At 32.1% G+C, this 57,671-nt stretch carries 50 protein-coding genes (2 of these 50 running past the window's edge); 38 read left to right on the top strand and 12 right to left on the bottom strand.

From position 1 onward, the window contains the following. The 12 genes from J9309_RS03540 to J9309_RS03485 form a co-directional block, all read left to right on the top strand. Positions 1 to 358: the end of a heavy metal translocating P-type ATPase gene (locus J9309_RS03540; RefSeq protein WP_230477130.1), read on the top strand. 2,036 nt of this gene lie to the left of the window's left edge; 358 of the gene's 2,394 nt are visible here — the last part of the coding sequence; the start codon falls outside the window, past its left edge; it ends in the stop codon at positions 356 to 358. A gap of 80 nt (positions 359 to 438) precedes the next feature. Continuing rightward, entirely contained in the window at positions 439 to 603 is a 165-nt protein-coding gene (gene ccoS, locus J9309_RS03535; protein WP_121934792.1) for a cbb3-type cytochrome oxidase assembly protein CcoS, read from the top strand. Then, positions 603 to 2,879: a cytochrome-c oxidase, cbb3-type subunit II gene (gene ccoO / locus J9309_RS03530; RefSeq protein WP_230477129.1), complete on the top strand. Its 2,277-nt coding sequence runs from the start codon at positions 603 to 605 to the stop codon at positions 2,877 to 2,879. Before ccoS ends, ccoO begins: the two co-directional genes overlap by 1 nt. Continuing rightward, on the top strand, positions 2,879 to 3,085 hold the full coding sequence (locus J9309_RS03525; protein ID WP_230477125.1) for a cbb3-type cytochrome c oxidase subunit 3: 207 nt from the start codon (positions 2,879 to 2,881) through the stop codon (positions 3,083 to 3,085). The genes ccoO and J9309_RS03525 overlap by 1 nt, the downstream gene beginning before the upstream one ends. After that, positions 3,082 to 4,029: a cbb3-type cytochrome c oxidase N-terminal domain-containing protein gene (locus tag J9309_RS03520; RefSeq protein ID WP_230477123.1), complete on the top strand. Its 948-nt coding sequence runs from the start codon at positions 3,082 to 3,084 to the stop codon at positions 4,027 to 4,029. The genes J9309_RS03525 and J9309_RS03520 overlap by 4 nt, the downstream gene beginning before the upstream one ends. Positions 4,030 to 4,130: 101 nt before the next feature. Then, complete coding sequence (gene ccoG, locus J9309_RS03515) at positions 4,131 to 5,609, top strand: cytochrome c oxidase accessory protein CcoG (RefSeq protein ID WP_230477121.1); 1,479 nt, start codon at positions 4,131 to 4,133, stop codon at positions 5,607 to 5,609. Positions 5,610 to 5,616: 7 nt separating this feature from the next. Further along, entirely contained in the window at positions 5,617 to 6,060 is a 444-nt protein-coding gene (locus J9309_RS03510) for a FixH family protein (RefSeq protein WP_230477114.1), read from the top strand. Beyond that, positions 6,045 to 6,761, top strand: a complete 717-nt coding sequence (locus J9309_RS03505; protein ID WP_230477107.1) for a sulfite exporter TauE/SafE family protein — start codon at positions 6,045 to 6,047, stop codon at positions 6,759 to 6,761. Before J9309_RS03510 ends, J9309_RS03505 begins: the two co-directional genes overlap by 16 nt. A 96-nt stretch (positions 6,762 to 6,857) precedes the next feature. Beyond that, positions 6,858 to 7,439 (top strand): Holliday junction branch migration protein RuvA, encoded by a 582-nt coding sequence (ruvA, locus tag J9309_RS03500; RefSeq protein ID WP_230477105.1) that lies wholly within the window; start codon positions 6,858 to 6,860, stop codon positions 7,437 to 7,439. Beyond that, a complete protein-coding gene (sov, locus tag J9309_RS03495) occupies positions 7,439 to 14,635 on the top strand; it encodes a T9SS outer membrane translocon Sov/SprA (RefSeq protein ID WP_230477104.1) in 7,197 nt (2,398 codons plus the stop codon). Before ruvA ends, sov begins: the two co-directional genes overlap by 1 nt. A 21-nt stretch (positions 14,636 to 14,656) precedes the next feature. Further along, positions 14,657 to 15,037 (top strand): glycine cleavage system protein GcvH, encoded by a 381-nt coding sequence (gcvH, locus tag J9309_RS03490; RefSeq protein WP_230477101.1) that lies wholly within the window; start codon positions 14,657 to 14,659, stop codon positions 15,035 to 15,037. Then, positions 15,030 to 15,401 carry a VanZ family protein gene (locus tag J9309_RS03485; RefSeq protein ID WP_262897279.1) on the top strand — a complete coding sequence of 124 codons (372 nt, stop codon included), beginning with the start codon at positions 15,030 to 15,032 and terminating at the stop codon, positions 15,399 to 15,401. Before gcvH ends, J9309_RS03485 begins: the two co-directional genes overlap by 8 nt. A gap of 17 nt (positions 15,402 to 15,418) precedes the next feature. On the opposite strand, the gene nadE is transcribed toward J9309_RS03485, so the two are convergent. Next, a complete protein-coding gene (nadE, locus tag J9309_RS03480) occupies positions 15,419 to 16,210 on the bottom strand; it encodes an NAD(+) synthase (protein ID WP_230477096.1) in 792 nt (263 codons plus the stop codon). 109 nt (positions 16,211 to 16,319) lie between these two features. On the opposite strand from nadE, the gene gldB reads away from it, so the two are divergent. The 5 genes from gldB (at position 16,320) to J9309_RS03455 (ending at position 20,250) form a co-directional block, all read left to right on the top strand. Further along, on the top strand, positions 16,320 to 17,372 hold the full coding sequence (gene gldB, locus J9309_RS03475) for a gliding motility lipoprotein GldB (RefSeq protein WP_230477094.1): 1,053 nt from the start codon (positions 16,320 to 16,322) through the stop codon (positions 17,370 to 17,372). 18 nt (positions 17,373 to 17,390) lie between these two features. Next, a complete protein-coding gene (gene gldC, locus J9309_RS03470; RefSeq protein ID WP_230477092.1) occupies positions 17,391 to 17,717 on the top strand; it encodes a gliding motility protein GldC in 327 nt (108 codons plus the stop codon). Positions 17,718 to 17,812: 95 nt separating this feature from the next. Further along, entirely contained in the window at positions 17,813 to 19,129 is a 1,317-nt protein-coding gene (locus J9309_RS03465) for a TolC family protein (RefSeq protein ID WP_230477090.1), read from the top strand. Between the two features lie 55 nt (positions 19,130 to 19,184). After that, positions 19,185 to 19,859: a tRNA (adenosine(37)-N6)-threonylcarbamoyltransferase complex dimerization subunit type 1 TsaB gene (gene tsaB, locus J9309_RS03460; protein WP_230477088.1), complete on the top strand. Its 675-nt coding sequence runs from the start codon at positions 19,185 to 19,187 to the stop codon at positions 19,857 to 19,859. A gap of 1 nt (position 19,860) precedes the next feature. Continuing rightward, positions 19,861 to 20,250 (top strand): DUF423 domain-containing protein, encoded by a 390-nt coding sequence (locus tag J9309_RS03455; protein ID WP_230477081.1) that lies wholly within the window; start codon positions 19,861 to 19,863, stop codon positions 20,248 to 20,250. Positions 20,251 to 20,312: 62 nt separating this feature from the next. Here J9309_RS03455 and J9309_RS03450 read toward each other — a convergent pair whose 3' ends face one another. Next, the gene (locus J9309_RS03450; protein WP_230477079.1) at positions 20,313 to 20,813 is read right to left on the bottom strand and encodes a hypothetical protein; all 501 of its coding nucleotides are present in this window, start codon (positions 20,811 to 20,813) and stop codon (positions 20,313 to 20,315) included. A 180-nt stretch (positions 20,814 to 20,993) separates the two neighbouring features. Further along, positions 20,994 to 21,653, bottom strand: coding sequence for a YceI family protein (locus J9309_RS03445; RefSeq protein ID WP_230477077.1), 660 nt, complete (start codon positions 21,651 to 21,653; stop codon positions 20,994 to 20,996). A gap of 142 nt (positions 21,654 to 21,795) precedes the next feature. Between J9309_RS03445 and J9309_RS03440 the strand changes: the two genes are divergently transcribed. Further along, entirely contained in the window at positions 21,796 to 22,782 is a 987-nt protein-coding gene (locus J9309_RS03440) for an ABC transporter ATP-binding protein (protein WP_230477075.1), read from the top strand. A gap of 25 nt (positions 22,783 to 22,807) precedes the next feature. Here J9309_RS03440 and J9309_RS03435 read toward each other — a convergent pair whose 3' ends face one another. The 3 genes from J9309_RS03435 to J9309_RS03425 are packed head-to-tail and all read right to left on the bottom strand — an operon-like array spanning position 22,808 to position 25,595. Next, positions 22,808 to 23,587 (bottom strand): alpha/beta fold hydrolase, encoded by a 780-nt coding sequence (locus J9309_RS03435; RefSeq protein ID WP_230477072.1) that lies wholly within the window; start codon positions 23,585 to 23,587, stop codon positions 22,808 to 22,810. Then, positions 23,588 to 24,316 (bottom strand): pyridoxine 5'-phosphate synthase, encoded by a 729-nt coding sequence (locus tag J9309_RS03430; RefSeq protein ID WP_230477070.1) that lies wholly within the window; start codon positions 24,314 to 24,316, stop codon positions 23,588 to 23,590. Positions 24,317 to 24,320: 4 nt separating this feature from the next. Beyond that, a complete protein-coding gene (locus J9309_RS03425) occupies positions 24,321 to 25,595 on the bottom strand; it encodes a mechanosensitive ion channel family protein (RefSeq protein WP_230477068.1) in 1,275 nt (424 codons plus the stop codon). 78 nt (positions 25,596 to 25,673) lie between these two features. Here J9309_RS03425 and J9309_RS03420 point away from each other — a divergent pair, with 78 nt between their 5' ends. The 7 genes from J9309_RS03420 to J9309_RS03390 all read left to right on the top strand — a co-directional run bounded on the left by J9309_RS03420 (position 25,674) and on the right by J9309_RS03390 (position 34,943). Next, entirely contained in the window at positions 25,674 to 26,162 is a 489-nt protein-coding gene (locus tag J9309_RS03420; RefSeq protein WP_230477066.1) for a DUF456 domain-containing protein, read from the top strand. Between the two features lie 139 nt (positions 26,163 to 26,301). Continuing rightward, positions 26,302 to 26,766 carry a ribosome assembly cofactor RimP gene (gene rimP / locus J9309_RS03415; protein WP_230477064.1) on the top strand — a complete coding sequence of 155 codons (465 nt, stop codon included), beginning with the start codon at positions 26,302 to 26,304 and terminating at the stop codon, positions 26,764 to 26,766. A gap of 18 nt (positions 26,767 to 26,784) precedes the next feature. Further along, complete coding sequence (gene nusA, locus J9309_RS03410) at positions 26,785 to 28,020, top strand: transcription termination factor NusA (protein ID WP_230477062.1); 1,236 nt, start codon at positions 26,785 to 26,787, stop codon at positions 28,018 to 28,020. A gap of 60 nt (positions 28,021 to 28,080) precedes the next feature. Continuing rightward, positions 28,081 to 31,152, top strand: a complete 3,072-nt coding sequence (infB, locus tag J9309_RS03405; RefSeq protein WP_230477060.1) for a translation initiation factor IF-2 — start codon at positions 28,081 to 28,083, stop codon at positions 31,150 to 31,152. Between the two features lie 194 nt (positions 31,153 to 31,346). Then, positions 31,347 to 31,577, top strand: coding sequence for a hypothetical protein (locus tag J9309_RS03400; protein WP_230477058.1), 231 nt, complete (start codon positions 31,347 to 31,349; stop codon positions 31,575 to 31,577). Positions 31,578 to 31,647: 70 nt separating this feature from the next. Next, positions 31,648 to 32,403 carry a GLPGLI family protein gene (locus J9309_RS03395; protein ID WP_230477056.1) on the top strand — a complete coding sequence of 252 codons (756 nt, stop codon included), beginning with the start codon at positions 31,648 to 31,650 and terminating at the stop codon, positions 32,401 to 32,403. Continuing rightward, the gene (locus tag J9309_RS03390) at positions 32,391 to 34,943 is read left to right on the top strand and encodes a porin family protein (protein ID WP_230477054.1); all 2,553 of its coding nucleotides are present in this window, start codon (positions 32,391 to 32,393) and stop codon (positions 34,941 to 34,943) included. Before J9309_RS03395 ends, J9309_RS03390 begins: the two co-directional genes overlap by 13 nt. Positions 34,944 to 35,041: 98 nt before the next feature. Here J9309_RS03390 and ygiD read toward each other — a convergent pair whose 3' ends face one another. Further along, positions 35,042 to 35,821 (bottom strand): 4,5-DOPA-extradiol-dioxygenase, encoded by a 780-nt coding sequence (gene ygiD, locus J9309_RS03385; protein ID WP_230477841.1) that lies wholly within the window; start codon positions 35,819 to 35,821, stop codon positions 35,042 to 35,044. A 362-nt stretch (positions 35,822 to 36,183) separates the two neighbouring features. Here ygiD and J9309_RS03380 point away from each other — a divergent pair, with 362 nt between their 5' ends. Next, positions 36,184 to 36,480, top strand: coding sequence for a hypothetical protein (locus tag J9309_RS03380; protein WP_230477052.1), 297 nt, complete (start codon positions 36,184 to 36,186; stop codon positions 36,478 to 36,480). 96 nt (positions 36,481 to 36,576) lie between these two features. Then, positions 36,577 to 38,145: a GEVED domain-containing protein gene (locus tag J9309_RS03375; RefSeq protein WP_230477050.1), complete on the top strand. Its 1,569-nt coding sequence runs from the start codon at positions 36,577 to 36,579 to the stop codon at positions 38,143 to 38,145. Positions 38,146 to 38,158: 13 nt separating this feature from the next. Here the strand turns inward: J9309_RS03375 and J9309_RS03370 are convergent, their stop codons facing one another. Next, positions 38,159 to 38,440, bottom strand: coding sequence for a GNAT family N-acetyltransferase (locus J9309_RS03370; RefSeq protein WP_230477043.1), 282 nt, complete (start codon positions 38,438 to 38,440; stop codon positions 38,159 to 38,161). On the opposite strand from J9309_RS03370, the gene J9309_RS03365 reads away from it, so the two are divergent. Continuing rightward, on the top strand, positions 38,364 to 39,224 hold the full coding sequence (locus J9309_RS03365; protein ID WP_317192144.1) for an acyltransferase family protein: 861 nt from the start codon (positions 38,364 to 38,366) through the stop codon (positions 39,222 to 39,224). The genes J9309_RS03370 and J9309_RS03365 overlap by 77 nt on opposite strands. 41 nt (positions 39,225 to 39,265) lie before the next feature. Here the strand turns inward: J9309_RS03365 and J9309_RS03360 are convergent, their stop codons facing one another. The 3 genes from J9309_RS03360 to hutH form a co-directional block, all read right to left on the bottom strand. Further along, positions 39,266 to 41,245, bottom strand: a complete 1,980-nt coding sequence (locus tag J9309_RS03360) for a urocanate hydratase (protein ID WP_230477041.1) — start codon at positions 41,243 to 41,245, stop codon at positions 39,266 to 39,268. A 101-nt stretch (positions 41,246 to 41,346) separates the two neighbouring features. After that, on the bottom strand, positions 41,347 to 41,679 hold the full coding sequence (locus tag J9309_RS03355) for a hypothetical protein (protein ID WP_230477039.1): 333 nt from the start codon (positions 41,677 to 41,679) through the stop codon (positions 41,347 to 41,349). A gap of 15 nt (positions 41,680 to 41,694) precedes the next feature. Beyond that, positions 41,695 to 43,203, bottom strand: a complete 1,509-nt coding sequence (gene hutH, locus J9309_RS03350; protein ID WP_230477032.1) for a histidine ammonia-lyase — start codon at positions 43,201 to 43,203, stop codon at positions 41,695 to 41,697. A 280-nt stretch (positions 43,204 to 43,483) separates the two neighbouring features. On the opposite strand from hutH, the gene J9309_RS13585 reads away from it, so the two are divergent. From J9309_RS13585 to J9309_RS03305, 10 genes are all read left to right on the top strand, one after another. Continuing rightward, on the top strand, positions 43,484 to 44,251 hold the full coding sequence (locus J9309_RS13585; RefSeq protein ID WP_262897277.1) for an IgGFc-binding protein: 768 nt from the start codon (positions 43,484 to 43,486) through the stop codon (positions 44,249 to 44,251). A 50-nt stretch (positions 44,252 to 44,301) separates the two neighbouring features. Continuing rightward, entirely contained in the window at positions 44,302 to 45,546 is a 1,245-nt protein-coding gene (locus tag J9309_RS03345) for an IgGFc-binding protein (protein ID WP_262897276.1), read from the top strand. Beyond that, the gene (locus J9309_RS03340) at positions 45,536 to 46,051 is read left to right on the top strand and encodes a hypothetical protein (RefSeq protein WP_230477030.1); all 516 of its coding nucleotides are present in this window, start codon (positions 45,536 to 45,538) and stop codon (positions 46,049 to 46,051) included. Before J9309_RS03345 ends, J9309_RS03340 begins: the two co-directional genes overlap by 11 nt. A gap of 160 nt (positions 46,052 to 46,211) precedes the next feature. Further along, a complete protein-coding gene (gene folE, locus J9309_RS03335; protein ID WP_121934753.1) occupies positions 46,212 to 46,889 on the top strand; it encodes a GTP cyclohydrolase I FolE in 678 nt (225 codons plus the stop codon). 18 nt (positions 46,890 to 46,907) lie between these two features. Continuing rightward, complete coding sequence (gene cysS / locus J9309_RS03330) at positions 46,908 to 48,383, top strand: cysteine--tRNA ligase (protein WP_230477028.1); 1,476 nt, start codon at positions 46,908 to 46,910, stop codon at positions 48,381 to 48,383. A gap of 164 nt (positions 48,384 to 48,547) precedes the next feature. Further along, positions 48,548 to 51,604, top strand: a complete 3,057-nt coding sequence (locus tag J9309_RS03325; RefSeq protein WP_230477026.1) for a SusC/RagA family TonB-linked outer membrane protein — start codon at positions 48,548 to 48,550, stop codon at positions 51,602 to 51,604. A 21-nt stretch (positions 51,605 to 51,625) separates the two neighbouring features. Next, positions 51,626 to 53,071, top strand: a complete 1,446-nt coding sequence (locus J9309_RS03320; RefSeq protein WP_230477019.1) for a RagB/SusD family nutrient uptake outer membrane protein — start codon at positions 51,626 to 51,628, stop codon at positions 53,069 to 53,071. Positions 53,072 to 53,171: 100 nt separating this feature from the next. Then, positions 53,172 to 55,127 carry a putative porin gene (locus tag J9309_RS03315; RefSeq protein WP_230477018.1) on the top strand — a complete coding sequence of 652 codons (1,956 nt, stop codon included), beginning with the start codon at positions 53,172 to 53,174 and terminating at the stop codon, positions 55,125 to 55,127. Between the two features lie 183 nt (positions 55,128 to 55,310). Next, positions 55,311 to 56,369: a DUF2891 domain-containing protein gene (locus tag J9309_RS03310; RefSeq protein ID WP_230477016.1), complete on the top strand. Its 1,059-nt coding sequence runs from the start codon at positions 55,311 to 55,313 to the stop codon at positions 56,367 to 56,369. A gap of 5 nt (positions 56,370 to 56,374) precedes the next feature. Beyond that, positions 56,375 to 56,758 carry a hypothetical protein gene (locus J9309_RS03305; RefSeq protein WP_230477014.1) on the top strand — a complete coding sequence of 128 codons (384 nt, stop codon included), beginning with the start codon at positions 56,375 to 56,377 and terminating at the stop codon, positions 56,756 to 56,758. A gap of 36 nt (positions 56,759 to 56,794) precedes the next feature. On the opposite strand, the gene dusB is transcribed toward J9309_RS03305, so the two are convergent. Continuing rightward, positions 56,795 to 57,671: the 3' portion of a tRNA dihydrouridine synthase DusB gene (dusB, locus tag J9309_RS03300; protein WP_230477013.1), read on the bottom strand. It continues 122 nt past the right edge of the window; 877 of the gene's 999 nt are visible here — the last part of the coding sequence; the start codon falls outside the window, past its right edge; its stop codon occupies positions 56,795 to 56,797.

The following is a 57,671-nucleotide window of genomic DNA, read 5'->3' as shown; positions in this document are numbered from 1 at the left end:
TCTAATGTTAGGAGATGGTTTAAATGACGCTGGAGCTTTAAAACAAAGTACAGTGGGTGTAACCATTTCTGATGATATGAATAGTTTTACACCATCTTGTGATGGGATATTAGATGCAAGAAATTTCAGGTTAGTGCCTGATTTTATGAATCTTTCAAAACAATCGATGCGATTAATTTTGATTGCATTTATAATTAGTTTTGCATACAATATCATCGGATTAGCTTTTGCAATTACAGGTAATTTAGAACCTGTTTATGCGGCCATTTTGATGCCTGTAAGTTCGGTTTCAGTTCTTTTATTTGCTACGGCGAGTACAAGATTAACCGATTATTTACACAAATGGAATTTAGAATGATTTTAAATTAGATTTCAAAAATAGCCTCTGACTAAAATCATTGTGATAAGAAGCTGAGGCTTTGTAATTTTGTAGATGATATGGGGATATTATTATTAATGATAATGGTCAGCGTCTCGTTAGGCGCAATCTTTCTTTTATTCTTTTTTGTAGGATTTAAGAAGGGACAGTTTGATGATGATGAATCACCAGCAGTCAGAATGTTAAAAGAGGATAAAAAAACTAAAGATAAAATCGACTCATAATGCAAATGCAGACTTTTAGTTACGACAATAAGATCGTAAAGTATTTCGTTTATGCCACATTGTTTTGGGCAGTTATGGCATTTTTCTATGGAGTTTTAGTAGCAACTTTGCTTTTCTTCCCAACTTTACCAGAAGTTCTTTTTGGTACAGATGATCCAACGGTTAGTGGATCTGGGGCAGGAATTCAAGGTCTTGTAGACTCTCAAGGGAAATTAGGATTTGGTAGGCTTCGTATGATTCATACTACGTTAGCAATTTTCGCTTTCGTTGGTAACAGTTTCTTCAGTGGAGCGTACTATTCAATCCAAAGATTGTTAAAAACTAGAATGTACAGTGATGTAATGAGCTGGACAATTTTCTGGGGATGGCAATTATTTATTGTAGCGTCTTTTGTTACATTCACGTTAGGGTACAATACTTCAAAAGAGTATGCTGAACACGAATGGCCAATTGACATTTTAATCGCATTAGTTTGGGTACTATTTGGTGTTCAAATGTTCTTAACTATTGCAAACCGTCGTGTACGTCACTTATACGTAGCGATTTGGTTCTTTATCGGTACTTGGGCTGGTATTACAATGTTACACGTATTCAACAACTTAGAATTACCTGTGTCATTCAACCCATTAGCACCAAAATCTTATTCAATTTATTCAGGTGTACAAGATGCCTTAGTACAATGGTGGTACGGACATAATGCTGTTGCATTTTTCTTAACAACACCAATCTTAGGTTTAATGTACTACTTTGTACCCAAAGCGGCTAACAGACCTGTATTCTCGTACAAGTTATCTATTATCCACTTCTGGTCATTAATTTTCATTTACATCTGGGCAGGTCCACACCACTTATTATACACTGCGTTACCAGGTTGGGCACAAGCTTTAGGAACAGGATTCTCAATCATGTTAATCGCTCCATCTTGGGGAGGTATGTTAAATGGATTATTAACATTACGTGGTTCATGGGATAAAGTTAGAGAAAATCCTATCTTAAAATTCTTCGTAGTAGCATTAACATGTTATGGTATGGCTACGTTCGAAGGGCCTTTATTAGCTACAAAAACATTAAATAAAATCGGTCACTTTACTGACTGGGTTCCTGCCCACGTACACGTTGGTACATTAGGATGGAACGGATTTATGGCATTTGGTGTAGTTTACTACTTAATACCTAAATTATTTAATACAAGATTAGCTTCTATCAAATTAGCTAATGCACACTTCTGGATTGGTACTTTTGGTATTTTATTTTGGGTTATCCCAATGTATGTTGCAGGTTGGACACAAGGTTTGATGTGGAAACAATTTGCAGAAGATGGTACATTAGAGTACGGTAACTTCTTACAAACTGTTACGATCTTAAAACAATGGTTATATCCATTACGTGCTTTTGGTGGTACATTATATTTAACAGGAGCAATCTTGATGATTATCAATGTTATTAAAACTGTTAAACAAGGATCATTCGTTAGTAACGAAGAAGTTTCAGCTCCTGCGTTAGCTCCTAAATCTGCAGCTCGTGCTGAAGGTGAAACTGTTCACACTTGGATTGAGCGTATGCCTATTGTTTTAACTGTAGGTTCAGTTTTAACTTTAGCTGTCGGAGGTTTAGTAGAAATCGTTCCAACGTTAACTGTAAAATCAAACATTCCAACTATTGCAAATGTTAAACCTTATACAGCATTAGAGTTAGAAGGACGTGATTTATATATTCGTGAAGGATGTAATGCTTGTCATACACAAATGATTCGTCCATTCCGTGACGAGGTAAAACGATACGGTGAATACTCTAAAGCTGGAGAATTTGTTTACGATCACCCGTTCTTATGGGGATCTAAACGTACAGGTCCAGATTTACATCGTGAAGGAGGTAAAAATCCTGATGCATGGCACTATAAGCACATGTGGAATCCACGTGAAACATCTGATGGATCAATCATGCCACGTTACCCTTGGTTAGTTGAAAATACTTTAGACGAGTCTTTAACTAAGGATAAAATGAAAGCAATGGTTACTTTAGGAGTTCCTTACGAGCAAGAAGATTTTGATAGTATGAGAGTTTCTATGGATCGTCAAGCGTTAGCAATTGAAGCAAGTATCTTTAAAGATGCACCAGATTTAAAAGAATTATGGGCTAATAAAGAGAAAGAAGCAAAAGCTGCTGGTAACGAATTTGTTCCATTACACAAACGTGAGATTACAGCTTTAATCGCTTACTTACAACGTTTAGGAACTGACATCAGTGCAGATCAAATTGAAACAGCTAGTAATTAATGTTAAAATATTATAAGGAGTTTTTCTCTGATTATGATAATGCAAGTTTGTATCAAACTTTAATCCTTTTGGCTTTCATTCTTTTCTTTGTAGGTTTATTCTACATCGTTTGGACGAAACCAAAAGGTTACTACAAGAACTATGAACAAGCACCATTAGATTTGGAATCAGAAGAAGAGACAAACGAAAAAAATACTATAAAATGAGACAACGTACCCCAGCTTATATATTTATTCCTTTAACAATGTTTGCTATCATTTTAGCATTCACAATGGTTACACCAGTAGAAACTGTTGCAGAACCAGGATTTAAAGGAATGGTTAACAACTTAATTACTCACTTAGGAGCTGTTGTTAAAGAAGGAATCGTTTGGGCTGTAGTAGCTATCGCTTTAGTGATGTTATTAATTATTAATGCATTAAACAAAGTTGTAGAAACTCAAAAGTTCAAAAAATTATCAGCAGAAGAACAAGCTGAATATTTAGCAGAATCTAAAATTGGATACTTTACAAGATTATTCAGTTCAGCTTCTAAAAAGCAATCTGCTGAAGAAGAAGAAGCGATCATCATCGATCACGGTTTTGATGGTATTAAAGAGTTAGATAATGCTTTACCACAATGGTGGTTATCTTTATTCTACTTTGGAATTGTTTTCTGTATTACATACATGTTAGCATATACATTTACTGATTTTGCTGATTCGGATGTAGAATATGTAGAGGAAATGGCCATTTTAGACGAAAGAGATGCTAAATGGGCTGAAGCTAACGATATTACAATTGAAGGAGCTGTAAACAAATCTAACGATCCTGCAATCGTTGAGGAAGGAAAGAAAATCTTTACACAAAACTGTACTCAATGTCACTTAGACGCTGGTAAAGGAGGTATTGGTCCTAACTTAACAGATGATTCTTGGATTAATCACGAGAACGAAGATTTATTCTTAAACATCTACGCTATCGTTTATGATGGAGCACCTCACAACCCTCAGATGAGAGCTTTCGGACAAAGAAAAGAATTATCAGGGTTAGCAATTGAAAAAGTTGCATCTTACGTTTACCACATCAACCAAGTTGAAAAAACTTTAACTGAAGCTGATGGAGCTGCTGCACCTCAAGGGGATGTTGTAGAAGCGTGGAAACAAAAATAATAATGTGTTTTACAGACATATATCATTAAGAAAGAGAGCTTATAAATAAGCTCTCTTTCTTTTTTTAATTGTAAATTTGTATAGATATAAATAGTATCAAGATGAGTATTTCAAATTCAGATAATAAGCAAGAATTTAAATTAGACGAGCATTTTGACGAAGTAAGTCAAATGAACGATGAAGTTCGTAATTCAATAGGTACGATGGAGAAGTCGGGTAAACGTAAATGGGTTTATCCTAAAAAGCCAAGTGGAAATTATACAACGAAGCGGCAATATGTTAGTTATGTATTATTAGCAATATTGTTTATTACTCCTTTTATTACATTACCGAACGGAAACCCGTTATTTAAGTTTGACATTATTAGTAGAGAATTTGTAATCTTAGGTTTTCCATTCTTTACATCTGATTTCTTTTTACTAGCAATCGGAATGATTACTACAGTCATTTTTATTATTCTATTTACAATGGCATATGGACGACTTTTCTGCGGATGGGTGTGTCCACAAACAATCTTCTTAGAGATGGTTTTCCGTCGCATTGAATACGCGATAGAAGGTGATCGTGCAAAGCAAATGCGTTTGGATAAACAAGAATGGGATGAAGAAAAAATCAGAAAGAAACTTTTAAAATGGACAATATTTGCGGTTATTTCATTCATAATTTCTAATGTTTTCTTAGCTTATATCGTAGGTAAAGAAGCATTAATTAATTTGATAATGGAAGGGCCAGTTGAAAACCTAAGTACATTTTTTGGATTAATCTTTTTTACAGTATTATTCTATTTTGTATTTGCATGGTTCCGCGAGCAAGCTTGTACATTAGTTTGTCCTTATGGACGTTTTCAAGGAGTTTTAATTGATTCACAAACAATCAACGTAACTTACGATTTTAAACGTGGAGAAGGTACGAATGGTCGTTCAAAATATAAAAAGAACGAAGATCGTAAAGCCGCAGGTAAAGGAGATTGTATTGATTGTGGTCAGTGTGTTGCAGTTTGTCCTACGGGAATTGATATTCGTGATGGAATCCAATTAGAATGTGTTAACTGTACTGCTTGTATTGATGCTTGTGATGATGTAATGTTAAAAGTAGGTTTACCTACAGGATTAATTCGATATGCATCTGAAGATAATATCAAGAAAGGTGAAAAATTTAAATTCACTAAGCGATTAGCTGCTTATACAGTTGCTTTAGTTTTATTAATTGGGGTGATGTCTGCATTCTTATTTAATAGATCTTTAGTGGAGTCTAAATACTTAAAAGTTCCAGGAACGAGTTATACGACTGAAGGAACTTATTACATAAATCAATTAGAATACACATTCTATAATAAGACAAATGAAGATCAATTGGTAAAAATTCAATTATTATCACACAAAAATTCTGTTGTTGAAATGTATGTAGGTGATAATAATTTACCATTAAATAAAGGAGAAATTATTCAAGGTAAATTCTATTTAAAAATTCCACAAAGTGAAGTTAAATCTTACAAAGAATTAATTGTAATTGGTTTAGTTGATCAAAACGGAAAAGTGATAGATAAATACGAAACTAGTTTCTCATCACCATATAAATAATTAAAGTATGAAATTAAATTGGGGTCATTATATAGCGATTGCATTAGGATGTTTTATGATATTCATCTTAACATTATTGTTCACAGCGAACGATTCTGGTCATGCAATGGTTACGGAGGATTATTATGAAAAGGAATTGACTTTCCAAAATGAGATTGATGCTGAAAAAAGAGCGAATACGCTTACAGAGAAACCAGTGTTAAATTCACAAGCTAATGGTATGATTCTATCTTTTCCTGATGGAATTACCCCAACTGAAGGTGAGTTATACTTAATGAGAAATAACAACGAATTAGACGATGTTCGTTTACCATTAAAATTGGATGGAAATAATAAAATGTTAGTTCCATCAATCAAATTAAAAGATGGCGAATACGAATTATTCTTAAAGTGGAAAAGCGAAAATAAAGAGTACTTGGTTAAAAAATCCGTACAGTGGATTTCACAATAATATTACTAGCACTTACAATAGGACTTACATCATCTCTACACTGCGTAGGGATGTGTGGTCCTATTGCTTTATCTCTTGGTTTGAATGCTGAAAATAAACTTAAATTTTCACTAAGAAACCTTACTTATCAATTTGGTCGTATTACGACTTACACAATTCTTGGAGCTCTTTTAGGTGTAATTGGACAATCATTTTCGTTCGCAGGATTACAAAATTATCTAAGTATTGCAATCGGTATTATGATGATTATATTAGTCATGATTCCTAAATTTTACGAAGAAGGAGCAACATCATTCAAACCGATCAATAAAATAATGTTGAAAGTAAAAATGTTGTTAGGAAAATACCTTATCAAAAAAGATTCATCATCTTTATTTACAATCGGAATTCTTAACGGATTATTACCTTGTGGTTCGGTTTATGCAACATTAACAGCAGCAATTGCTATGGGATCTATTGCCAAAAGTGCATCGTTTATGTTCTTTTTTGGAATCGGGACTTTACCTTTAATGTTTGCTACAGTTTTATTTGGTAATTTTTTATCAGTAAAACAAAGGGAAACAATTCTAAAATTACTTCCTATCATTACAATAATATTAGGAGTCCTGTTTATACTACGAGGACTAGAATTAAACATTCCTTTCATCTCTCCCAATCCAGAAGCTTTAAAACTAAATGGAATGGAAGATCATTCGATGTAATTCTTCAAAAATTTTAAAAAAGATTTATTATCATCAAATAAATTGTATTTTTGACATTGTTGTTATACAACCTAACTAAGAATATACTACACTGAGATGATAACACAATTAAAAGGGAAATTAGTAGAAATATATCCTACTAGTGCTGTGATAGATTGTAATGGAGTTGGCTATTGGGTTAATATTTCATTAAACACATATTCTGCATTAGAACATGAAGAATTAGTCACAATTTTTACTCACTTGATCGTAAGAGAAGATGCACATTTATTATATGGTTTTGCCACAAAATCAGAACGTGAAATCTTTTTAAAACTTATTAGCGTCAATGGAGTTGGTCCAGCATCTGGAATGATGATGATTTCTACTTTATCTACTCAAGAAATTGCAACTGCTATTTCTACTGATGACGCACGCATGCTGCAAAGTGTTAAAGGTATTGGAGCAAAAACTGCACAAAGAATCATTATTGATTTGAAGGATAAATTAGATCCTACAATCGTTCTAAATGTTAATTCAGGGCCAGACAAAAATAAATCTAAGAATGAAGCGTTATCTGCTTTAGAAGTTTTAGGAATTCCTAAAAAATCAGCAGAAAAGGTGATGGAAAAAATTATTGCATCGAATCCAGATGCTGATGTTGAGTTCTTAGTTAAAGAAACCTTGAAGAAAATTTAATGAAATTAGATCGAAAGAGAAAGTCTAATACTCATCGTAATTCTACGATTGCCTCGTTATGTCTGCTATTTGCTTTAGGAGTAGCAAGCACTGCGTATGGACAAGAGTCAGAAAACGATACCATCAAATTTCCTATTCGCAACCAAACCGGAGGATTATTTTTAGACAACCAAATTACTTATGATATTTCGTATGATCCAATTTTTATGCAATATACAATTGTACCTAAAATTGGGAATACGCAAGCAGGTGAACCCATTATTTTATCTCGTAAAGAGTACTTAGAATTAGTGCAGAATGAAGATATGAAATCTTATTTCCAAACTAAATCTCGTACAAACGACCAATACTACCGTGAGGAAAGATTTGGTGACCAGGTAAAACAAAAAGAAGGAAGTATCTTACCAAGTTTCAAAGTGAAATCAAAAGCTTTTGAAACAATTTTTGGTGGATCAGAAATTAAACTGATTCCACAAGGATATGCGAATTTAGATTTGGGTATTTACTTACAAAAAATTGATAATCCATTACTTTTACCACAAAATCGCCAGACTTTAACAATGGATCTGCAACAACGTATGCAGTTAAGTGTTTTAGGAAAAGTTGGTGAAAATTTACAATTAAAAGTAAACTACGATACACAAGCTGGTTTCGGATTCGAAAATCAGATGAAATTACAATGGAGAAAAGCTTTAGGTAATAAATTAGATCCATTCGGTGGCGAAGATGACATTCTTCAAAACATCGAAGTGGGTAATATTTCAATGCCATTAAGTACTTCATTAATAACAGGTGCACAATCTCTTTTTGGGGTTCGTGCCGATATGCGTTTCGGACGTACAAATGTTACAACTGTTTTTTCAGAACAGCGTTCAGAAGCGCGTAACATCAGTGTGCAAGGTGGTGGTGTAATGAGCACCTTCAAAATTGCAGCTGAAAACTACGAATACAACCGTCACTTTTTTATAGGTCATTACTTTAGAGATAAATATGATCGTGCTTTAGCAAATTATCCAACGATTAATAGTAAAATTAATATTACTCGTATGGAGGTTTGGAAAGTGGATCGTTCTGGAGGTAATCAAGAAAATAGACGCTCGATTATCGCGGTTCGTGATATGGGAGATAACGGAAATGCTTATCCAGATGTTTCTAATGATCAAACATATAATGCAGTTTCAAACATTGCAGATATTCGTAATCTAAGTACTGCAAGAACTGCCTTAAATGGTTTAATAATAGGGAATGAAACCTACCGCGACGGGGAACATTATTTAGTTAATGAAAATGTAAGAAAGTTAGATCCAAGCGAATATTCATTCAATCCACAATTAGGATATATTACATTAAATTCTCCTTTAGTTGATGGTGAAGATTTATTAGCGATCTCTTTTCAATATACTTTAAGTGATGATCCTACCAAAATTTATAAAGTAGGGGAAATGTCAGATGAGTTTGATAAAACGTTAATCACGAAATTAATCAAACCAAATTCAGCAGTAAATCTTGCATCTCCGATGTGGGATTTAATGATGAAAAATATTTATTCGTTAAATGCATACGGATTAGATTCTCAGGATTTCACAATGAATGTTACATTCAAGGATAATTCTGAAAATTCTTCGGGTACAATTAACTATTTACCAAATACAGTAACGAATAATGCTCCATTAATTCAGGTCTTAAACATGGACCGTCTGAATCAGAATGGACAACCAAGTAATGATCCGAATGGTGCTGTTGGAGATGGAATGTTTGACTTCCTTCCAGGTTTAACAATAGACCAACAACACGGATCTATTATCTTTACTTCTGTTGAACCTTTTGGTTCTTACTTAAACAGAAAATTAGAAGGTCAAAATCCTGATTTAGTTTTCAATGAAATTTATACTAAACTTCCAAATGTAATAACTGCTGAAAAATTAGCTAATCGTTACCATTTAGAAGGTCGTTATAAAGGAACCGTAGGAGATGGTATTCCGTTAGGAGCTTTCAACGTTCCGCAAGGTTCTGTTAAAGTTACTGCCAATGGAGTTTCACTTACAGAAGGTGTCGATTATACGGTAGATTATCAATTGGGTCGTGTAAAAATCTTAAACGAGCAATTAAAAAATTCTGGTGCGGCAATTAACATTAGTTTAGAAAATCAATCAACATTTAATTTACAGAAGAAACGTTTCATGGGAGTTAATGTGGAACACCGTTTTTCTGATAAATGGATGGTTGGTGGAACTGTAATTAATTACCAAGAAAGACCAATTACTCAAAAGACACAATTTGGTTCTGAACCTGTAAATAACACAGTTTTTGGATTAAATACGCAATATAATTCTGAATCAGAAATATTAACGCGTTTAACAAATAAAATTCCAGGTGTAAAAACAGACGCTGTTTCTAATATCAACTTCCAAGCGGAAGGTGCTTATTTAATGCCGGGGATCAATAAAGCAACAAGCGGATTTTCTTATATTGATGATTTTGAAGAAGCTCAATCTCGTATCAGTTTATTGGATGTTTCTTCATGGAAATTTGGTTCAACTCCAGGTCGACCTGCGGGTTATGACGAACAAAGTTTTCACCCTTATTTCCCACACGGAACAGCAGACAATAGCTTAACATTTAACAACGGACGTCGCATGATGTCTTGGTATTCTATTGATCCGCGTTTCTATGGTTTAGGTGGAAGTTCGCCTGTTTCTGATGCTGCGATTTCAAATCATAAATCACGTCGTATTTTATTACGAGAACTTTTTGATCAACGTGATGTATTAGCCGGAACTAATTCGTACATCAACACAATGGATGTTACGTATTATCCAGATGAAAGAGGTGCTTATAACGTGAATCCAAATGCTAATGATACACAAGGTTGGGCAGCGATGACGCGACCTATCAACGTTTCCAACTTCCGTGATTCTAATGTAGAATACATTGAATTTTGGATGATGGATCCTTATGCTGATGGCGATGGTGGAGAAGGAGAATTATTAATTCACTTAGGAAACGTTTCGGAAGATATCCTGAAAGATGGCGAAATGTCTTACGAAAATGGTTTACCACACTCAGGGCTTCAGGCACAAACAACAGAAACAAATTGGGGGAAACAACCTTCAATTAATCCTGTGTTATACGCTTTTGATACGGAAGGTGCACAACGTAAAGAACAAGATTTAGGTTTCAATGGTTTATCTGATGTAGAGGAAGAACAGAAATATGGTATTACTTCTAATAACACGATTACAGGTGATTTAGATCCTGCAAATGATAACTATTTATTTTATTTAGATGATCGTTTTTCTAATCATACATTAGGTCAAACAGTACCAGGTCGCTACCGTTACTTCAGAAATCCACAAGGAAACAGTTCAACTGACGATCCATTAGCATCTTCAAGTTTAATTCCTGATGTGGAAGATATCAATGGAGATTACAATTTAGATCAAACTGAAAATTACAATCAGTATACGTTAAAAATTTCTCGTCAAGATTTAGATGATGTAGAAAATAAGCACATTGTTGCACGTAAAACAGTTGATGTAGAGTTTGCAAACGGAAATAATTCTACTGTAAAATGGTACCAAGTTCGTATTCCAGTCGATGGATTCGATTTAGATATCAATCGCGATGGTGTTGAAGAAGTAAATGTAGCTCAAGCTGAAAGTGTTTTATCTGCAGCTCGTTTTATGCGTGTTGTAATGCGTGGGTTCGAAGAACAAACAACATTACGTTTAGGAACTTTTGATTTAGTTCGTTCAGAATGGAGAAGATATCCTAAAAATGTTTTCCCGTTCGTAGGAGCAGGTAATCAAGAAGGATCTGAAGAAGATCAAAATATTGGTGATTTAGAAGTTGGTGAAGTTAGTATTGAACAAAATTCAACTAACCGTCCGCCTTATAAAATTCCACCAGGAGTTTACCGTGAGCAAACGCAAGGTGCAACAGGTTTCCAAAGTCAGAACGAAGCTTCGATGACTTTAAAAGCTAAATTTAAGCCAGGAAGTACATCGAAAGCAATTTTCAAAAATGTAAACTTAGATTTACGTCGTTATAAAAAATTAGAAATGTTTGTTTCTGCACAAGATTTAATTAATCGTGCAAACGCAAACTTAGATCCAGATACGAAATTATTTATCCGTGTAGGTAGTGATTATACTGATAACTACTACGAGTACGAAATGCCATTAAAATATACACCTGTAACTGCCGTTACGGAAAATGATATTTGGCCAATGGATAATAAAATCGAATTAAATACAGACTTCTTTACGGATGCTAAAAAACTAAGAGATACGGATAACTTTAGTACAAGAGATCGTTTTCCTTATATTTTAGATGAAGCAAATCCGCATAAAGCTGTTTATGTAAAAGGTCGTCCTACATTAGGAAATATTTCATCTTTAATGATTGGGGTTCGTACGACAGGTGGTGCTTCTGATAAAGAAGTTTTACTTTGGGTAAACGAATTACGTTTAAGTGAAATTGATAATGAAGGTGGTTACGCTGGTGCAGCAAATCTTCAATTTAATTTAGGAGATTTTGCGAATGTTCAATTAACAGGAAGTACAAGTTCTGTCGGATTTGGTGCAATTGATCAAGGTCCAGCAGGTCGTAATCAAGACGAAACATTAGAATATTCGGTTAATGCTGAAGTGAAATTAGACAAATTCTTACCAAAGAAATGGGGATTTGAAATTCCGTTTAATTTTACAATGCAAGAACGTTTTGTGGATCCAAAATATAATCCATTAGATAATGATATTGAATTTGAAGAAGCTCCGAATAAAGAGGAATTAAAAGAAATTGTTCGTACTTATTCTCAATACAAAAGTTTCGCATTCAATAACATTCGTAAAATTAGAGCACCGAAGAAAACGCCAAGATTCTACGATGTTTCAAACTTTACGTTATCTATGATGTATGCAAATAATTACTATCGTGATATTTATACAGAATACATGGTAGATCAACAATTACGTGCATCATTAAATTATAATTATACATTCAAGAATAAACCGTTAGAGCCTTTCAAGAAATGGAAAGCAGCTCAACCGGCTCAGCCATCGAGTAAATATTTAGGATTTGTTAAAGAGTTTAATCTTAATCCAATTCCGACAAGATTCTCGTTTAGAACAGAGATTGCTCGTACATATAGTGAAAGACAATACCGAGATTTAAATCAATATCTTGGTGGATCTTCTGCTTACATGGCGCCATTTTTTAGTAATAATTTCTTATTCTCTTGGCAATATAATTTAGGATTTGATTTAACTAAATCATTACGTTTAGATATTACTTCATCAACAACAACATTAAATGATGGAGCAATGTTCTACAAAGCAGATCAAGATTTAATTTGGCAAAATCTTTTCGAGATTGGTCGTCCAGTTAATTACGATCAGCGTGTACAAGCAAACTATAAATTACCATTAAAATTCTTCCCATATTTAAATTGGATGAATATGGAAGTTGGTTATAGTGCGAACTACAATTGGCAAGCGAATTCGTTAGCAACGCGTACTTATCAGGAACAAGATGAAAATGGTAATACTATCAAAACGCATCATTTAGGAGACGGATTTGCACAAAATTCTAATTCAATTAGTTTAATTGGAGATATGGATTTTACACGTTTCTATCCTGAATTTAAAGGTTATAAAAAGTTTGATTCCATCTTAAAAGGTCGTCGTCAAGAAATTGATTCTTTAAATAATGCGTACGCTGAATTGGCTTCGAAAAAGAATAAACGTCGTACTAAAAACGATTATAAATTCAAGCACAAATTCAAAGCAAAAGATTATGGTTGGATGGTTTTATCGTCTTTAAAGCGAATCAATTTTAACTATAATCAAACAAATGGTGCTGTAATTCCAGGATTATTCTCAGAACCAGGTTTCTTTGGTACAAATAGCCAAGGTGCACCAAGTTTAGGATTTATTTACGGTACACAATTCGATATCAAGCGTGAGTTGGTAGAGAAAGGATTAATTTCTGACAGTGAATTAATGACAGATCCTTACCAAATCAACAAAGGAATTAACTTTAATGCAAATGCATTGATCGAGCCAATTCCAGATTTACGTATCGATTTAAATGCGAAATACACGGAAGATAAGCGTAAATTCCATACCGGATTTAATACCTATGAGTGGATTGAAGATCCATTGACTGGCGATTTAGTTCGAGGAAGATATCGTCCAAATCCATACATTGATCAGTTAGGAAATTTAAATGTTTCTAACATCAATTTTGCAACAGCATTCTCAGATAAAGATCAAATCTTTACACAGTTTATTCAAAATTCGAAAGTTATTTCACAACGATTAGGAGGGCAATTAGCTGGTCAAGGAGATTTTGCAGATGGATACAGTATTACAAATCCAGATGTGGCTTTACCTGCTTTCGTTTCGGCAGTTGAAGGTAAAGACGCAAGTGGTGCAAAATTAGGATACAAGAAAAATATTCCATTACCAAACTGGCGTGTTGCATATACAGGTTTAAAAAACATTCCGATTATTAATCGCTATGCAGATCAAATTGAAGTTTCGCACGCTTATACATCAAGTTATACGGTAAGTAATATTCAATCGAATCCAAACTATTATTTAACGGGTGATGGATCATCTTCAGGAAAAGATATTTCTGGAAACTATTACACGAAAAATTTATTCGGTACGGTAACGATGATTGAATCTTTCTCGCCATTAATTGGTGCTGATGTTACTTTCAGAAACAGCATGCAAGTTCGTGCACAATACAACAGAGATCGTATGTTATCTTTAAGTTTAAGTAACTACACAATTTCTGAAGATTATGGATCTGAATATATCGTAGGTTTTGGATATATCTTTAAAGATTTTAAAGTGAAATTACGTTACCAAGGACGTCAGAAAACGGTAAAAGGTGACTTAAATATTCGTGGAGATTTCTCTTTACGTGATAATGAAACAAGAATTCGTCGATACGGTGAAATGTTCTCATCAGGAAGTGTTGGATCTACTATTTTAGAAGATTATTCTCAAATTACTGGTGGACAAAGAATCATGTCATTCAAACTATCGGCAGATTATAATATTAGCCAAAATCTGAACCTGAGATTTTATTGGGATCAAATGTTGAGTGAATATAAAATTTCAACAGCTTACCCAATTTCTCAGATTCGTGCCGGATTTAGTGCTACATTTACATTCGGAAATTAATAAAACAATAAACAGACAATTATGAGCATTCCAAACAATTTAAAGTACAGTAAAGATCACGAGTGGGTTTCTGTAGAAGGTGATATCGCTACAATCGGAATTACTGCATTTGCACAAGGAGAATTAGGTGACATCGTTTATGTTGATGTTGAAACTGAAGGTGAAACTTTAGGTCAAGAAGAAGTTTTTGGAACAGTTGAGGCTGTTAAAACTGTATCAGATTTATTTATGCCAGTTTCTGGAGAGATCGTTGAATTCAATGCTGAATTAGAGTCTCAACCAGAATTAATCAATACAGATCCTTACGGAGCTGGATGGATTATTAAAGTGAAATTAGAAAATACTTCTGAGCTTGATTCTTTGTTAGATGACGCAGCTTACGGTGATTTAATCGGTGCATAAGATTATAAGACAAATTATCTTTTATAGTTATTTGGCATTGGTGTTTTATCTTACACTAATGCCAGGTAACAAATTAAAATCTATAGACAAGGCTGGTTTTGGAAAGTTATTAAATTTTGAAAATTCTGATAAATTAGTCCATGGTTTGATGTTTTTCGTATTGGCTTTTTTATACCAATTCTTAAAAGATTATAGATTATCAAAATTAATACTCGTTCCTTTTTTAATCAGTTTTTTAATTGAAATTTTACAAGGAATTATGCCTTTCGGAAGAACCTTTGATTGGTATGATTTATTAGCCAATACAATCGGAATTTTAATGGCAGTTGGATTAGTACAATCCATAAAAAAAGCGAAGAGTTAAACTCTTCGCTTTTTTTATTATTTTAAATGATTTGGAATTTCACAAATCGGAATCGGAACCATTTTATGCTGATTGATTCTATTTAATCGTGAATAAATTTCAAAAACTTCTTTTTCTCGTCCTTCAAATTGATCAGAAGTATATCCTTCTTCTTTCATTTTCATTGCCCATTCTAACTCATCATACGATGCACCTAATTGATCTTCATCCGAACGATCATCGCCAAATAATCCATCCGTTGGTTTAGCTTTTTGTATATCTGTATTAATACCTAAATGAGCTGCAATTTCATAAACTTCCGATTTCATCAAATCAGCGATTGGACTTAAATCTACCCCACCATCACCATATTTTGTATAAAATCCTACGCCAAAATCTTCTACTTTATTTCCTGTTCCAGCTACTAAATAGTTGTGTAAACCTGCAAAATAATATAACGTAGTCATACGCAGTCTTGCACGCGTATTTGCTAAAGCAAGATTTACTTTATCCGTATTTTCAGTTTGTGGTAAAGCAGCTACTAATGAATCAAAAGTTGTTGTTAATTCGACTTCGATTGAATCAATCGGTGTATTAAAATTAGCTTTTAACCATTCAATATGTTTTTTTGCTCGATCAGCCTGATTTTTTTCTTGATGAATTGGCATTTCTAAATTTAACAACGGATAACCCGTCATTGCACATAAAGTAGAGGTTACTGCAGAGTCAATTCCACCAGATATTCCGATTACGAAACCTTTTTGGTGTGATGTTTCAAGATAATTCTTTAACCACGAAACAATATGTTGTATTATTTTTTCAGTTTGCATTTGTTATTGTTTATTAATCAAATATAAGAATTGAAAAATGTAATCCGATAGAATAAGGATTAGATTTAAGGATTAATTGTTATTTTTGTTTATTAAATAGAAACACACGATGAAGACATTTTATAGCATTGCAATAGTTTTTTTATTGATGCTAAGTTCTTGTAAAAAGGAACGAACTTGGGACGTAGACGCTTCGCAAGTTAATGTGGATTTAGTTATCCATGATATTAGTAAACGTTTTTTTAATGATAGTATTCCGTTGGATCAACTAAAGAATGATTATCCATTCTTTTTTGATAATTCATCTGATAGTATATGGAATGCACAAAGAAAAGATCCATTCGAGCTAAATATATATAACGAATCGATAAAATCATTTGGGAATTTTGACAAGTTAAATCAAGATTTAATTCCGATTTTTCAGAAGTATAAACATTACTTTCCTGAATATGAAACACCAAAAGTTTTTACATATTCATCAGGTTTACAAAGTTTAGATTATCCTGTAATTTACAGCGCACAAGATAAACTTATGTTTATTGCGATGGATGGATTCTTGGGTGAAAAGCACAAATTATACGACAGTATTCGAGTTGAACAATATTTACGTCGCAACATGCATGCAGAACGCGTTCCGTCTGCTGTAGTCGCAGCAATCGCAGAAAATATTGTTAATTATTCTCCAAGACAACAAAAATTTATTGATGTTATTCTTTACGAAGGTAAGAAGTTGATGTTACAAGATATTTTATTAACAGATACGCCAGACGAATACAAAATAGGTTACACGCCACAACAAATGGCTTGGGCAGTGGCGAATGAAGGACAAATCTGGAATTATTTTGTAGAACAAAACTATGTTTTTAGCGACGATCGTACTTTAGAAAAAAGATTTATTAACATCGCACCATTCTCAAAATTTAATAATGAAATTGAGCAAAATTCGCCTGGTCGAATTGGAGCTTGGATCGGATGGCAAATAATTCGTCAATATTTACAAGAAAATCCTGAGGTTAAAATTCAAGATTTATTGTTAGATATGGATAGTCAAAAAATCTTACAAGCATCGAAGTATAAACCAGCAATTGACGGAGCTTCGACAACAAAATATAATACAAAGAAAAAAGAAGGTGTAGATGAATTATACCACTACGCTGAATAAAATATAATAGTTTAGATTATGAGAAAAACAAATATTTCAGTAGAGATTGAATTAGACGAAAACCACGTTCCAGAAACAATGAGCTGGAATGCTCCGGATGGAGGAGTTAATAACGAAGCTACTAAAGCTATGTTATTATCTGTTTGGGATGATAAAGCGAAAGAAGCTTTACGTATCGATTTATGGACAAAAGAAATGACGCAAGACGATATGAAACGTTTCTTCCATCAAATTTTCATTTCTATGGCATCTTCTTACCAAAGAGCAACGGACGAAGAAGATGTAGCACAAAAAATTGCTGAGTTTGCAGAAGAATTTGCATACGCTTCAAAAATTAAAGGATAGGAATTAAATTCTTATAAAAAAAATCAAGTCGAATTTCGTAACAAATGCGTTAGAAGTTCGACTTATTTTTTACATTTAGATTATTATTTATATTTATGAAGAAACTTATTCTTTCCATCGCATTTTTATCAAATTCATTTCTTTTTGCCCAGAACAATTGGACGATAGAACAGTGTATTGAATATGCTGCTAAGAATAATCTAACAATTCAAAATAATCAACTAAATGAAAAGTTAGCTGGTCAGAATTTAGAACAAGCAAATAACAATTGGTTGCCAACAGTAACAGGTTATTTAGATAATAATTTTACATTGGGTTCTTATCATCCAGTTTTAGATAAAGGATATTATCAATTTTCAAATGCTTTTGGTGTTCAATCACAAGTTAATTTATATAGTGGAGGAATAATCAAGAAGCAAAAAGAAAAAGCTTCAATTGATTTAGAAGCGGCTTCAATCCAAACACAAACTACTTTAAACGATATTTCTTTACAAGTCGCTAATTACTATTTGGCGGTTTTACTAAATCGTGAATTGAAAACTGTTGCCGAAGGAAATTTAGAAATTTCTAGACAGTTACAAAAACTGGCAAAAATTAAATTTGATGTTGGTAAAATAGCTAAAGCTGAATTGGTACAAGCTGAAGCCGAAGTTGCAGCAAATGTGAGAAGTGTAACTGATGCGCAAATCGAAATTGACCGAGCTTTATTTAATTTAGCAATGTTATTGCAGTTACAAGATTACAGAGATTTTAATGTAGAAAATATAAATCTGCCTAATTCTATTCAGAACGAATTATATAATCTTGATGAAGTTTTAGAAGTAGCTTATGCATCACAACCTGCAGTTAAATTGGCAGAGAAAAATATAGAATCAGCCAAAAAAGCTACCGAAATTTCTGAAACGTATTTAAAACCTCGCGTAACGGGAAATTATAGTTTAGGAACTAATTACATGGATTATTTTAACAAAGGTCTTAATCAACAAGCGTGGTTAAGCCAATGGAGAGAAAATGTGGTAAATGTAATTGGAGTCGGAGTTTCATTTCCAATCTGGAACCAATATTCAAATCGAATCAATATTCAGAAATCGTTAATAAACGAAGATATCGCGCTAAATTCTTTACAAAGAGAAAAGCAAGGAGTTTTACAAAATGTACAATCAGCTTATTTCGAAGTTAATTCATCTTTTGCATCGTTTGAATCTGCTCGTGAGGCAGTTCGCTATGCAGAGATTTCTTTCGATTTTGCTGATAAATCATACAAAGCTGGTGTAATCAATTTATATGATTTCAACAGATCAAGAAATGATCTAATGATTGCTAAATCTCAGATGCTACAAGCAAAGTATAATTTCATCTTCAAACAGAAAGTATTAGATTTTTACGCTGGTAAACCTATAACATTAGATTAATCATAAAACGAATTTTAGCTTTATAACATCCTTTATTTTAGTTTATCTTTGTCTTATGGCAACAATTTTAAATATAGAAACTTCAACAAAAAATTGTTCAGTTTCAATTGCTAAAGATGATGAGCTTCTTTGTTTAGTTGAAGAGGCAGATGAAGGTTATGCACATGGCGAAAAATTGCATCAATTTATTGATTGGTGTGCCGAAGGTGCGAGTATAAGTTTAAAGGATTTAGATGCAATTTGTGTATCAAAAGGTCCAGGCTCTTATACAGGATTACGCATCGGTGTTTCTTCTGCGAAGGGGTTAGCTTATGGTTTGGATATTAAAATGTTATCGGTTAATTCTTTAGAGGTTTTGGTACAATCACAAATTAATAAAGGATATGATTTAATTATTCCAATGATTGATGCGCGTCGTATGGAAGTTTACACCGCATTATTTGATGGACAAGGAAATCCGATAACGGCAACAGAAGCTAAAGTTATTGATGAAACTTCGTTTGAAGATTTAAAAGGTAAAAAAATTGTTTTTGTTGGTGATGGTGCTGAAAAATGTGAAGAAGTTTTAGCACATTTAGACGCAAATTTTGTGCAAACTTATCCTTCAGCAAAATATATGGGTAATCTTGCAAATGCAAAGTTTGAATCAAATGAGTTTGAAGATGTAGCTTATTTTGAGCCTTTTTACCTGAAAAATTTTATTGCTTTAAAAAAGAAAACAGATAAATAGTATGAAAAATATAGTATTAGCAATTGCTGCATTTTACGGAATGTCTGCTGTAATTTTAGGAGCTTTTGGAGCTCATGCTTTCAAGAAAATTTTACACATCGATAAATTAGCAAGTTTTGAGGTTGGTGTACGTTATCAAATGTATCATGCAATTGCGTTATTAGCAATCGGGATGTTTCTGAATTTTAATACAGGAATCGAACGTTCAGCCGCGTGGTGTTTAATTGCAGGAACTTTTATATTTTCAGTTAGTATTTACTTTTTATCTTTTGCAGATTATTGGGGAACTAATTTAAAATTCTTAGGACCAATTACTCCACTTGGTGGTTTATTAATGGTTGTAGGATGGGGAATGTTAGTTTTTCATTTTGCTAAAATGAAATTTAATTAAGTTGAATTATTCAATAAATAAAAAAGCTCGATTCAATGAATCGAGCTTTTTTTATATAAATATTAATCGAAATCTTCTTCGTTAAATTCGAAATCTTCGAAAGAGCAATTAATCTCGAAAGGAATATCATCAGCGCTTTCTTCAGTGAAATCCTGTACTTGACCTTTCCAATTTAAAGTTAAAATTCCATTCTCGTTAATAGAGAAAGATAATTTATTCTCAACTACTTCGTAATCCTCTTCAGAAACATTAAGACTAGTATAATATACCTCATGTATTTCACCATCCTCATCTTCTTCTTCAGCAAAACCGTATGGAATTTCAATTGTCTTACCGTTTAATTCTTCTGCAGATTCTACATCTAATGGAAAATCATCAATGAATAAAGATAACTGTGGAAATTCATTTTGGATTGAATCATCTTCTACATGGTCTAACTCATCAGTTGAGTGAATTTCAATTAAAAGAACCTGCTTATCACCTTGATAAACTACCTTGCAAAGGCTTTTTTCGATATTGTAATTAAATGTTTCTTCTGGGTGGAAGAATTTAATTGTTTTCATTGGTTTGTTTCTGTAAATAATTTTATACTACGAATATAAATAACTAGAATTAATTTTCATAACAAATTTATAAACTAATTTTTATTTTAATTGATTGAGTTTTAATTCATGATATAAAAAAAAGCCACTCCAATTTTGAAGTGACTTTTTATGTATGATTTTAATTTAAAATGAATTAAATTATTGTGCTTTAGCAGTTAAATCAACTTGTAATAAAACTTCGTCTTTGATGATTGATCCACCACCACCAGTGAAAGTGATTCCGAAATCTTTACGGTTGATAGCAAATTCTTCAGATTTTACTGTAACAACATCACCTTCTACATTTACATTAGCTTTGAAAGTTACGTTTTTAGGAGTTCCGCGGAATTCGAAGTTACCAGAAATTTCTGAGTTGTAATCTCCACCTTCAATCGCTTTAACACTTGTAATTTCGAAAGATGCAGTTGGATATTTTTCAACATCTAAAAAGTCTGGAGCTTTTAAGTGTCCATCTAACTTAGCTTTAGATTCTGGATCTGAATCTAAATCTTTAGACTCGAATGTTTTAAAATCAGCAACAAATTTACCAGATTCTAAAACACCGTTATTTACAGTAGCTGTTCCTTCTTTTAATTTTACAATTCCCCAGTGTCCTTCTTCTGGTTTGTTGATATCATCAAAAGTTTTCCCACCTTTCCAGTTAACTGTAGATGTAGAGTCTGCAATATAAGTTACAGCCCCTTCAGAAGCAGTTGCAGTTTCTTGAGCATCAGAAGCTGCTACAGTTTCAGTTTTTCCTCCACAAGATGTTAATGCAACAGCAGAAACAACAGCTAAGCTTAAAAAGAATTTTTTCATAATTATTATAATTTTATTAAAAACGAAATTATATGTTTTGGTTGTTATTTGCATTGATATATATCAATACTAAATATAAATTTCTTGTTAAATTTAATAAATCTAAATTAATTCATCAAATTTGTAGGATAAATAGGACTCAATGTTAACAATCCATAACCTAGATTTTAGCTATAATACTGCCCAACAAAAAGCAATTGATTCTATCTCTTTTGATGTAAAGCGAGGAGAAGTAATAAGTATAATTGGAGAAAGTGGAAGTGGTAAATCAACACTTTTACGTTTAATATACGGTTTGGAAGATTTCAATCAAGGAGAAATTACTTGGAATGATAAGAAATTGAAAGGGCCAGCTTTTAATATTTTACCAGGTCATAAAATGATGAAACATGTAGCACAAGATTACGAACTTTTGGATTTTGTAACTGTTGGCGAAAATGTTGGTAAATTTTTAAGCAATTTTGATCTTGATTATAAGCAAAAACAAATTGATGAAGCTTTACGCGTTGTAGAATTAATTGATTTAAAAGATCAATTTCCAAATAAATTAAGTGGAGGTCAGCGTCAACGAGTTTCAATCGCGCGTGCATTGGCTCAAAAACCTGAAGTTTTGTTGCTAGATGAACCTTTTTCTAATTTAGATCAATCTTTAAAATTAACCATCAGAGAAAAATTAATTGATTGGTGTAAAGCTAATCAGATTACTGTGATTTTTACCACGCATGATTTACATGATGCATTTTATACATCAGACCGAATTTTAGTTCTACAAAAAGGTAAAAAATTACAATACGACGAAGTTGAGAAAGTTCGCGAAAAACCTTATAACAGCTATGTTGCGAAGTTATTTGGTTATGTAAATTTGCTAGAAGTTGGGAAGTATAATAATTTAAAATTGAATGATATTGATATGTTTAATTACTATCAATTAGTATATCCCGACGAAGTTTGGATCCATGTTGATGGTGAATATTATGGAGAAGTAATCGATTCTAAATTTCAGGGAAGAGATTACTTGGTTCGATTCAAACATGACGATACAAATTTTGTGGCTTATTTTCCTTTTGTATTAAATAAAGGTGCAAAAATTAGGTTTTCAATTCCGAATAATAGAATAGTTAAAGCATAAAAAAACGAGCAATTTGCTCGTTTTTTTATTTATTTTCTAAAAAATTCATAATCGCCTCTATAAAATCTTTTGGATTTTCAGCATGTAACCAATGTCCTGCATTTGCTATTGCAACAATTTCAGCTTTTGGAAAACGTTGTTTGATGATGAATTCATCTTCTTGTAAAATGTAATTCGATTTAGCTCCTTTTAAAAATAAAGTAGGTCCATCAAAAACTCCATTTAATAAATCATTTCCAACTAAATCTTCGTAATGTTTTTGTAAAACAGGAAGATTAAAACGGAAATCATAACCACCATTTTCAGCATGGTATACATTTTTTAACAAAAATTGACGAACACCAGCTTCAGGTATGTATAAACTTAACGTTTCTTCAACATCTTTACGAGAAGTAACTGTATTAAAATCTACAGAACATAAAGCTTTAAAAATTGCATTATGATGAGGTTGATATGCTTTTGGAGCCATATCAGCCACGATTAAATGATCCACTTTAGTTGGATAAGTTATTGCAAAATCCATCACAACTCGTCCACCTAACGAATGACCTAAGATATGAGCTTGACTGATTTGATGAAATTCCATATAACGATTTACATCTTCAACCATTGCAGTTATCGTAGAATCATCTGAATGGAAACTACGTCCGTGATTTCTTAAATCAATTAAATGTGTCGTATAAATTTCTCCGAACTGGCGACCATGTGTATTCCAATTGTCTAATTGTCCGAATAATCCATGGAAAACTAATAAATGTTTTTCACCAGTTCCAATGATTTTACTATGTAAAATAGATTGTTCCATTTATTTTAAATTAGCAACTTCAATTTTTCTTAAGTAAGATTGTATTGTATTTTCCAATCCCATATATAGTGCTTCAGAAATTAAAGCATGTCCAATTGAAACTTCAGCAATTTGTGGAATTTGTTCGATAAAATACTGAATGTTATCTAAACTTAAATCGTGACCAGCATTTACAGCTAATCCATTTTCAATTGCTAACAAAGCTGTTTCTTTATAAGGTTTAATCGCATCTAAATTTCCTAAACCATACTGTGTAGCAAATTCTTCTGTATATAATTCGATACGATCAGCTCCTGTTTTTGCAGCTGCTTCAACCAAAGCTGGATTAGGATCTAAAAAGATAGAAGTTCGGATTCCTGCTTCTTTAAAGGTTTTGATAACATCTGTTAAATAATCTTGGTATTTAATCGTATCCCAACCAGCATTAGAAGTAATTGCATCTTCTGCATCTGGTACTAAAGTTACTTGCTCTGGTTTATTAGCCAAAACTAATTCCATAAAACTGTCTATTGGTTTACCTTCTATATTAAATTCAGTTGTAACAACAGGTTTTAAATCGTAAACATCTTGATAGCGAATGTGGCGTTCATCAGGACGTGGATGAATCGTAATTCCTTGGCCTCCGAATTCCTGAATTTTAATTGCTGCTTCTACTAAATTTGGTGTATTACCACCACGTGCATTACGAATCGTTGCAATTTTATTTATGTTAACACTAAGTTTTGTCATTATATTAATTTGTTTGTTTTATATCTGTTGCAGAAATAGACTGCATTACTTGTAAATCAAATTTTCTACAAGCGGTTAATAAGTGATCGAAAATATCAGATTGAATTCTTTCAAATTCAAAGTTAGTTGAAGATTTCGCAAAACATGAAATTTCTAAAGGCATTCCTTCCATTGAAACTGGAAGTTGTCGTATGATAATCGGATCGAATTTAGAAACGGTTTGTATATTTTTTAAATAATTTTCTACATAAATTCTAAAAACTCCAATATTAGTTAGTTGTAAACCATTAATATCTAAATCAGAATTTTCAATGTTTTTATTATATGAATTAATTTCTTTTCGTTTATGGATGATGTAATCTCGTATTAAATCGTAAGTTTCAAAACAATCTAACATCTCGCTAGAACAGAACTTGAACGAGTTTACATTAAATGAAATTGAACGTTTTATTTGTCTTGTACCACTTGCCAACATCGGCATATGATTTGTTACTTGCGAGGTTACGACATCAACAGTTGGAATGGTAGCAATAGTTTTGTCAAATTTTTCAATTCGTACCAAGTTGATATTAATTTCTCGTACAATTCCTTCAACATTTCCTTTAGATAAAGTAACCCAATCGCCAACTTTTATTATTCGGGAATAAGCGATTTGTAAACCAGAAACGAATCCGAAAATTGCATCACGAAATATTAATAATACAGCAGCAGTCATTGCCCCCAGAATTGTAATTATGGTTGAAGATTGTACTTTAAACAAAATCATAATTCCAGAAATTACTGCGAAGAAAGTGATTACGAACTTCATCATTTGCCCAAAAGTTCGCACACCAACTGTTGTATAACTATTTTCTTCGTTGTATAAATCAATAATAAAATTTATGATTCTAAAGATTAAAATAGTAAATACAATGAGTAAGATTAACTGCGTCATTCGCTCTATTACAAATAAAACTGCACCATCATCTTTAAATAATAGCACATTCATACTGGAAGCAAATGTTAGCGGAATTAAATGAATTATTGATGTAAAACATTTATTTCTGTAGGCAATTTCTAGCCATTTAATTTTAGTCTTCTGAGCCAATCTTTTAATCAATGGCAATAACAAAATTCGAAATCCGTAATCAATTAAACATAAAATTCCGATCCAAATTGTAACCTCTAAAAATGTAAATAAGTTCTCAGACATGTCGATTTGAAACTTGTCATTGAAATAAATTTTTACACTTTCTGAAAATTCTTCGTAAAATGATTTCTTTTCTATTTGTTGAGTCATTGTTATTTTTAAACTAAAATTTTAGTAATACAAAGGTACATTTTGTACATTAGTATAAAGTTAAAATAATTTATAAATATGGATGATTCTATAATTAACCTGATTTCGGGACTTTTGATTTTATTAGGTTTTGTTGGCGTTATTTTACCTGCAATTCCGGGCGCTCCTTTAGCATTAATAGGTTTATTAATTTTTAAGCTATTTAGTGGAGATTGTAGTTTTGGTTGGGAAGTTGTAATCATCGCTGGAATATTTGTAATCATTGGAGCAATACTGGATTATGTATTACCTGTGGCATTGACCAAAAAGTTTGGAGGAACTAAATATGGCGTCTGGGGATCGATAATAGGAATGATAGTCGGAATATTTTTCCCACCTTTTGGATTGATTTTAGGTCCATTTTTAGGAGCGTTTATAGGTGAACTCGTCTTTGCACCAAAAAATGTACAAGGCGCAATAAAATCAGCTTTCGGTTCATTTATAGGTTTTATCGTAAATACAGGATTCGATTTAATTTTATGTTTAATCTTATTGGGTATTCTTATTTATGACATATTTATCCATTAAAAATCCTTGATTTTCAAATATTTTATTTCAGATAATTAGAAATCAATTAGGCAATTCAAAAAATATTATCTAAATTTGCATAGAATTTTAGAAGAACTAAATGGAGGAGGGCTGGTTATAGCTCTCTTTTTCGTTGTATATGGATTCAAATAAAGTAAAACAAATAGTAGAAGAAGCAATCGCTGAAAATCCAGCATTGTTTTTAATCGACTGGAAAATTTCTCCAGACGATAAAATATCAATTCTTGCAGATGGTGATGAAGGTCTATCTATCGAAGAAATTGTACGAATCAGCCGCTATGTAGAGAACAATCTTGATAGAGAAGAATGTGATTTTTCATTAGAGGTGTCTTCTCCAGGTGTTGGATCACCGCTAGTTATGCCACGTCAATACAAAAAAAACATCGGAAGATTATTGGAAGCAACTTTAAATGATGATACTAAGTTAGAAGGTGAAATCGTTGAGGCTGACGAAGAAGGTGTGATTTTATGGTGGGAGACTCGTGAACCAAAACCATTAGGGAAAGGGAAAGTAACTGTTGAAAAAGAAGAAAAAGTAAATTACTCTGAGATCAAAAAAGCGATCATTAAAGTAACTTTTTAAAAAAAAAAAGGATGTAAAATGGACAATCTTGCATTAATTGAATCTTTCGTAGATTTTAAAGACGAAAAAAGTATCGATCGTATTACACTTATGAAGATTTTAGAAGAAACTCTTCAAAGTGTCTTAAGAAAAAAATATGGTTCTGATGATAACTTTGATATCATTGTAAATCCTGATAAAGGAGATTTAGAGATTTGGCATAATCGTATTGTTGTTGCTGATGGTTTCTCTGAAGATGATGCATTAGAAATCGAATTATCTGAAGCTCGTAAAATTGAGCCAGATTTTGAAATCGGAGAAGAAGTTTCAGAAAGAATTCCAATCGAATCTTTAGGACGTCGCGCAATCTTAACTTTACGTCAAACTTTAGTGGCTAAAGTAATGGAGCACGATAACTCTAATTTATACGAAAAATTCAAAGGAATTATCGGAGAAATTGTAACAGGAGAGATTCACCACATCCGTCACAAACATGTGATTATTATGGATGATGAGCAAAATGAAATGATTTTACCAAAAGAAAATCAAATTCCATCTGACTTTTTCCGTAAAGGTGAAACTTTAAGAGCAATTGTTGACGATGTAAAATTAAGAGGATCTAAACCTCAAATTATTTTATCTCGTACATCTCCAAAATTCTTAGAAAAATTATTCGAACAAGAAATTCCTGAAATTTACGACGGTTTAATTACAATAAAAAACGTTGTTCGTATACCAGGAGATAAAGCGAAAGTTGCAGTAGAATCTTATGACGACCGTATTGATCCAGTAGGAGCATGTGTAGGTATGAAAGGATCTCGTATCCATTCTATTGTTCGTGAATTACGTAACGAAAATATTGACGTAATTAACTACACGAATAACATGAGTTTGTACATCACTCGTGCTTTAAATCCAGCAAAAATTTCTAATATTGAAATTAACGAAGATGATAATAAAGCATTAGTTCATGTTGCAGCTGATGAGGTTTCTAAAGCAATTGGTAAAGGAGGTTATAACGTTCGTTTAGCTTCTAAATTAGTTGGAATGGAAATTGATATTTTCAGAGAAGGAGCCCAAGATGAAGATGTTGAATTAACTGAATTTGTTGATGAAATCGATGGATGGGTTATTGATGCATTCAAAGCAATTGGATTAGATACTGCAAAAAGTATCTTAGAGCAAGATGTTGATGATTTAGTTAAGCGTACTGATCTTGAAGAGGAAACAATTCAAGACGTAATTAACATCTTAAAATCAGAGTTTGAAGATTAATTGTCTTTAAATCATAAACTATTTGTAAATTTGCAAACATTATAGAAAAGATTAGCATATATGTCGGAAACAACAAGATTAAGTAAAGTATTAAAGGAGTTAAACATATCTATAGATCGTGCTGTTGATTTTTTAGAAACTAAGGGGACTACTGTAGAAAGATCGCCTAATTCAAAAATTGATATGCCAACTTACGATATTTTAGTTAATGAGTTCCGTTCAGATGCTAAACAAAAGCAAGCTTCCGGAGAAATAGTCATTAACAAATTATCAGAAATAAAAGCTGCCGAAAAGAAAGAAGCAGAAGCTAAAGCAGAAGCAGCTAAACCAAAAGTAGTTGAAACGACTAAAGTAGTGTTAGAAGGTCCTAAAACAATTGGTAAAATTGATTTAGAAGGTTCAAAAACTGCTAAAAAGGAAGTGAAAATTGTTGAGAAACAAGAAGAAAAGAATATCGAGGCTAAAACTCCTACAGTTCAACCTGTGAAGGAAGATACTAAACCAGTAGTTGAAGCTCCAAAACCAGAGGATAATACACATCCAAAAGTTATTGGTAAAATCGATTTAGATAAATTAAATAATACAGGTAAAACTAAGAAAGAGGAGGCTCCTAAACCTAAAAAAGAGGTGAAGGAGAAACCTGCTGCCGCAGCACCTAAGGCCGAAGTGACGAAAGAAGAGCCGAAACAAGAAGCAGTGGTTAGTACACCTGAAGTAAAATCGGAAGCGAAGCCTGAAGTGAAGAAAGAAGAAAAAGAAGTAGCAGCAGAACAACCTCAGAAAATTGAGACTGTATATACTAAATTAGATGGACCAAATTTTACAGGAGCTAAAATCGACTTATCAAAGTTTGAAAAAGCCCCTAAGAAAGATGATAAAAAAGGTTCAAACAATCCAGCAGACAAAAAGAAACGTAAACGTATTCAAAAAGGAGTTAAACCTGAAGATGTAAAATCTATAGATAACAACAATCGTCCAGCTGGTCAAGGACAAGGTCAAAACCGTCAAGGTGGACAAGGTCAAAATCGTCAAGGAGGTCAAGGTCAAAACCGTCAAGGAGGACAAGGACAAGGTCAAAACCGTCCAGGAGGTCAAGGAGGTAACCGTCCAGCAGGACAAGGTGGTAATCGCCCAGGAGGACAAGGTGGTAACCGTCCAGGAGGACAAGGTGGTAACCGTTTTGGTAACAACCGTCCAGGACAAGGACACCGCGCTCCACAAGCTGAATTGAGTGACGAGGATGTTAAAAAACAAATTAAAGATACTTTAGATAAATTAACTTCTAAAGGTCAAAATAAAAAATCTGCTAAACACAGAAAAGACAAACGTAATGAACGTCGTTTCCAAGCTGAAATGGAACAAGAAGCGATGGACAAAGACAAAACATTACAAGTAACAGAATTCGTTACAGTTAATGAATTAGCTTCATTAATGGATGTTTCTGTTATGGATGTTATTTCTGCATGTATGGCGTTAGGAATCATGGTAACAATGAACCAACGTTTAGAAGCAGATACAATTCAATTAGTAGCAGATGATTTCGGATTTGAAGTTCAATTTGCTTCTGCTGAAGAAGAAAACGATGAAGAAGAAATCGTTGATAATGAAGAAGATTTACAGGAAAGAGCTCCAATCGTTACGGTGATGGGGCACGTTGACCACGGTAAAACTTCATTATTAGATTACGTTCGTAAAGCGAATGTAATTGCAGGTGAGTCTGGAGGTATTACACAACATATTGGTGCGTACAACGTAACGTTAGCTAATGGAAAACGTGTAGCATTCTTAGATACTCCTGGTCACGAGGCCTTTACAGCCATGCGTGCTCGTGGTGCTCAGGTAACTGATATTGCAATTATTGTGATTGCTGCGGATGATCAAATCATGCCACAAACACGTGAAGCAATTTCTCACGCACAAGCAGCTGGAGTTCCTATGGTTTTCGCTATCAACAAAATTGATAGACCAGCAGCTAATCCAGAAAAAGTAAAAGAGCAATTAGCTCAAATGAATTTATTAGTTGAAGATTGGGGTGGTACTTACCAATCTCAAGAAATCTCAGCTAAATCTGGTTTAGGAGTTGACGAATTATTAGACAAAGTTTTATTAGAAGCTGAAGTTTTAGAATTAAAAGCTAATCCAAATCGTAAAGCTTTAGGTACTGTTGTTGAAGCAGCATTAGATAAAGGACGTGGATACGTTTCTACAATGATCGTTCAAAATGGTACTTTAGAAGTTGGTGATTATATCTTAGCAGGTTCTAACCATGGTAAAGTTCGTGCAATGTTAGATGAGCGTGGTAACCAAGTGAAAAAAGCTGGACCATCGACTCCTGTAACAATCTTAGGTTTAGACGGTGCACCAACAGCTGGTGATAAGTTTAAAGTTTATGAAGATGAGCGTGAAGCGAAACAAATCGCATCTCGTAGAGAACAATTACAACGTGAGCAAACAATTCGTACTCAAAAACACATCACTTTAGATGAGATTGGACGTCGTTTAGCATTAGGAGATTTCAAACAGTTAAATATTATCTTAAAAGGAGATGTGGATGGTTCTGTAGAAGCGTTAACAGACTCTTTACAAAAATTATCAACTGACGAAATTGTTGTTAATATCTTACATAAAGGTGTTGGACAGATTACAGAATCTGACGTATTATTGGCATCTGCTTCAGATGCGGTAATTTTAGGATTTAATGTTCGTCCTGGTACAAATGCTCGTGATTTAGCTGATAAAGAAGAAATCGAAATCCGTGCTTACTCTATTATCTATGATGCAATTAATGACATCAAAGAGGCTATGGAAGGTATGTTATCTCCAGAGTTAAAAGAGCAAGTAACTGGTAATATCGAAATTCGTGAAACGTTCAAAGTAACTAAAGTTGGTACTATTGCTGGTTGTATGGTATTAGACGGTAAAGTTTACAGAACTTCTAAAATTCGTATTATTCGTGATGGTGTTGTTGTTCACGAAGGTGAATTAGCTTCATTAAAACGTTTCAAAGACGATGTAAAAGAAGTTTCTAAAGGTTACGAATGTGGTTTAAATATTAAAAACTACAACGATATTCATATTGGTGATATCATCGAGGCTTACGAAACTATCGAGGTTAAAAAGAAATTAAAATAATTTCAAACGATAAATATTAAAGGCGATTCTTAATTGAATCGCCTTTTTTTTGGTTTGTTAATTTGAAAAGGGAGCTAATATATTATATCTTTATTTAATAAAATAATTGTTTATTTATTTATTTATTTATTTATTTATTTATTTGAAATGTTGATCAACACTAAATTAATAATTAACATTTTAAAAATTAAAAGATGAAGAAAATCTTATTACTAAGTGCCTTTGCACTTTTCGGAACTTTCGCTATGGCGGGAACAACTGATACTATTGCAAAAGTTAAATTTTTTAAAACGGAAGGAGTTTGTGTAATTTCTTTTGTAGATAGATATGGGGAAGTATTATGGACTGAAACTCATAATACATCAAGTTCAGCTGCATGCGATCGATTAACAAGAATGAGATTAGCGCAAGTTCAAGGACAGTAATAATTTAATAAATTTTCAATTAATTTCAAGTAAGTGTTATTTTTAACACTTACTTTTTAATAAATAAAATATGCTGTATAAAAGAATATCAATCCTTTTAATTATTCTAGGATTTACTTTTAGTTTTGGTCAAACATATAGATTAGAATATCAATTTAATAATTACATAGCAGTTTTTGGTGAAACACGATCGTTGAATACAACTTTAGATTACGATGAACAAACAAAAGAAAGTTTGTATAAAGTAATTTTAAAAGATTTAAATTCAAAAGCAGAAATAAAAAATAGTAATGTAATTGTTTTAGATACTGAAGAAATAGATAATGAATTAGTTTATTCTAATTTCAATACGTCAGAAATGGTGATTCAAACACAGATTGATATTGAGATGATGTTATTTACAGAGAAAATTCCAGAAATAAAATGGAATTTAATTAACGAATCTAGAACAGAAAATAATTTAAAATTAAATAAAGCCACAGCTACTTTCAGAGGACGTAATTATACCGTTTGGTACACATTAGATATACCTGTAAATGTTGGACCATGGAAATTACACGGATTGCCAGGTGCAATTGTAACTGTAGAGGAAGATAAAGGAAGATATTCTTGGCAACTTACAGGTTTTAAAAAATTAGAAGATAGTACAATTAAAAATCCACTGGAGAATAAATCTTACAAAGTAAAAGATATTAAAGATTATCCTAAATTAAAGTTTGAGCTTTCTGAACGTATGATAGCTAAAATTAAACAAATAGGTGTTAATGCTACTATTCCTAAACGAGAGCGAAGTGATTTAGAATTAAAATTCGAATGGGAAAAATAATCCAATTATTATTTTTATTATTTACTGTAATAGTACAAGCCCAAACTATTAATGGGAAAGTTGAAGACGATACAGGGAATACACTTGCTAACGTAAGTGTATTTTTGTTAAGAGATGGTGCTATTGTAGAAAATAAGAAAACTACTAAAGATGGAAATTTTAATTTAGATTCTCCAAAAATTGGAGATGTAATCAAATTATCAAGTTTAGACTATAATAGTATCGAGCAAGAAATTGAGAAAATAGAAGACTTAAGTTTTGTGTTATATGGCATTGATAATTTTGATGATATTATCAATTTGAAAGCTGTAAAATTGACCAACAAAGTTGTTGTAAAAAAAGATACAATTAGTTATAAAGCTGATCAGTTTTTAATTGGAAATGAAAATAGTACCGAAGATTTATTAAAGAAAATACCAGGCGTTACAGTAGAAGATGATGGTAAGGTTAAAATACAAGGAAAAGAAATAGAACGTATAATGGTTGATGGTGATGATTTGTTGCGAAAAAATTATAAATTTCTTTCGCGTGGTCTGACACCAAAAGCTATAGAAAATGTAGAATTACACTTGAACGACGAGGAAAACTCGTTGTTACGAGGAATGAATTCCGAAAATAAATATGCCATTAATCTTAAATTAAAAGAAGAATTTAAAAATGTCTTATTTGGAGATATAGAGGCAGGTTATAATTTTGATAAAAGATACCGTGTGAATACCTCTTTAATGAGTCTGAAACAAAAAAATAAAACTTATTTTACGAGTTTTATGAATAATATCGGAGAAGATATTTCGCAGGTGAATTATATGGGAAATCTAAACGAATTAATGTATAGTAATTTATCTCATGAATCTATTTTTCCGTTAGTTTCTTTATCAAATTCTTTTACAAGTGTAGATAAAGAAAAGTTTAACTTTAATAACAATCAATTTTTTTCATTCAATAATATTTATCGTTTCAATCCAAAAACAACGTTAAAGTTTAACAGCCAATTAATGTTTGATAAAATAAATTTTGATCAACAAACAATTCAAAAATATTTTATAGGTGATAGTACACAAGTTTTTACCGACCAATACAAAAGTGTAACGAAGGTTTTTAATGCAACAAATGTATTAGAGTTAAAATCTGATTTCGATAAGAAATCTAATTACCAAGGATTTTTAGGCGTATCAGTAGGTAATAATAATATACACACGAATCAATTGTTTAATGATGTTATTACAAAGCAGCAACTAAAAAACAGTGATATTAATTTTCAACAAAAAAATATATATACGTTTAAGTTAAAAAATGATAGCATTGTAAATAGTATTTCTACATTATTTAGTTATCAAAAACAGCCTCAAGATTTTTTAATTGATAAAGAAAATATAAGATTTGTCGATCAAAATAATGATATAAAAAAGTTTTCTCATGCTTTACAATATCAAAATAGATTTAAAAGAAATCAAGTTTTAAATGTTTTTACTACTGGATATAAATATAATAATGAACAATTATTTTCGGATATTCAATCTAAAAATTGGAATCTTGATGACACAGCTTTAAAATTTATCATAAATGATATTTATTTATCTAATTACTTCACTTACGAAAACAAGAAGATAAAATTAGGAGGTAATTTAAATTTATCATATAAAAACTTTAAGTATTCAGAATCGAAAAATAATTTATCATTTAATCCGAATGCATTTATAAAATATAATCTAAATTCCTCTGATAATTTACAACTGTCGTTAAGCAGTAAATTAGATCATGTTAATTTTAATGAAATGATTAATTTTTATAATTATAGTTCTATAAATTCATTACAAAAAGGAGTTGATGATTTGTTTATAAACCGAAATAATAATGTAGGATTAAGTTATAATATAGGGGATTATACAAGTTTAGCTTCTTTTAATTTTGGTATCAATTATAATATAACTGATGGAAGTTTAGTTAATGATTTGTCTTTTCAAAACGATCTGATTTTTAATAGACTATTGATTAATAATAAATCATCACAATCAATATCTTTTTTCGGAAATATAGATTATTACATTAAGCCAATAAAATCTTCAATCAAATTTAAATCATTATATAGTAGTAGTAAAGGCTATTTTTTAAACAATAATACTTTAGAAAGATATCAGAATCAAAGAATTAATATAGACCTTAATTTGGCTTCGGGATTTAGAGGTATTTTTAATTATAAATTATCCAATCAATTCTATTATAATTCGATCAATTCATTTTATATGAATTCTGATTATAGAATAAATACAAAATTAGAAACGTTTTTAAATTTTGATAAAATCTCATTAAATAGTATAATTAATAGAAATTATTTAAGCAATGTAAGAAAAGATATATATTTTTTTGATGCAGATTTAAAATATAATTACAACGATAAATTTCAATTTTCACTTAAAGGTAGAAATCTTATGAATGAGAAAAAATATTCTGTTTTACAATACAATATAACCAATGAAATTACTTCGGTTTATAATATTAATTCAAGGTATATTTTATTGAGTATGAAATATAAATTTTAAAAGGCGATTATTAAATGAATCGCCTTTTTCATAATTATCGTTTAAAATTAATCTAACTAAGTAATTTTTCGTTAACACCAATTAATGGATTAAAAGAATCATATGTTTTGTCCGATATAGACCGATGTCATCGATAATGAACCAGCAACTGGTTCGTCGTTGAAGAATGATATTTCGTCATCTTTTCCTTCTAAAGCTAATGCGTACAATAAAGGTAAATAATGTTCGGGTGTTGGTATTGCTAATTGAAAAGCTTGCCCTTGATCAAAAGGATTCATTAAAGGTTTATGGTTACGTTCTAAAATTGCTTTTTTAATGGTTTCGTTAGCTTCAATTGCCCAATCGAATCCGAATACATCATTGATACGATTCCAAGCAACAGCGCGTAAATTGTGGACAATATTTCCACTACCAATAATTAAGACACCCTTTTTACGCAAAGCTTTTAACTCTTGCGCCAATTGATAATGCTGTTCTGGCGTTCTTCTGTAATCCAAACTAAATTCCACAATCGGAATATTCGCCTCAGGATACATATGTTTAATCACCGTCCAAGCTCCGTGATCCAATCCCCATTCAACATCCAATCCTACTTCAGTCGATTGAACTAAATTTTTAATTTCTTGTGCCAATGCAGGATTTCCGGCTGCAGGATATTGTACATCAAATAAGGCTTGTGGAAAACCTCCAAAATCGTGAATGGTTGGAGGAGTTGTCATTGCAGTTACAAAAGATCCTCTTGTTTCCCAATGGGCTGAAATACATAAAATAGCTTTTGGTGTAGGGATTTTTTCAACGATATCTCGAAATCCTTTAACAAATTGATTTTCTTCAATCGCAATCATTGGACTTCCATGTCCTAAAAATAGTACAGGCATTTCATCACTTTCACCTAATGTGTCTGTAAATTTTGCTAAATCCTGAAGGCTTTTAGCATTTCCAACTAAAGAATCAATTGCTATCAATTTATTTATTTTTTGATTATGAATTCAAAGATATTAAACCTAAAAATCTAAACCATTGACAAATGATAATTAAAAATGGATGAAATATAGATTTATACTATTTTATAAATTAAATAATTGATTAAAAGTTATTTGAGTTTTAAATAATCTGTATTTATGATTAAATTTTAATTAATTATTTATCACTTTATAGATTCGTGAAATTTGAAATAATACATTTTCAAAAATTAAGTTTTTATTTATTTATTTATTTGGAACACATAATTAGTACACATATGATTAATAAATTAAAACTTACTCTATTATCTTCTTTATTGGTTTCTGCTCTTTTTGGACAAGAGCAACAAATTGAATTTAGAGCTTTTGGAATCCCTGGAACAGCTGTGAAAGGAATTCAGAATAATGGAAATGCATTATTAGCAACTTTCAATTATGACTACGCTACAAATGTTATGGTTCCAAAACCAGAAGACATTAGCACATTTGGGTTCATTAATCAAGCAGGTGATATTATTGGAACTAAAATAATAAATGGTTTTACTCATCCAGTATATAAATTAGCAAATACGTAAGAATGGGTTACAGTACCAGTTTTTGAAGGTTTTCAAACAAGTGATGTTACAACTGTTTATAAAATCAGTGAAAATGGAAGATATATTTCTGGACAAATGCAAGCAAAACCATTTGTTTACGATATTCAAACACAAACTTTAACTAATCTATTGCCGCAAGGATATACTTATGGTGCTGGATATAGTGTAGATAATGCAGGGAAAACTGTTGGTTGGGTAGATGCTTATACGAATGGAACTTTTCGTGAGTTATCAATTTATCAAGCAGGTCAGCCATTACAAAAAATTTTAACAGATATTGCTGTACCTGTTAATAACCACATTTGGCACATTACAGATGATGGGATTGTAGTAGGAGATATTACATTAAAACCATACATATACAATCTAAATACAAATGAATATAAAATATTCAATTTACCAGCAGGATATAGAACAGGTGCTTTTGTTTATTCTTCAAATGGGATTACAGTAGGATATGCACAAAATAATGTAATGGATCGTGATGCGATTATTTACCACGAGTCTTTTGGTGAGCAGCCACGTTTATTAAAAGAAATATTGATAGAACAAGGTATTACTATTGATATTCCAGGTGGTCGATTAGGTGGAGCAAACAGTGTTTCTCAAAATGGTAATTTTATTGGAGGTAACGAAAGTGGAAATGCAAGTATAGCTCCAGGTTGGATTATTAATTTAAATGGTTACTTTAATGACTTAGGATGTATTGTTGAAGTCCCAGCTGATATTGAAATTCAAACAGAAATTGGTCAAAATTCTGCTGTTATTACTTACGATGTAACTACAAATTGTGAAGGAGCTACATTACAATTAGTAGAAGGGTACGAATCTGGTGCTGAATTTCCATTAGGAATCACAACTGTAAAATATAATTCGGTAGATGCTGAAGGAAATATTTTGGCTACCGGAACTTTTAAAGTAAATGTAAAAGACGCTTACTGTTCTCCAAGATTTTCTGTACAAGTTGAACCAATTACTAATGTAACATACGGAACAATAAATAATACAACTTCGGCTGATTTAAATTCTCCAGAGATTGAGTATTTCTTAAACATGTCCACTGATATTGCACAAAACGGAACATACGAAATTTCAGTTGCAGGAAATACAAATGGACCTGAGAATGGTAGCGAATTTGCTGTTTATTTTGACTTTAATCAAGATGGAATCTTTAATTCAGATACTGAAGGTTTTTATATAGGTTCAATCTCAAATTCAACTGGAGTTGATGGAAAAACGGCTTCAAATACAATCACAATTCCAGCTGATGCATTATTAGGTGAAACTAGAATGCGTGTAGTTAAAGTTTACAGAATAGTTCCTGAGGATGCTTGTTCTTTTGTTTATGCTTATGGACAAAGTGAGAATTATGTAGTAAATATTACTGCACCGTTAGGAGTTACGGATCTTACAAATTCTTCAATAAAACTTTATCCAAATCCAATTAAAGATATTTTAAAAATTGAATCGGATAAAGAAATAAAATCAATCAAAGTAATTAATACATTAGGACAACAAGTTGGTGATTACAAAGTAAATCAATCTAATACTGAAGTTAATTTTTCAGGTTTAACAAGTGGAGTTTACATTGTACAAATAACAACAGTTGATGGTGTAATTACTAAAAAAGTTATTAAAAAATAAATATATTTTATTTTTACATTAATACATCTCTGAAATCAGCGTTTTTGTCAAATTGTGCTTTAGCAAAAGGACACAAAGGCATTACTTTGATATTATCCTTTCTTACCCAGTCAATGATGTTTTCTAAGATTTGTTTTCCAACACCTTGTCCACCATAAGCTTCATCAACATGTGTATGATCGATAATAATTTTATCTGATCCAGCCCAAGTATAATTCATTGCTCCAGCTTCTATTGTTCCGTCCATTGCTTGTACAGAACCTCTTTTTCCATCGTCAGTTTTTACAAATTCCATAGTATTTATCGTACTTTATAATTCTTTAGAGGTTTGGACGACGTATAATACAATTGAAGCATTAGTTTCTTTTACTATGACAAAGGCATTATTTGATGATTTTTTTCTTTCTGGAGTTGGTCAAGGTTGGACTTTAACATTAGAAGAAATATTTTATCTTTTTGCACCGTTGTATTTTGTTTTAATAAAACGTTCAAAGTATTTTTTAATTATAATCCCTTTTGTAGTGTTTTTTATATTTACTTTTATAAAAAATCAATTAAATATAGAAGGAAATATTTATGGTTTTTTACAAAAAAATATATCTACTTATATTATTGAATTTTTCGTAGGAATTAGTGTTGCGATTTTAGTTCTTAAAGACAAAATAAAACGAAAGGGATTCTACACTTACTTTGGAATAATTTTCTTAGCTCTTTATTTAATCTTTAGACAATATTTAATAGGACCACTAAACCTAAAAAATGAGTTTATTCATTTTATAGAAATGTTTGTTTTTTGTGCCTTTGGAATTGCTCCGATCATTATTGGACTTATCTACGAAAAGACATTTGTTCAAAAATTTTTAAGTTTAAAATTAATGGTAATTTTAGGGAAAAGTTCTTATATATTCTATTTAATACATAAAGGTTTTATCCCTATTTTTATTGATGAACATATTACTAATAATAAACTACTACTTTTTATTATATTAAATATTATATCGTATTTCATGTTTATTTATATAGAAGAACCTTTGAATCATTTTATAAGAAAAAAATATAAATCATTAAAAACAACTTAAAAATAAAACCACCTCATTTGAGATGGTTTTTTATATATAAATTATAATAATTCTTCATCTACCATATTCGGTAAAGTAACCTTTAATAAAGGTTCTTCTTCCATGGCGCGTTTGATGGCAAAGATAGCTTCTTCGTTTCTTGCCCACGAACGACGAGCGATTCCGTTATTCACATCCCAATGCAGCATTGATTTTAATTTGGTTTCAGATTCAGTAGAACCGTCTAATAACATTCCAAATCCACCGTTGATGACTTCGCCCCAACCAACGCCACCACCGTTGTGGATAGAAACCCAAGTAGCTCCTCTAAAACTATCCCCAATTACATTATGTATCGCCATATCTGCTGTGAATTTCGAACCATCATAAATGTTAGATGTTTCACGGAAAGGAGAATCTGTTCCAGAAACATCGTGATGATCGCGTCCTAGAACCACAGGTCCAATAATTCCTTTGGCAATCGCATCATTAAAAGCTTTCGCAATTTTGATTCGACCTTCAGCATCGGCATATAAAATACGAGCTTGTGAGCCTACGACTAATTTATTTTGTTGTGCGCCTTTAATCCAAGTAATATTATCTTGCATTTGTTGCTGAATTTCTTCAGGTGAATGCTGCATAATTTCTTCTAAAACTTGACAAGCGATTTCGTCCGTTTTCTGTAAATCTTCTGATTTTCCAGAAGCACAAACCCAACGGAAAGGTCCAAATCCATAATCAAAACACATTGGTCCCATAATGTCTTGTACATACGAAGGATATTTAAAATCGATACCATTTTCAGCAATTACATCCGCTCCAGCGCGAGAAGCTTCCAACAAGAAAGCGTTTCCATAATCGAAGAAATAGGTTCCTTTTGCGGTATGTTTATTCACTGCTTCAGCATGACGACGTAAGGATTCTTGTACTTTTTCCTTGAACAATTCTGGATTATTGGCCATCATTTCATTTGATTCTTCAAAAGATAATCCGACAGGATAATAACCACCAGCCCAAGGATTATGTAAAGAAGTTTGATCGGATCCTAAATCGATGTATAAATTTTCTTCATCGAATTTTTCCCAAACTTCAACAACGTTTCCATCGTAAGCAATCGAAACTACTTCTTTATTTTCCTTAGCATCGCGAACACGTTTTACCAATTCATCTAAATCCGAAATTACTTCATCTACCCAACCTTGTTCGTGACGTTTCCAAGTGGCTGCAGGATTTACTTCAGCCGTTACAGAAACTATTCCCGCAATATTTCCAGCTTTTGGTTGAGCACCTGACATTCCACCCAAACCAGCAGTTACAAATAATTTTCCAGCCGTTCCTTGATCATCAATTTTACGGCAACCGTTCAGAACTGTAATCGTTGTTCCGTGTACAATTCCTTGTGGACCGATGTACATGTAACTTCCGGCTGTCATTTGTCCGTATTGAGAAACGCCTAAAGCATTCATTTTTTCCCAATCATCCGGTTTCGAATAATTCGGAATCACCATTCCATTTGTAACCACTACACGAGGTGCATTTTTGTGGGATGGAAATAAACCCATCGGATGACCCGAATACATCACTAAAGTTTGTTCATCGGTCATTTCCGATAAATATTTCATCGTCAATAAATATTGTGCCCAGTTTTGGAAAACGGCTCCATTTCCGCCGTAAGTAATTAATTCATCTGGATGTTGAGCGACCGCAGGATCCAAATTATTCTGAATCATCAACATGATTGCTTTCGCTTGCTGAGAATTTCCGGGATAATCCTTGATTGGACGTGCGTAAATCTCATAATCTGGTTTGAAGCGGTACATGTATATACGACCGTATTTCTCCAATTCTTCCTTGAATTCAGGAATTAATTCGGCATGATGTTGAGGTTCAAAATAACGTAAGGCATTTTTTAACGCTAATTTTTTCTCGTCGGCTGATAAGATTTCTTTGCGTTTAGGTGCGTGACTTACGTTTTCATTCACTATTTTTTTCGGTGGTAAAACCGATGGAATTCCTTGTTTTATTTGTTCTTGAAATGTCATTTTTTTGTGTTTTTAAGTTTTGAGTTTAATGCTTTCGAATAATCTATTTATGTATGAATCTTCGATAAACTCAGAATGATGATTTAATAGAAATAATCTGTTTATAGTTTAAAATAATGGATTATAAATACACTTATACTTTCAAATAATAATATTAAACCTAATAAATATGCAACGTAATTTCCAAAAGTTTTTGGTTTGTAATCTTTCAGTTTATTTAAAAAATATAAAATACTAAAACTCATAATACAACTACAAGCTATAATTAATATTAGAAGTAAAGAGTTATTATTATCTTTTAAAATATCGATTGATATTATATTTAATATTAATACAAGAATCGAGGAAACAGCAATAAAATATTCAGCTTTTTGATCTTTCGAATGACTACTGTTAGATCCAAAAATCATGAATATTAATTCTAATAAATCCATCTAAAATTATTCAGATTAAAACTTCATGATTAATTCTTGAAACTTCTCAGTCTGTAACAAGTCAATAATATTATTGATATCATCTCCAATCAAACGATCATCTTCTAATTTTGGACAAACTTGTCGCACTGCAGCAAAAACTTGTTCTAAATAGGGACTTGTTTGTTTTGGTCTTCTAAATTCTAAACCTTGACAAGCGTACATTAACTCGATTGCTAAAATACGTTCAACGTTATCTAAAACTTGATTAAATTTTCGTCCTGAAATACTTCCCATCGAAACGTGATCTTCCTGTCCTAAAGACGTTGGAATACTATCGGCAGAAGCAGGAAAACATAATGTTTTATTTTCTGTACATAGGGCTGCTGAAGTATATTGAGGAATCATAAATCCAGAATTTAATCCAGAACTTTCTGTTAATAATTTAGGTAAACCGTATTTTCCTTCGATCAATAAATATTGGCGACGATCAGAAATGTTTCCTAATTCTGACGCTGCAACTGTTGCATAATCTAATGCCATTGCTAATGGTTGTCCGTGGAAATTTCCTCCAGAAATTGCTTCTTCCTCCGAAATCACAATCGGATTATCTGTAACAGAATTTAATTCGATTTCAGCTAATTCTTGTAAGTGAAAAAATGCATTTCGAGAAGCGCCGTGAACTTGTGGAATACAACGTAAAGAATAAGGATCTTGAACGCGGCCACAATTTTGATGAGAATATGCGATACCAGAATCTGCTAATAATTTTCGCATGCGTTCTGCGACTAAAACCGTTCCTTTAAATGCACGAATTTGGTGTAATTCAGCTTTGAATGGGCTTGGAGAACCTTCGTAAGCTTCTAATGATAATGCACCAGCAACATCAGCTAAATTCAATAAATACTCGAATTTCTTTAAACCATGTAAGGCATGAGATAAGATAAATTGTGTTCCGTTGATTAATCCTAAACCTTCTTTTGCTGATAAATGTAGTGGCTGTAAATTGTGTTTTGCTAATGCTTCTTTTGTTGAAATGATTTGTTCACCTTCCCAAACTTTTCCTTCTCCAATTAAAGGTAAAAATAGGTGAGATAATGGTGCTAAATCTCCAGATGCTCCAACTGATCCTTTTTCAGGTACAACAGGAATAATATCTTTTTCCACCATTAATAAAATGCGTTCTACCACTTCTAATGTCACGCCAGAAAATCCTTTAGATAAAGCATGAGCTTTTGCTAAAAGCATAGTTTTAGAGATTTCTTTTTTGATTGGATTTCCAACTCCAACTGCATGACTAATTAATAAATTGTGTTGTAATTGTCGTGTTTCTTCTTCAGAGATTTTTGTATCGCACAAAGGTCCGAAACCTGTATTAATTCCATAAACCGTTTGTCCAGACGCAACGATTTTTGCAACGTTTTGTTGAGAAGTTAAGATTTGCTGTTTACTAATTTCATTTAGAGAAATTTGGTTATATCCAGACTGAATTGCCTTGAAATCTTCGAAAGAAATAAAGTCTACTCCTAGAGTTTTTGTGTTCATTTTTTTATTGGTATATAAGAACTCAAATATACAAAATAGCAAATAAGGTATTAATCATATTAATTTTTAATGATTAAAAAATAAGCGAGTTATAAGTGTTTTCTTGAATTTTTAATCATTAAAAACTAAATCAGTTGTTTATATATTTTTAAACGTTTATAACTAGTTAAATTGGTTTTGAAGAAGATTTGAAAAACAATTTAAGTTTTAAAGACAAAATTTATTCTAAAATATACAAAACGAATCCTGAAAATTATCTAACTAATTAATTTAAAATAACATGAAATACATTTTTACTATTTTATTATTTATTTTAACTCATAAATCATACGCACAATTAGATAATGTACATTATTTACAGCCAATGACTTCATTGAATACTGGAGGTATAACGCAAGAATTTTTATATTTATCTACACCATCAACAGATTTAATTACAGTTAAAATTACTTTTCCTGATGAAATTACGTCACCAAGAATTGCAGTTGGTAATGCATTAGGCCAAAATGAAACTGTAATTACCAACGGTACAGTAACTTTATCAAATACGAGTCCTATTAGAATTAGATTTTTAACTTCAACAGGAACTACTGCACATACACCTTTAAAAGGAAACTCACCTATAACGCCATCTAGAGCTTATGTAAATCGTGTAATTAAATCAAATGAAAATATTGGTTTAGTTTTAAAATCAGAACATAGATTTTATGCTAATTACAGAGGTAGATCTACAAATCAAGCGGGATCGATGCTTTCTAAAGGACAAGCAGCATTAGGAAAACAATTTTTTTGGTTAGGATTACCTACAGAAGTTACTCCAGGTAGTAGTACAGTAAGTAATACATCTATTAATAAAGTGTTATCAATAATGGCAACTGAAGATAATACAACTGTAACTCTATCAGGTTATGATAACGGATTACAATTCTTAACATATACTTCAGTCACTACATTAGGAACAACACATACAATAAACTTGAATAAAGGCGAATCTTACATTTATGTGGTTCCAGTTGATACATCAGCTAGGAGAGATATGGTTATTTAGGTTCAGAAATTAAATCTGATAAAAATATTGTCGTTACTATCGCTCAATTGATGCAGCAAGGAGTTGAAGCGGGGAACAGAGATATATCTTTTGATCAAATTATTCCAACAAATCAGATAGGGAATTTATACGTTGCAATGCAAGGAAATGGATCCAATGCAAATGAAAGAGTAATCATTGTTGCTACTGAAGATGGAACAGAAGTAAAAATAAATGGATCGTTAGTTTCTCTTCCTGTTAATGGGGCTTCAGGAGCGGCTAAAGTTAATGTTTTGAATAAAGGTGATTATGCAATTGTAGCAGGTAGTAATTATGGTTCAACTAAATTCATGCGTATAGAAACTACTAAAAATGCGTATGTAACTCAAAAGTTATATGGAGGAGGAGTTACAACAAGTAATTTTATGTTATTACCGCCTTTGACATGTAACGGACAAACAATAATAGATAATATTCCGAATGCATTACGCATTGGTACTACAAACTATGGTTCAAATTCACGTTTGTATTTACTGACTAGAACTATTATGATTAATAGTACTAAAGTTTATGTAAGTGGAACTCAATTATCACCAATAGCAGCTAGAACCTATACAGTTGCTCCAGATTGGACAATGTTGGTTTATAATTTATCTCACGGAAATGTTAAAGTGGAATCTAATGGTACAATTCAAGGACAAATTTTAGGAGTTAATAATGATGTAGGATATGGAAACTATTTTGCAGGTTTTGGAATTGCACCACCGATGAATGTTGAAGTCGATTTTAAGCGTTTTGATAATGTTTGTACTGGAGATACAGGTTCATCTTTATTAAAGCCGATTGCAATGAATTTTACGGGTACAATAGAATGGTTTAGAAACGATGTTCTTATTGAAAATGCACATAATAGTACATATAAAATTCCAGATGATGATACAGAACCTGCAGAATATAGAATGGTATTGACTATGCCCGACGGTTGTTCTTATTATACGGAAACAATTAAAACGGTAAAATGTCCATGCTCAAAAAAACCAAATAATAATGTTGGTGTATTATATCCAGGTATTGTAGGGGTTTCAACTACCGATAATGTTGATAAAATTTGGCCTAATAATGTAAATAATGCATTTATAAGTTTAAAATCAAACGATAAAGGATTAGTAATTACAAGAATTCCTGATCCAGAAACTTCTATAATAAGCCCGATAGAGGGAATGATTGTTTATGATACAGATGATAATTGTTATAAATTATTTGATGGTTCTGTGTGGAAATGTTTAAGAAAAAAATGTTATGATTATGACAATTAAAAGACTATTAATTACATTAATTATTTTACTAAATTTTTCAACTATTTGTTTATCTCAAGTAGTAATAGGAAAAAATACAATAGGTGCTAGTGTATTATTAGATTTTGCAGAGAATACGACTAATGGTCTTGTCTTACCTCATATTAATGATATTCATTTAATAACAGATGCAACGGTAGGAACTGTGGTTTTTGACAAAATAACAAAAAAAGCACACTATTATGATGGTGTGCAATGGATAGCAATTAATAAAGAGGAAGGAACATTACCCTTAATAGCTGCAGAAAAAGAACAAGGAGGCGATCAAGGAGTAATAATAGGTAGTGAAGAAAGTACTGCAAAAGGAGTACTTATTCTAGAATCTTCAGATAAAGCGATGGTTCTGCCAAAAATCTATGATCCTGCTAAAAATGTTCCGTCTCCATATCCAGGTATGATTTGTTACGATACAAGAGGTAAACATGTTTATATTTTTAATGGGCTTAGATGGGAAATAGTAGGCTAATTTTAAAATAAAAACTATAAATAATATCAAAAGCATGATTCAGAATAATCATGCTTTTTATTTATCTTAAATTGTGATATTGTATACTTTTAATTCAGTTTATACAATTAAGTTGCAATTATTAAATTCGAATTGGTAAATTTGCTAAAATTTTAAAGTAATGTGTGATAAACATCTTCATGACGAAATAGGAGACGACCACATGTCAGCTAACTTAGAGACACCTTTAAGAGATGATGCATTTGAGTTGTCAGCAGAAGAAAAAGTAGCAATGATTGAAGCGGATTTCCGTCATATTATGGAAACTTTAGGTTTAGATTTAACAGATGATAGTTTGAAAGGAACTCCAAAACGAGTAGCGAAAATGTTCGTGAAAGAAATTTTTGGTGGATTATTACCTGAACGTAAACCAGGAATGTCAACTTTCGAAAATAAATATAACTATAACGAAATGTTGGTTGAAAAGGATATCGTAGTTTATTCAACTTGCGAACACCATTTTTTACCAATCGTTGGACGAGCTCATGTTGGTTACATTTCTAAAGGAAAAGTAATCGGTTTATCTAAAATGAACCGTATTGTAGAATATTATGCAAAAAGACCACAAGTACAAGAACGTTTAACAATGCAAATTGTTAAAGCTATGCAAGATGCATTAGGTACTGATGATGTTGCATGTATTATTGATGCAAAACACTTATGTGTAAATTCTCGTGGTATTAAAGATATCGAATCAAGTACGGTAACTGCAGAATACGGAGGTGCATTTAAAGATAATGAGCAATTAAGAAAAGAATTCATCGCTTACATTGGGATGAAAACTACTTTCAACGTTTAAGAAAATAATTCCTATAAAATGGTAAAAGAAAATCAATTAAAATTACATAATTCCTTAACTGGACAAAAAGAAACATTCGAACCTATTAATTTAGATAATGTAGGGATGTATGTTTGTGGTCCTACCGTGTACAGCAATGTTCACTTAGGAAATGTGCGTACATTTATGTCTTTTGATATGATTTACCGTTACCTAAAATTTTTAGGTTACAAAGTTCGTTACGTTCGTAATATTACTGATGCCGGACATTTAACTGATGATGGAAATGTAGAAAATGATCGTTTTGTAAAACAATCTAAATTGGAGAAGTTAGAACCAATGGAAATCGTACAAAAATACACGGTTGATTTTCATAAAGTTTTAGAAAAATTCAATTTATTACCTCCAACGATAGAGCCAACAGCAACAGGTCATATTCTAGAACAAATTACTTTAACTGAAAAATTAATAAACTTAGGATTAGCTTATGAAGTTAACGGGTCTGTTTATTTTGATGTTGAAGCATACAATAAAAAAGGACTTAACTACGGAGAATTAAGTAACCGCAACATTGAGGAATTAATCAATAATACGAGAGATTTAGATGGGCAAGGCGAAAAGAAAAATCCAGTAGATTTTGCACTTTGGAAAAACGCATCACCAGCTCATATTATGCGTTGGTCTTCACCTTGGGGTGAAGGGTTTCCAGGTTGGCATTTAGAGTGTACTGTAATGAGTACAAAATATTTAGGCGATTTCTTTGATATTCACGGTGGTGGTATGGATCTTAAATTCCCTCATCACGAATGTGAGATTGCTCAAGCAAAAGGATGTAATGGTCACGAACCAGTTAAATATTGGATGCATGCCAATATGCTAACGATGAATGGTCAGCGAATGAGTAAATCGACAGGGAATTATATTTTACCAATGCAATTAGTAAATGGTGAAAATGATTTTTTCGAAAAGCCATTCCATCCAAGTGTTGTACGTTTTTGTTTCTTACAAGCGCATTATCGTAGCGTGTTAGATATTTCAAATGATGCCATGTTGGCTTCTGAAAAAGGGTATAACCGATTAATGGAAGCAATCAAAACATTAGATGGATTAACAACAAGCGCTACATCTTCAGTTAATATTCAAGATTGGGTAAATAAGTTATACGCTGCAATGGATGATGACTTCAATACACCAATTTTAATCGCTCATTTATTTGACGGTGTGAAGATGATTAACTCAATAAAAGATGGATCAGAAACTATTACAGCTTCAGATTTAGAACTTGTTGAAACTACAATTAAAGGTTTTGTTTTCGAAGTATTAGGATTACAAGCCGCTGAAGAAGCAAATGCAAATACCGAAAAATTAGATGGTGTAATCAAAATGTTAATCGATATGAGATTACAGGCTCGTGCGGATAAAAATTGGGCATTATCTGACCAAATACGTGATCAGTTAGCCGAACTTGGTATACAATTGAAGGATGGGAAAGACGGAACAACTTATACGTTCTGAAACGAATATAAATCACTAGTAATTAATTAAAAGCGCCTTTAAAAGGCGCTTTTTTATTTTTTTTGTTAAAATTTTAAGATTAAATACCTGTTTTTTAACCTTTCGTTTGTTGTTTTCGTTAATTTATTCCATATTTGTTATAATTAGCACTAAAAAATTAACAAATGAGGAAAAGTATTACGTCTTTAGGCGTATTATCGTTATTCTTAATGGGTGGACTTGCGTATGCGCAAGTTTCTGGAGTTGTAAAAGACTCTAGCGGTTTACCATTAGAAGAAGCTGAAGTGGTTTTAGACAGAACAGGAGCTTCAGTATTAACAGATGCAAATGGAGCTTTCACTATTGATGCCAATATTGGAGATACGTTAAGAATCATTGATATCAATGGAGAAGAACGTACAATTAAAGTAGCTTCAAACAAAATTGGAGATATAAAATTAGCACCTTCTAGAGCGGATGAAATTAGTTTATCTACTGTAAACTTAGTAGGTGGTGTTAAAATGGATGCTTCTCAGAAAGTTGGAGCTTATGATATTATCAAAAAAGAAGATTTTGAGTTAGCACCAACAGCTTCTATCGATGAGGTATTAAATGGTCGTGTTGCTGGTTTAGTATTCTCTACAAACTCTGGAGATCCAGGTTCAACAAATATTATTACAATTCGTGGGGTTGGTTCTATCATCGGAACAACTAATCCATTATATGTTATTGATGGTGTAGTAGTAGGTAAAGGTTCTGATAATGCTGGTTTAATGGAATCATGGAATCCATTAGCATCGATCGATCCAAATATGATCGAAGATGTTACGGTATTAAAAGATGCTTCTGCAACTGCATTATACGGTGCTCGTGGAGCGAATGGTGTAATCGTAATTAAAACTAAAAAAGGTAAATACGGATCTAAAACTAGATTCAATGTATCTACTGATATGGCAATTCAGGACATTGCTTTTGATGAGCAAAACTGGATGAATGCTAATCAATACATCCAATGGGGTGGTTTAGCTTACTTCAATACTGGAAATTATGCGAGTAGAGATGCAGCTGAACAAGCTTTCAGAACATACCTTAATTACGACGGTGTAACTGATACAGATTGGCAAGGTGCTGTAATGAGAAACACAGCTTCTGTAAGAACATATAATTTCTCTGCAGCTGGAGGTAGTGAAAATACTTCTTTCCGTGTTGGAGGTTCTTACTATGAAAATAAACCTTTAGTTTTAAATTCTAACTTTGAGCGTTTAAGTGTTAATTCAGCTTTAGAGCACAAAATTGAAGATAAATTCAATTTTGGAATGAATTTAAATTTCACGAATGTTGAAAGAACTTCAGTAAATGATGGTGGTGCTTTCCGTAACCCTTGGTTACAATCTTGGGCTATTTCACCTACTAGACCAATTTACAACGAAGATGGTTCATACAATCAATTAGGTTTAGGGCCTGGTAACGATAATTTCAACCCAGTTGCTTTACAAAACACAGATTTTTTAGAAGGAACAATTCAAACGTATTTAGGATCTGTTCATGGAGAATGGCAATTTGCTAAAGATTTCTATTTATATACTTTATTTGGAGCACAGTATCAAAGTCTTTCAGAGAAAAACTACTGGGGACCAGATATGGGTGATGGTATGAATATTGGTGGTTATGTAAACAAAGCAAATACTGGAGTATTTGACTGGAACTGGCAAAACTCTATTTCTTACCGTAAATTAATCAAAGATGTGCATGATGTACAAGTTTGGGCTGGTGTTGAATACCAAGAACACAAATACACTGGAAATAGTGCGTATGTAACTGAATTAACTGAACCTAGACCATATTTATCTTATGGAACTGTTCGTAATTATACAGGAGACACTTTCTTTAAATGGACTCAGATATCATATTTTTCTCGTGCAAACTATACATTCAATAACAAAATAACGCTTTCTGCTCAGTTAAGAAGAGATTCAAATTCTACATTAGGAATTAATGATAAATCTGGAGTTTTCTGGTCAGTTGGTGCAAACTACAATATCTTAAAAGAGTCTTTCTCTCCAAAATTCTTAACTACTTTCACTATTAGAGCTAACTACGGTGAAATTGGTAATATTCCTTATGCTGATAACTGGGGTGATCAATATAGATCTCATTCAGTTTCAGGTATTGCAATGTATGGAGACAGTACACCTGCCGAAACAATTGGTACAGCTGGAGATCCAGATTTAAAATGGGAGGTATCTAAACAATGGAATGTTGGTACTGATTTAGGTATTTTAGATAATAAATTAGTTTTAGGAGTAGATGTTTACCACAAAAGAACTGTAGATGCTATTTACTCAGGACAAATTGCTCCACAAAATGGAGCACCAGGATCATATTTAACTAATATTGGAAAAATCTCTAACAAAGGGGTTGAGATGACTTTAAATGCTCGTCCAATTAATAAAGATTTCAGATGGAATGTTTATGGTAACTTTGCTTACAACAAGAATACTTTAGAGGCTTTAACTGAAGATCCAAATCAAATTATGGTGAGTTCTGGTAATGGAATTAGAGCTTTAGGTGTAGGTCACGAAATTGGTGAATACTATACTTATTCTTGGGCAGGTGTAGATCGTGAGACTGGAGCTGGATTATATTATACAGATGCTTCTCACACAACAACTACAACTGATAAAGGACAAGCAGAGCGTGTTTGGCAAGGTGTTTCTCCTTTCCCAAAATATACTGCTGGTTTAAAGAATGAATTCTCTTACAAAGGTTTCTCTTTAAGTGTATTCTTCACAGGGCAATTTGAGTATGCGGTTCATAACATGTGGCAAAATTATGTGTTAGGTGATGGTTCTTCTGTAAACTACAACCAAACAACAGATGCGTTATATGATTCTTGGACTCCAGATAATAGAGATGCTAAAAACCCAATTCAGATTGCAGGTAATACTTCTCAATCGCAATTATTATCTTCTCGTTGGATGAGAGATGGTGATCATATCCGTTTAAAAGAAGCTAAAATTGCTTATTCTTTCGGTGATAAATTTAAACAACAAACAGGTATTCATAATTTAACAATTTATGCAAAAGGAGTTAACTTATGGTTATACACATTTGATGAGGATTTAACTTTTGACCCAGAATCTAATTCAAACGATTACGGTGGATGGGCTGGTAAAGGTCTTTATGATTATACTTCACCAATTATGAAGTCGATTTCATTAGGTATTTCAATAGATTTCTAATTGTCGATTAAAATTATTATTATGAAAGGAAAGAATTTATTTAAAATAGCCTTATTGGCATTAGTTCCATTATTTTTTTCGTGTGACGAAGAGAGATTAGAAGAGTATCCAGTAATCGGAGATATCTTTGATGTGAATAACGGGATGAGAAATGAAGAGCAAATGGAGCGTTTCGTTATCGGTTCGTATTTAGGACTTGCTTCAGGAACAAACTTTGGTGCAAATATGTTGATCTATGGAGATGTTATTTCTGATAACATTTTCGTATCAACAACTAATGATGGATATTTCTTAACTGAAAATTCATTATCATGGATTGGTGATACAAGTTTTGGACAATATTCAGCTTTATACACAGTAATTCAACGTGCTAATTTCGTTATTCTCGATACAAATTTAGAGGAAACAGAAAATGTAAAAAAACTTAAAGGTGAAGCTAAAATCTTAAGAGGTTTGGCATACTTTTATTTGGCACAATTATTTTCGCCAAATCCAACTTCAGGAGTTAATCAAGAGTATGGTGTTCCATTAAAATTAGAATTATATAATCCTAATCATAAAATTGGTCGTTCTACAGTTGCTGAAGTTTATGCACAAATTGTAAAAGATTTGGAAGAAGGTACGGTAGAGATGGGAAATTTAGACAGGGGTTCTAAAACATATTTATCTCCAACAGCAGGTAAATTTATCTTATCTAAAGTATTATTAACAAGAGGTGCTGCAGGAGATTACGAAAGAGCGGCTTCATTAGCAAATGAAGTTTTAACATCTTCTCCATCTAATTACTCAAGAATTGAATCAGCTAATCTATACGATTACTTTACATCAACTGATGTAACGAAATCGGAAGAGCAAAATGAAACAATTTGGGAAGTTGAACAAACTCAGGTTAATAACTTAGGTGTAAACTCACATTTAGGAGCATTTTACTCAAATACAGGAGCACACAGAAGTTTATTAGCAAGACAATCTTTCTACAATACTTTTGAAACAAGTGATGTGAGGAGAGCTTTATTTAACACTTCAGGAACGCCAGCATCTGATGAACCTAAAGGAGTTTGGTTAAGAAAATGGCCTCGTAATACTGCACAAGGAAATTATACAATGAACGTAAAAGTTTTCCGTATGACAGAAGCATTATTCGTACAAATGGAAGCATTAGCTAAAGCAGGTCAAAATGCACAAGCGGTTGCTTTATTAAACGATTTCGTAGCTTCTAGAGGAAGTGCAATTACTTACAATGAAGGTAACGTTTTAGATGGAATCTTAACTGAGAAGAAAAAAGAATTCATCGGAGAAGGACATAGATTCTTTGACTTAAAACGTAATAACTTACCAATTAACAAAGGTACAAACTGTGGTGGTACACGTTGTGATGTGGATGCGAATGATAGAATTTTCGTATTACCTATTCCAAGAACAGAAAGAGATATTGTTCCAGATATGACACAATACCCAGGTTGGTAATCAATATTCAAAAAATTATATAATTTTTAACCCACTCCATGCGAGTGGGTTTTTTGTTCTCTCAGATTTTAGATTACTTTTGTATCGTTATAACAATTTTATGAAGAAGTATTTTTTCATTACATTATTCGGAATCAGTTTTTATTCATTTGCCCAAGTAAATGATTCATTAGTTGAATCCCGAACAGTGAAACCTTTAAAAGGAAATTCAACAAACGATTCAATTCAGATTTTCAAAACCAAAATAGATGATTATAAATTTTGGACAGAAAATTCGAAACAATCAATTGTTGATACAACTTTGTCTATCAAAAATTTTTACAATCAAAATTTCATTAAACAAGATTTATTCGGTAAAATGATGTTTCCGAATGTTGGATCTGTGGTAATGGATTTAGAAATGCAAGATAAACTTTTTGTTATTTCAATGCTTCCTTTCGGGAAAAAGTACAATTACTATGGTGTAAACGATGTACGTTATTTTGATGTAAAAACTCCTTATACAGAATTTATTTACGAAGCTGGTGTAAAAGAAGGAAGCTTTTTGTCGACGACTTTTTCGCATAATTTAAATTCTAGATTCAATTATACTTTACATTATCGTGGGTTAAATTCCGAAGGTAGATTTAGAAATGAAGGGAATAAGAACAATAGTTTTGTTTTTTCATCAAACTATAAATCGAAAAATGAACGATTAAAAATTCAAGGTCATTTTGCTTCTCAAAAATTTGACAACCAAGAAAATGGTGGTGTAAAAGATATTTACGATTTCATTTATCAGGACGATCGTCGTTTAACAAACGTTAGAAACATCGAAATGAACATGAGAAATTCACGTTCTGAATTTGATTCTCGTCGCGTAAGTATAACAGGAGTTTATGGTATTTTAAATCGAATCAACGCTTCAGACTCGTCTGTTTATCATCCAATTCAATTAAAAAACTCGTTGGTATATGAAAAACAAAAAATGCGTTTTGAACAAGGTGTTACAGAATTTTATACTTCTCCAGTAATTGGTAACGATACGCGTGATAAAAAATATACTACGAATTTTAGTAACATCACCACAGCAGGATTTCAATGGACAAATCGTTTAAAAGCGGAAGCCGGAATCAAATTTCAAAATGTAAAAATTGGTGTAGATGACGTCTTAATTAATACGAATCCAGAAATTCAATTTAATCCTATTCGAAAAGATTGGACTGAGAATTTATTCGGAGCTGTGGCTAATATTGATTTTGATTGGAACGAAAAATTACGTCTTCGTGCAAATGGTGAATTGTTACAAGGAAGTAATTACGATGGTTTATACCATATAGATGCGGCTTTGGATATACAACCTATTAATGGTTATACTTTAACGGCTGGTATTTTGGCACAATCAAATATTCCATCTCTTAATTTACTGTACAACCAAAGTTATTTTGCAGATTTTAATTATTTTAATCAATTTGATAAAGAAAATACACAAAAAATCTACGGAATTTTAGACTTAGATAAATTAAACACAACCATAGAAGCTGCTGCATATAATATAGATAATTACGTTTATACAAATGCAGAATTTTTACCAACACAATTGAATGATAACATCAATTATTTTAAACTAAAATTAACGAATCATTTAACGTTTGCTAAAAATTTCAATTTAGTTTCTACGATTCAATATCAAAATGTAACGAAGAATAAAGAGGTAATGCCGTTACCAGATTTAATTTTGCGTGAAACATTCTATTGGCAAGGTAAAGTTTTTGATGGAAAAGGCGAGTTACAAGCTGGTCTTAATGCATATTATTTTACTGGATATAACGCGTTTCAATATTTTCCTGTAACAGGAGAAATGATGATGCAAAACGGAGATCAAATTCAAGAGATTGGTGATTTTCCAATTATAGATGCATTCATTAACTTCAAAGTTCAGAATATGCGATTCTATATCCGAGGTGAACATTTAAACTCGATGTTCTCTAAAGAACCTAAATATTTTTCTGCTCCAGGTGTACCTTACCGAGCATTCAAAATTCAATTAGGTTTAAAGTGGAATATCTTTACATAATATAACAAAAACGACTTCTGATGATGTCGTTTTTTTTGTCTTGTTTTTTATAAATTGAAATAGTCATTCTGAACTTGTTTCAGAATTACATCACATTTATAAGTTAACGAGAAACAGTAAAACAGCTTAATATAAAAGATATTGAAGTAGAATATTTTGATTAGTTTTATAAAAACAATCTTCATGAAACGAATTTTATTCCTATTCACAATAATTTCATCCTCAGCTTTTGCACAAGAGTTGAAAATAGAACAAGCACAAAAGATTTTCGAATTACCTACGCATTGCATCACGATAGAATATCCGAACAAATTAGGTAATGTTTTAGGAAGTGATGCGGATCTAAAAACACCAAAGCAATTACGTCCTATTTTCTACGGATGCTTCGATTGGCATTCTTCGGTACACGGATTTTGGTCGATAGTTAAGTTGATGAAAGATTTTCCGGAATTGGATAAAAATGACGAAGTAAGAAAACAATTAAATGCATTAATCACTACTGAAAATGTTGCCATAGAAAAAGCATTTTTCGAAGATAAAAATAACCGAAATTTCGAACGTACTTATGGATGGGCTTGGTTGCTTCAATTGCAAATGGAGTTGAATAATTGGCAGGATGCAGACGCACAACAATGGGCTAAAAATCTTCAACCTTTAAGTGATTTGATTGTCGAAAAGTACAATGGATATTTACCTAAATTAGTTTATCCTGTGCGTACAGGTACACACGATAACACTGCTTTTGGGTTGAGTTTAGCTATTGATTATGCACGTTCGGTTAATGATAAAGCTTTTGAACAAGTGATTATCGAGAATGCGAATCGTTTATATTTAAAAGATAAAGGATGTAATCTTGGTTTTGAGCCAAGTGGATCTGATTTTCTTTCGGCTTGTTTAGAAGAAGCTTTACTAATGTCGAAAATTACACCAACCAAAGAATATAAAACGTGGTTAAAAGCATTTTTACCACAGTTGTTTGATAGAAAACATGAATTAAAACCAGGAATTGTTTCTGATCGTACGGATGGACAATTGGTGCATTTGGATGGGTTAAATTTTAGTCGTGCAACCGCTTTGTATCAAATTGCACATAAATTACCAGAATTAAATTATTTAAACACTTGGGCTGATCATCATTTTAATTATTCGTTCAATAACATTTCAAATGATGATTACATGGGAAGTCACTGGCTAGGTACTTTTGCTTTATATGCCCTAAAAACGAAACAAGAATTAAAATAGAAATAATGTTTATAGATCAAAACGGAAATTATAAATTGAAAGTGGCTTTCGATTATGATGATACTTTAACAGATGAAGTTTTATTTCTGTTAGCACAGCGAATGATTAGAAAAGGACATGATGTTTGGATTTTGACGGTGCGTACAAGTAACGAACAATATTTGGAACACTGTAAACGAATGAATATTGAACCTAAATTAGAAGGTCGAAATGCTGATTTAATTGCTGATGCTACAACTTTAGGAATTGCAGATAAAATTATTTATACCGATAGTGAAGATAAATTAGAATTTTATCAAGAGCATCAATTTGATATGCTTTTTGATGATGATGCAGATTGGCACACGAATCCGATTTGTGAAGCTGGAGGTATTGGAATTCACATATAAAAATAAAAAACCATCTCAATTGAGATGGTTTTTATTTTAAATATTATTAAGTAATTGAGGAATAAATTCTTCTTCAATTTCTTTAAAAGTTGCTTCGATATCAATTAAATTATCTTGTGTAACTAATTTCGTACGATAAGGTTTAAAATTAGGAATACCTTTGAAATAGTTCGTGTAATGCATACGAGTTTCTAAAATTCCTGTGCGTTCACCTTTCCATTCAACAGCCCATAAAAGATGGTTTTTAGCAGCTTCCATACGTTCGTAAATGGTAGGTTCTGGTAACAATTCTCCCGTTTCACGGTAATGTTTAATCTGATTAAAAATCCAAGGATAACCAATAGCAGCGCGTCCAATCATCACACCATCAACACCGTATTTTTCCTTGTATTCTACAGCTTTTTGTGGCGAATCAATATCTCCATTTCCAAAAATTGGAATCTCAATATTTGGATTTGCTTTTACTCTTGCAATGTGCGACCAATCCGAATGTCCTTTGTACATCTGTGCACGAGTACGACCGTGAATTGCCAAGGCTTTGATTCCTGTATCTTGTAAACGTTGTGCAACTTCATCTATATTAATAGAATCATGATCCCAACCTAAACGAGTTTTAACTGTAACTGGTAAATGTGTACTTTCAACTACTGATTTTGTTAATTTAACCATCAAATCAATATCTTTTAATACGCCAGCACCAGCACCTTTACAAACTACTTTCTTTACAGGACAACCAAAATTAATATCTACTAAATCAGGTTCGACAGTTTCCACAATTTTAGCAGACATCGCCATTGCTTCTTCATCACCACCAAAAATCTGAATACCAATTGGTCTTTCATAATCAAAAATATCCAACTTCATACGACTCTTAATCGCGTCACGAATTAATCCTTCAGACGAGATAAACTCA

The sequence above is a fragment of the Faecalibacter bovis genome, from assembly GCF_017948305.1.
In the GTDB taxonomy this organism is placed as follows: domain Bacteria; phylum Bacteroidota; class Bacteroidia; order Flavobacteriales; family Weeksellaceae; genus Empedobacter; species Empedobacter bovis.
Note: the sequence above shows the minus strand (reverse complement) of the source record. Positions and strands in the feature narration are given on the sequence as shown.

Bases quoted from the DNA above. Each gene is read 5' to 3' on its own strand.
- ccoS (WP_121934792.1), top strand. From the start codon at position 439: ATGGGGATATTATTATTAATGATAATGGTCAGCGTCTCGTTAGGCGCA.
- ccoO (WP_230477129.1), top strand. From the start codon at position 603: ATGCAAATGCAGACTTTTAGTTACGACAATAAGATCGTAAAGTATTTC.
- J9309_RS03525 (WP_230477125.1), top strand. From the start codon at position 2,879: ATGTTAAAATATTATAAGGAGTTTTTCTCTGATTATGATAATGCAAGT.
- J9309_RS03520 (WP_230477123.1), top strand. From the start codon at position 3,082: ATGAGACAACGTACCCCAGCTTATATATTTATTCCTTTAACAATGTTT.
- ccoG (WP_230477121.1), top strand. From the start codon at position 4,131: ATGAGTATTTCAAATTCAGATAATAAGCAAGAATTTAAATTAGACGAG.
- J9309_RS03510 (WP_230477114.1), top strand. From the start codon at position 5,617: ATGAAATTAAATTGGGGTCATTATATAGCGATTGCATTAGGATGTTTT.
- ruvA (WP_230477105.1), top strand. From the start codon at position 6,858: ATGATAACACAATTAAAAGGGAAATTAGTAGAAATATATCCTACTAGT.
- sov (WP_230477104.1), top strand. From the start codon at position 7,439: ATGAAATTAGATCGAAAGAGAAAGTCTAATACTCATCGTAATTCTACG.
- gcvH (WP_230477101.1), top strand. From the start codon at position 14,657: ATGAGCATTCCAAACAATTTAAAGTACAGTAAAGATCACGAGTGGGTT.
- nadE (WP_230477096.1), bottom strand. From the start codon at position 16,210: ATGCAAACTGAAAAAATAATACAACATATTGTTTCGTGGTTAAAGAAT.
- gldB (WP_230477094.1), top strand. From the start codon at position 16,320: ATGAAGACATTTTATAGCATTGCAATAGTTTTTTTATTGATGCTAAGT.
- gldC (WP_230477092.1), top strand. From the start codon at position 17,391: ATGAGAAAAACAAATATTTCAGTAGAGATTGAATTAGACGAAAACCAC.
- J9309_RS03465 (WP_230477090.1), top strand. From the start codon at position 17,813: ATGAAGAAACTTATTCTTTCCATCGCATTTTTATCAAATTCATTTCTT.
- tsaB (WP_230477088.1), top strand. From the start codon at position 19,185: ATGGCAACAATTTTAAATATAGAAACTTCAACAAAAAATTGTTCAGTT.
- J9309_RS03455 (WP_230477081.1), top strand. From the start codon at position 19,861: ATGAAAAATATAGTATTAGCAATTGCTGCATTTTACGGAATGTCTGCT.
- J9309_RS03450 (WP_230477079.1), bottom strand. From the start codon at position 20,813: ATGAAAACAATTAAATTCTTCCACCCAGAAGAAACATTTAATTACAAT.
- J9309_RS03445 (WP_230477077.1), bottom strand. From the start codon at position 21,653: ATGAAAAAATTCTTTTTAAGCTTAGCTGTTGTTTCTGCTGTTGCATTA.
- J9309_RS03440 (WP_230477075.1), top strand. From the start codon at position 21,796: ATGTTAACAATCCATAACCTAGATTTTAGCTATAATACTGCCCAACAA.
- J9309_RS03435 (WP_230477072.1), bottom strand. From the start codon at position 23,587: ATGGAACAATCTATTTTACATAGTAAAATCATTGGAACTGGTGAAAAA.
- J9309_RS03430 (WP_230477070.1), bottom strand. From the start codon at position 24,316: ATGACAAAACTTAGTGTTAACATAAATAAAATTGCAACGATTCGTAAT.
- J9309_RS03425 (WP_230477068.1), bottom strand. From the start codon at position 25,595: ATGACTCAACAAATAGAAAAGAAATCATTTTACGAAGAATTTTCAGAA.
- J9309_RS03420 (WP_230477066.1), top strand. From the start codon at position 25,674: ATGGATGATTCTATAATTAACCTGATTTCGGGACTTTTGATTTTATTA.
- rimP (WP_230477064.1), top strand. From the start codon at position 26,302: ATGGATTCAAATAAAGTAAAACAAATAGTAGAAGAAGCAATCGCTGAA.
- nusA (WP_230477062.1), top strand. From the start codon at position 26,785: ATGGACAATCTTGCATTAATTGAATCTTTCGTAGATTTTAAAGACGAA.
- infB (WP_230477060.1), top strand. From the start codon at position 28,081: ATGTCGGAAACAACAAGATTAAGTAAAGTATTAAAGGAGTTAAACATA.
- J9309_RS03400 (WP_230477058.1), top strand. From the start codon at position 31,347: ATGAAGAAAATCTTATTACTAAGTGCCTTTGCACTTTTCGGAACTTTC.
- J9309_RS03395 (WP_230477056.1), top strand. From the start codon at position 31,648: ATGCTGTATAAAAGAATATCAATCCTTTTAATTATTCTAGGATTTACT.
- J9309_RS03390 (WP_230477054.1), top strand. From the start codon at position 32,391: ATGGGAAAAATAATCCAATTATTATTTTTATTATTTACTGTAATAGTA.
- ygiD (WP_230477841.1), bottom strand. From the start codon at position 35,821: ATGCCTGTACTATTTTTAGGACATGGAAGTCCAATGATTGCGATTGAA.
- J9309_RS03380 (WP_230477052.1), top strand. From the start codon at position 36,184: ATGATTAATAAATTAAAACTTACTCTATTATCTTCTTTATTGGTTTCT.
- J9309_RS03375 (WP_230477050.1), top strand. From the start codon at position 36,577: ATGCAAGCAAAACCATTTGTTTACGATATTCAAACACAAACTTTAACT.
- J9309_RS03370 (WP_230477043.1), bottom strand. From the start codon at position 38,440: ATGGAATTTGTAAAAACTGACGATGGAAAAAGAGGTTCTGTACAAGCA.
- J9309_RS03360 (WP_230477041.1), bottom strand. From the start codon at position 41,245: ATGACATTTCAAGAACAAATAAAACAAGGAATTCCATCGGTTTTACCA.
- J9309_RS03355 (WP_230477039.1), bottom strand. From the start codon at position 41,679: ATGGATTTATTAGAATTAATATTCATGATTTTTGGATCTAACAGTAGT.
- hutH (WP_230477032.1), bottom strand. From the start codon at position 43,203: ATGAACACAAAAACTCTAGGAGTAGACTTTATTTCTTTCGAAGATTTC.
- J9309_RS13585 (WP_262897277.1), top strand. From the start codon at position 43,484: ATGAAATACATTTTTACTATTTTATTATTTATTTTAACTCATAAATCA.
- J9309_RS03345 (WP_262897276.1), top strand. From the start codon at position 44,302: ATGCAGCAAGGAGTTGAAGCGGGGAACAGAGATATATCTTTTGATCAA.
- J9309_RS03340 (WP_230477030.1), top strand. From the start codon at position 45,536: ATGACAATTAAAAGACTATTAATTACATTAATTATTTTACTAAATTTT.
- folE (WP_121934753.1), top strand. From the start codon at position 46,212: ATGTGTGATAAACATCTTCATGACGAAATAGGAGACGACCACATGTCA.
- cysS (WP_230477028.1), top strand. From the start codon at position 46,908: ATGGTAAAAGAAAATCAATTAAAATTACATAATTCCTTAACTGGACAA.
- J9309_RS03325 (WP_230477026.1), top strand. From the start codon at position 48,548: ATGAGGAAAAGTATTACGTCTTTAGGCGTATTATCGTTATTCTTAATG.
- J9309_RS03320 (WP_230477019.1), top strand. From the start codon at position 51,626: ATGAAAGGAAAGAATTTATTTAAAATAGCCTTATTGGCATTAGTTCCA.
- J9309_RS03315 (WP_230477018.1), top strand. From the start codon at position 53,172: ATGAAGAAGTATTTTTTCATTACATTATTCGGAATCAGTTTTTATTCA.
- J9309_RS03310 (WP_230477016.1), top strand. From the start codon at position 55,311: ATGAAACGAATTTTATTCCTATTCACAATAATTTCATCCTCAGCTTTT.
- J9309_RS03305 (WP_230477014.1), top strand. From the start codon at position 56,375: ATGTTTATAGATCAAAACGGAAATTATAAATTGAAAGTGGCTTTCGAT.